The organism is Streptomyces sp. NPDC058145 (assembly GCF_042884245.1).
In the GTDB taxonomy this organism is placed as follows: Bacteria; Actinomycetota; Actinomycetes; order Streptomycetales; family Streptomycetaceae; genus Streptomyces.
Genome location: NZ_JBHVUH010000004.1, coordinates 204,769 through 262,439 on the forward strand (window position 1 = coordinate 204,769; position 57,671 = coordinate 262,439).

At 70.2% G+C, this 57,671-nt stretch carries 52 protein-coding genes and 3 tRNA genes (2 of these 55 only partly in view); 23 read left to right on the top strand and 32 right to left on the bottom strand.

All coding sequences use genetic code 11. The features are described from left to right. Positions 1-311, bottom strand: partial view of a pyruvate dehydrogenase (acetyl-transferring) E1 component subunit alpha gene (pdhA, locus tag ACFVVO_RS10895; RefSeq protein ID WP_390053695.1) — the beginning only. It extends 835 nt beyond the left edge of the window; 311 of the gene's 1,146 nt are visible here — the first part of the coding sequence; it begins with the start codon at positions 309-311; its stop codon lies off the left edge, out of view. Positions 312-486: 175 nt separating this feature from the next. Here pdhA and ACFVVO_RS10900 point away from each other — a divergent pair, with 175 nt between their 5' ends. Then, positions 487-984 (top strand): Lrp/AsnC family transcriptional regulator, encoded by a 498-nt coding sequence (locus tag ACFVVO_RS10900; RefSeq protein WP_390053696.1) that lies wholly within the window; start codon positions 487-489, stop codon positions 982-984. Positions 985-1,029: 45 nt separating this feature from the next. On the opposite strand, the gene ACFVVO_RS10905 is transcribed toward ACFVVO_RS10900, so the two are convergent. Next, positions 1,030-1,617: a TetR/AcrR family transcriptional regulator gene (locus ACFVVO_RS10905; protein WP_390053698.1), complete on the bottom strand. Its 588-nt coding sequence runs from the start codon at positions 1,615-1,617 to the stop codon at positions 1,030-1,032. Continuing rightward, positions 1,614-3,128, bottom strand: a complete 1,515-nt coding sequence (locus tag ACFVVO_RS10910) for a 3-hydroxyacyl-CoA dehydrogenase (protein ID WP_390053700.1) — start codon at positions 3,126-3,128, stop codon at positions 1,614-1,616. The genes ACFVVO_RS10905 and ACFVVO_RS10910 overlap by 4 nt, the downstream gene beginning before the upstream one ends. A gap of 160 nt (positions 3,129-3,288) precedes the next feature. On the opposite strand from ACFVVO_RS10910, the gene paaN reads away from it, so the two are divergent. Then, entirely contained in the window at positions 3,289-4,980 is a 1,692-nt protein-coding gene (paaN, locus tag ACFVVO_RS10915; protein ID WP_390053702.1) for a phenylacetic acid degradation protein PaaN, read from the top strand. On the opposite strand, the gene ACFVVO_RS10920 is transcribed toward paaN, so the two are convergent. The 8 genes from ACFVVO_RS10920 to ACFVVO_RS10955 form a co-directional block, all read right to left on the bottom strand. After that, complete coding sequence (locus ACFVVO_RS10920) at positions 4,977-5,750, bottom strand: TrmH family RNA methyltransferase (RefSeq protein ID WP_390053704.1); 774 nt, start codon at positions 5,748-5,750, stop codon at positions 4,977-4,979. The genes paaN and ACFVVO_RS10920 overlap by 4 nt on opposite strands. Continuing rightward, positions 5,747-6,994 carry an HTTM domain-containing protein gene (locus ACFVVO_RS10925; RefSeq protein WP_390053706.1) on the bottom strand — a complete coding sequence of 416 codons (1,248 nt, stop codon included), beginning with the start codon at positions 6,992-6,994 and terminating at the stop codon, positions 5,747-5,749. Before ACFVVO_RS10925 ends, ACFVVO_RS10920 begins: the two co-directional genes overlap by 4 nt. Further along, the gene (locus ACFVVO_RS10930) at positions 6,991-7,965 is read right to left on the bottom strand and encodes a DUF5819 family protein (protein ID WP_390053708.1); all 975 of its coding nucleotides are present in this window, start codon (positions 7,963-7,965) and stop codon (positions 6,991-6,993) included. Before ACFVVO_RS10930 ends, ACFVVO_RS10925 begins: the two co-directional genes overlap by 4 nt. A gap of 387 nt (positions 7,966-8,352) precedes the next feature. Next, positions 8,353-8,682, bottom strand: coding sequence for a rhodanese-like domain-containing protein (locus ACFVVO_RS10935; RefSeq protein WP_390054118.1), 330 nt, complete (start codon positions 8,680-8,682; stop codon positions 8,353-8,355). Positions 8,683-8,730: 48 nt separating this feature from the next. After that, on the bottom strand, positions 8,731-9,543 hold the full coding sequence (locus ACFVVO_RS10940) for a hypothetical protein (protein ID WP_390053710.1): 813 nt from the start codon (positions 9,541-9,543) through the stop codon (positions 8,731-8,733). 49 nt (positions 9,544-9,592) lie between these two features. Continuing rightward, positions 9,593-10,027: a hypothetical protein gene (locus tag ACFVVO_RS10945; RefSeq protein WP_390053711.1), complete on the bottom strand. Its 435-nt coding sequence runs from the start codon at positions 10,025-10,027 to the stop codon at positions 9,593-9,595. A 13-nt stretch (positions 10,028-10,040) separates the two neighbouring features. Continuing rightward, positions 10,041-11,468 carry a DUF2252 domain-containing protein gene (locus tag ACFVVO_RS10950; RefSeq protein ID WP_390053713.1) on the bottom strand — a complete coding sequence of 476 codons (1,428 nt, stop codon included), beginning with the start codon at positions 11,466-11,468 and terminating at the stop codon, positions 10,041-10,043. Between the two features lie 212 nt (positions 11,469-11,680). Continuing rightward, positions 11,681-11,764, bottom strand: a tRNA-Leu gene (locus tag ACFVVO_RS10955). A 405-nt stretch (positions 11,765-12,169) separates the two neighbouring features. Between ACFVVO_RS10955 and ACFVVO_RS10960 the strand changes: the two genes are divergently transcribed. From ACFVVO_RS10960 to ACFVVO_RS10990, 7 genes are all read left to right on the top strand, one after another. Next, positions 12,170-13,024, top strand: coding sequence for an FhaA domain-containing protein (locus tag ACFVVO_RS10960; protein WP_390053715.1), 855 nt, complete (start codon positions 12,170-12,172; stop codon positions 13,022-13,024). 10 nt (positions 13,025-13,034) lie between these two features. Then, positions 13,035-13,550 (top strand): FHA domain-containing protein, encoded by a 516-nt coding sequence (locus tag ACFVVO_RS10965; protein WP_061922349.1) that lies wholly within the window; start codon positions 13,035-13,037, stop codon positions 13,548-13,550. Between the two features lie 92 nt (positions 13,551-13,642). After that, complete coding sequence (locus ACFVVO_RS10970; RefSeq protein ID WP_390053717.1) at positions 13,643-15,226, top strand: Stp1/IreP family PP2C-type Ser/Thr phosphatase; 1,584 nt, start codon at positions 13,643-13,645, stop codon at positions 15,224-15,226. A gap of 27 nt (positions 15,227-15,253) precedes the next feature. Next, positions 15,254-16,696 carry an FtsW/RodA/SpoVE family cell cycle protein gene (locus ACFVVO_RS10975; protein WP_390053719.1) on the top strand — a complete coding sequence of 481 codons (1,443 nt, stop codon included), beginning with the start codon at positions 15,254-15,256 and terminating at the stop codon, positions 16,694-16,696. Further along, complete coding sequence (locus tag ACFVVO_RS10980; RefSeq protein WP_390053721.1) at positions 16,693-18,171, top strand: penicillin-binding transpeptidase domain-containing protein; 1,479 nt, start codon at positions 16,693-16,695, stop codon at positions 18,169-18,171. The genes ACFVVO_RS10975 and ACFVVO_RS10980 overlap by 4 nt, the downstream gene beginning before the upstream one ends. A gap of 173 nt (positions 18,172-18,344) precedes the next feature. Next, entirely contained in the window at positions 18,345-20,348 is a 2,004-nt protein-coding gene (gene pknB / locus ACFVVO_RS10985) for a Stk1 family PASTA domain-containing Ser/Thr kinase (protein WP_390053722.1), read from the top strand. 174 nt (positions 20,349-20,522) lie between these two features. Further along, positions 20,523-21,584 carry a restriction endonuclease gene (locus ACFVVO_RS10990; protein ID WP_390053723.1) on the top strand — a complete coding sequence of 354 codons (1,062 nt, stop codon included), beginning with the start codon at positions 20,523-20,525 and terminating at the stop codon, positions 21,582-21,584. Between the two features lie 105 nt (positions 21,585-21,689). On the opposite strand, the gene ACFVVO_RS10995 is transcribed toward ACFVVO_RS10990, so the two are convergent. The 5 genes from ACFVVO_RS10995 to ACFVVO_RS11015 all read right to left on the bottom strand — a co-directional run bounded on the left by ACFVVO_RS10995 (position 21,690) and on the right by ACFVVO_RS11015 (position 25,308). After that, complete coding sequence (locus ACFVVO_RS10995; protein ID WP_390053725.1) at positions 21,690-22,442, bottom strand: class E sortase; 753 nt, start codon at positions 22,440-22,442, stop codon at positions 21,690-21,692. Positions 22,443-22,455: 13 nt separating this feature from the next. Beyond that, complete coding sequence (locus ACFVVO_RS11000) at positions 22,456-23,505, bottom strand: class E sortase (protein WP_390053727.1); 1,050 nt, start codon at positions 23,503-23,505, stop codon at positions 22,456-22,458. Further along, positions 23,502-24,140 carry an aminodeoxychorismate/anthranilate synthase component II gene (locus ACFVVO_RS11005; protein ID WP_358929603.1) on the bottom strand — a complete coding sequence of 213 codons (639 nt, stop codon included), beginning with the start codon at positions 24,138-24,140 and terminating at the stop codon, positions 23,502-23,504. Before ACFVVO_RS11005 ends, ACFVVO_RS11000 begins: the two co-directional genes overlap by 4 nt. Continuing rightward, the gene (locus ACFVVO_RS11010) at positions 24,137-24,298 is read right to left on the bottom strand and encodes a hypothetical protein (RefSeq protein WP_390053729.1); all 162 of its coding nucleotides are present in this window, start codon (positions 24,296-24,298) and stop codon (positions 24,137-24,139) included. Before ACFVVO_RS11010 ends, ACFVVO_RS11005 begins: the two co-directional genes overlap by 4 nt. Positions 24,299-24,519: 221 nt before the next feature. Beyond that, a complete protein-coding gene (locus tag ACFVVO_RS11015) occupies positions 24,520-25,308 on the bottom strand; it encodes a DUF881 domain-containing protein (protein WP_390053731.1) in 789 nt (262 codons plus the stop codon). Positions 25,309-25,448: 140 nt separating this feature from the next. On the opposite strand from ACFVVO_RS11015, the gene crgA reads away from it, so the two are divergent. After that, positions 25,449-25,703, top strand: a complete 255-nt coding sequence (crgA, locus tag ACFVVO_RS11020) for a cell division protein CrgA (protein ID WP_143630171.1) — start codon at positions 25,449-25,451, stop codon at positions 25,701-25,703. 260 nt (positions 25,704-25,963) lie between these two features. On the opposite strand, the gene ACFVVO_RS11025 is transcribed toward crgA, so the two are convergent. Further along, positions 25,964-26,851: a rhomboid family intramembrane serine protease gene (locus ACFVVO_RS11025; RefSeq protein ID WP_390053732.1), complete on the bottom strand. Its 888-nt coding sequence runs from the start codon at positions 26,849-26,851 to the stop codon at positions 25,964-25,966. Positions 26,852-26,968: 117 nt separating this feature from the next. Then, the gene (locus ACFVVO_RS11030; RefSeq protein WP_390053734.1) at positions 26,969-27,502 is read right to left on the bottom strand and encodes a peptidylprolyl isomerase; all 534 of its coding nucleotides are present in this window, start codon (positions 27,500-27,502) and stop codon (positions 26,969-26,971) included. A gap of 241 nt (positions 27,503-27,743) precedes the next feature. On the opposite strand from ACFVVO_RS11030, the gene ACFVVO_RS11035 reads away from it, so the two are divergent. Continuing rightward, on the top strand, positions 27,744-28,442 hold the full coding sequence (locus tag ACFVVO_RS11035) for a DUF5324 family protein (protein ID WP_390053735.1): 699 nt from the start codon (positions 27,744-27,746) through the stop codon (positions 28,440-28,442). Between the two features lie 152 nt (positions 28,443-28,594). On the opposite strand, the gene ACFVVO_RS11040 is transcribed toward ACFVVO_RS11035, so the two are convergent. Then, positions 28,595-28,667: transfer RNA gene (locus ACFVVO_RS11040), tRNA-Ala, on the bottom strand. A 183-nt stretch (positions 28,668-28,850) separates the two neighbouring features. On the opposite strand from ACFVVO_RS11040, the gene ACFVVO_RS11045 reads away from it, so the two are divergent. Together ACFVVO_RS11045 and ACFVVO_RS11050 are read left to right on the top strand one after the other, a co-directional pair. Next, complete coding sequence (locus tag ACFVVO_RS11045; protein ID WP_390053737.1) at positions 28,851-29,399, top strand: helix-turn-helix domain-containing protein; 549 nt, start codon at positions 28,851-28,853, stop codon at positions 29,397-29,399. A gap of 137 nt (positions 29,400-29,536) precedes the next feature. Continuing rightward, entirely contained in the window at positions 29,537-31,105 is a 1,569-nt protein-coding gene (locus tag ACFVVO_RS11050; RefSeq protein WP_390053738.1) for a protein kinase, read from the top strand. On the opposite strand, the gene ACFVVO_RS11055 is transcribed toward ACFVVO_RS11050, so the two are convergent. Both ACFVVO_RS11055 and ACFVVO_RS11060 read right to left on the bottom strand, forming a co-directional pair. Next, entirely contained in the window at positions 31,069-32,439 is a 1,371-nt protein-coding gene (locus tag ACFVVO_RS11055; RefSeq protein ID WP_390053740.1) for a hypothetical protein, read from the bottom strand. The two genes, ACFVVO_RS11050 and ACFVVO_RS11055, sit on opposite strands and share 37 nt — an antisense overlap. A 306-nt stretch (positions 32,440-32,745) precedes the next feature. After that, the gene (locus ACFVVO_RS11060; protein ID WP_003999697.1) at positions 32,746-32,874 is read right to left on the bottom strand and encodes a DLW-39 family protein; all 129 of its coding nucleotides are present in this window, start codon (positions 32,872-32,874) and stop codon (positions 32,746-32,748) included. A 348-nt stretch (positions 32,875-33,222) separates the two neighbouring features. On the opposite strand from ACFVVO_RS11060, the gene ACFVVO_RS11065 reads away from it, so the two are divergent. Next, positions 33,223-33,567, top strand: a complete 345-nt coding sequence (locus ACFVVO_RS11065) for a DUF6344 domain-containing protein (protein ID WP_390053742.1) — start codon at positions 33,223-33,225, stop codon at positions 33,565-33,567. A gap of 251 nt (positions 33,568-33,818) precedes the next feature. Then, positions 33,819-34,574, top strand: coding sequence for a glycosyltransferase family 2 protein (locus ACFVVO_RS11070; protein ID WP_390053744.1), 756 nt, complete (start codon positions 33,819-33,821; stop codon positions 34,572-34,574). Between the two features lie 16 nt (positions 34,575-34,590). Here ACFVVO_RS11070 and ACFVVO_RS11075 read toward each other — a convergent pair whose 3' ends face one another. Beyond that, complete coding sequence (locus ACFVVO_RS11075; RefSeq protein WP_390053745.1) at positions 34,591-34,779, bottom strand: ferredoxin; 189 nt, start codon at positions 34,777-34,779, stop codon at positions 34,591-34,593. Between the two features lie 495 nt (positions 34,780-35,274). Between ACFVVO_RS11075 and ACFVVO_RS11080 the strand changes: the two genes are divergently transcribed. Beyond that, positions 35,275-39,612 carry a hypothetical protein gene (locus ACFVVO_RS11080; RefSeq protein ID WP_390053747.1) on the top strand — a complete coding sequence of 1,446 codons (4,338 nt, stop codon included), beginning with the start codon at positions 35,275-35,277 and terminating at the stop codon, positions 39,610-39,612. A 163-nt stretch (positions 39,613-39,775) separates the two neighbouring features. Here ACFVVO_RS11080 and ACFVVO_RS11085 read toward each other — a convergent pair whose 3' ends face one another. The 10 genes from ACFVVO_RS11085 to dnaA form a co-directional block, all read right to left on the bottom strand. After that, the gene (locus ACFVVO_RS11085) at positions 39,776-40,129 is read right to left on the bottom strand and encodes a VOC family protein (protein WP_390053749.1); all 354 of its coding nucleotides are present in this window, start codon (positions 40,127-40,129) and stop codon (positions 39,776-39,778) included. 120 nt (positions 40,130-40,249) lie between these two features. Then, positions 40,250-40,323, bottom strand: a tRNA-Ile gene (locus ACFVVO_RS11090). 110 nt (positions 40,324-40,433) lie between these two features. After that, positions 40,434-41,177, bottom strand: a complete 744-nt coding sequence (locus ACFVVO_RS11095; protein WP_390053751.1) for a DUF3566 domain-containing protein — start codon at positions 41,175-41,177, stop codon at positions 40,434-40,436. Between the two features lie 18 nt (positions 41,178-41,195). Beyond that, positions 41,196-43,790, bottom strand: a complete 2,595-nt coding sequence (gene gyrA / locus ACFVVO_RS11100) for a DNA gyrase subunit A (protein WP_390053752.1) — start codon at positions 43,788-43,790, stop codon at positions 41,196-41,198. 42 nt (positions 43,791-43,832) lie between these two features. Next, positions 43,833-45,914 carry a DNA topoisomerase (ATP-hydrolyzing) subunit B gene (gene gyrB / locus ACFVVO_RS11105; protein WP_390053754.1) on the bottom strand — a complete coding sequence of 694 codons (2,082 nt, stop codon included), beginning with the start codon at positions 45,912-45,914 and terminating at the stop codon, positions 43,833-43,835. 379 nt (positions 45,915-46,293) lie between these two features. Further along, a complete protein-coding gene (locus tag ACFVVO_RS11110; RefSeq protein WP_390053755.1) occupies positions 46,294-46,827 on the bottom strand; it encodes a DUF721 domain-containing protein in 534 nt (177 codons plus the stop codon). Next, entirely contained in the window at positions 46,824-47,945 is a 1,122-nt protein-coding gene (gene recF, locus ACFVVO_RS11115; RefSeq protein WP_390053757.1) for a DNA replication/repair protein RecF, read from the bottom strand. The genes ACFVVO_RS11110 and recF overlap by 4 nt, the downstream gene beginning before the upstream one ends. A 52-nt stretch (positions 47,946-47,997) precedes the next feature. Then, the gene (gnd, locus tag ACFVVO_RS11120; RefSeq protein WP_390053758.1) at positions 47,998-48,873 is read right to left on the bottom strand and encodes a phosphogluconate dehydrogenase (NAD(+)-dependent, decarboxylating); all 876 of its coding nucleotides are present in this window, start codon (positions 48,871-48,873) and stop codon (positions 47,998-48,000) included. A 209-nt stretch (positions 48,874-49,082) separates the two neighbouring features. Continuing rightward, on the bottom strand, positions 49,083-50,213 hold the full coding sequence (gene dnaN, locus ACFVVO_RS11125) for a DNA polymerase III subunit beta (protein ID WP_390053759.1): 1,131 nt from the start codon (positions 50,211-50,213) through the stop codon (positions 49,083-49,085). 941 nt (positions 50,214-51,154) lie between these two features. Further along, positions 51,155-53,125, bottom strand: a complete 1,971-nt coding sequence (dnaA, locus tag ACFVVO_RS11130; protein WP_390053760.1) for a chromosomal replication initiator protein DnaA — start codon at positions 53,123-53,125, stop codon at positions 51,155-51,157. Between the two features lie 397 nt (positions 53,126-53,522). On the opposite strand from dnaA, the gene rpmH reads away from it, so the two are divergent. The 7 genes from rpmH to ACFVVO_RS11165 form a co-directional block, all read left to right on the top strand. After that, on the top strand, positions 53,523-53,660 hold the full coding sequence (gene rpmH, locus ACFVVO_RS11135; protein ID WP_005482975.1) for a 50S ribosomal protein L34: 138 nt from the start codon (positions 53,523-53,525) through the stop codon (positions 53,658-53,660). Positions 53,661-53,680: 20 nt separating this feature from the next. Further along, on the top strand, positions 53,681-54,052 hold the full coding sequence (gene rnpA, locus ACFVVO_RS11140; protein WP_390053761.1) for a ribonuclease P protein component: 372 nt from the start codon (positions 53,681-53,683) through the stop codon (positions 54,050-54,052). After that, positions 54,049-54,414, top strand: a complete 366-nt coding sequence (gene yidD, locus ACFVVO_RS11145) for a membrane protein insertion efficiency factor YidD (RefSeq protein ID WP_390053763.1) — start codon at positions 54,049-54,051, stop codon at positions 54,412-54,414. The genes rnpA and yidD overlap by 4 nt, the downstream gene beginning before the upstream one ends. 3 nt (positions 54,415-54,417) lie before the next feature. Further along, on the top strand, positions 54,418-55,692 hold the full coding sequence (gene yidC, locus ACFVVO_RS11150) for a membrane protein insertase YidC (RefSeq protein ID WP_390053765.1): 1,275 nt from the start codon (positions 54,418-54,420) through the stop codon (positions 55,690-55,692). A gap of 15 nt (positions 55,693-55,707) precedes the next feature. Continuing rightward, on the top strand, positions 55,708-56,220 hold the full coding sequence (locus ACFVVO_RS11155) for a R3H domain-containing nucleic acid-binding protein (protein ID WP_071380548.1): 513 nt from the start codon (positions 55,708-55,710) through the stop codon (positions 56,218-56,220). Between the two features lie 115 nt (positions 56,221-56,335). Then, a complete protein-coding gene (gene rsmG, locus ACFVVO_RS11160; RefSeq protein ID WP_390053767.1) occupies positions 56,336-57,052 on the top strand; it encodes a 16S rRNA (guanine(527)-N(7))-methyltransferase RsmG in 717 nt (238 codons plus the stop codon). Between the two features lie 287 nt (positions 57,053-57,339). Next, on the top strand, positions 57,340-57,671 hold the 5' end (the start) of the coding sequence (locus ACFVVO_RS11165; protein WP_390054120.1) for a ParA family protein. 742 nt of this gene lie beyond the right edge of the window; only the first 332 of its 1,074 coding nucleotides appear in the window; it begins with the start codon at positions 57,340-57,342; its stop codon lies off the right edge, out of view.

The window sequence follows — 57,671 nt, forward strand, 5'->3', positions numbered from 1 at the left end:
GGGAACAGCCAGTCGCGCTCCTCCAGGGCCAGGGCGGCGGCGACCTCGCAGGCCTCCTGGCCGGTGCTGGACGGGTAGACGGCGAGGCGGCCCTGCTTGGTCAGCGCGGTGGCCTGGGTGTTGTACCGGCGGCCGCGCACCAGCTGTGCGTACAGCCGGCGCAGCAGATCCGGGTCGGCCTTCGCGGCCGCCTCGGTGCCCAGGACGCGATACGGCTCGGCGTCGGGCAGCAGCGGCGCGGGGTCCATACGGGGCTGCCAGGCGGGCGGCGGCGATGGCCGGTACGCGCCCCGCTGCTCCATGACCGTCATGACGGCACCTCCTCGTGGGAGCGGCTACGGAAGGCGTGTCGGCTGTGACCCGCCTCACCTACCGATTGTTCGGTCGCCGGCACATTTTGGCTACAGGCCCCGGAAGGCTGTGGACAAACGGTTCTCCACAACCTGCAATGAATGCAGGACGTCCACGACGGTGAAGCGGGGGGACATGACAGCTGAACAAATGGCCGACGGGCCGCAGGACGGCGCCGCCTCGCCACCCCGCCCGTTGGACGCGATCGACCAGGACATCCTGAAAATCCTGCAGGCGGACGGTCGCGCCTCCATACGGTCCGTCGCCGAACGCGTCCATGTCTCCCGTGCCAACGCCTACGCGCGCATCAACCGGCTGATCGACGACGGGGTGATCAGGGGATTCAGCGCCCGCGTGGACCACGAGCGGGCGGGGCACGGCACCTCGGCGTACATCACGCTGAAGATCGTCCAGAACACCTGGCGCACGGTCCGCGAGCAGCTCAGACTGCTGCCCGGTGCCTCGCACATCGCCCTGGTGGGCGGCGACTTCGACGTCCTGCTCCTGGTGCACACGCCCGACAACAGGGCGCTGCGCGAGCTGGTGCTCACCCGGCTCCAGGCGATCCCCGAGGTGCTCAGCAGCCGCACGCTGCTGGTGTTCGAGGAGGAGGACCTGGAGCCGGAGGCCTGACTCCCGGGTGAGCCGGAGGCCCGAGTCCGGGGCGGACCGGCGGCCTCAGGCCTGCCGCATGCCCGAGAAGGCGAGCCGGACCACCGCGTCGGCCACCTCGCGGCCGCTGACGCCCCGGCTGTCGGGCCGGTACCACTCCACGATGGAGTTGATCATTCCGAAGACCAGACGGGTGGCCAGGCGCACCTCCACGTCGCCGCGTATGTCCCCGTCCGCGGCCGCGGCCTTCAGCAGATCGGCGACCCGGTGGTCGAAGTCGCGGCGCCGCTCCAGCGCCCAGCGCTCGGTCTCGGTGTTGCCGCGCACCCGCAGCAGCAGCGTCACGTACGGCAGCTCGGATATGAGCACCTCGACCATGCGCCGTACGACGTGCTCGAGCCGGTCGGCGGACCGCCCCGCGCGCGCGGGCTCCTCCTCGAGGATCCCGAACAGCCCGTCCAGCGCCCGGCTGACGGCCCGCCGCAGCAGCTCCTCCTTGCCACTGACGTGGTGGTAGATCGAGGACTTGGAGATGCCGGCGGCCCTGGACAGGTGCTCCATGGAGGTGCCGTCGTAACCGCGCTCGTTGAAGACCTGCACGGCGACCGAGAGCAGCGTCTCGGGGGTGTACGTGTCGCGCTTGGCGGTGGTCATGGGGTGCCCTCCCGCTTGTCGGTGGCGTACGCGTGACGGTAGAGCGCCAGGGACGGCGCGTACCGGCCGGAGGGGTCGCGCAGGTGCAGGTCGTCCAGGAGGTCGTAGGCCCAGCCGTGGCCGAGCCTGCGGCTCCACTCGAAGGGGCCCAGCGGGTAGTTGACGCCCAACCGCATCGCGGTGTCGATGTCCTCCTCGGTGGCCACGCCCTTGGCGACGGCGTCATGGGCCAGGTCCACGATCCGGGCGACCGTGCGGGCGACGATCATGCCGGGGACGTCACCGATGACGCTGACGTCCTTGCCGAGCGCCTGGAAGAGGCCGGTGGCCTCGGCGAGGGTCGCCGGCGAGGTGTCCTGGGAGGCGGACAGGGCGATGCGGGTGGCCCGGCGGTAGTCGAGCGCGAGGTCGAAGTAGACGACGTCGCGGAACTCCACGGACGTCTGGCCGTCGGCGAGCACCAGCTGGCCGCCGCTCGGCAGCACCAGGCGGGTGCCGTGGTCCTCGTCCTCCTCGCGGACCGGGATACCCGCCTCGCGGATCAGGGTGAGCAGTTCGGCCGCGGGGCCGAGTCCGCCCTCGGCGGTGACGTGGGCGGGCGGCTGCCGCTTCTCGGCGGTGTGCGGCTCGGGGCTCTCGGCGCCCTCGGCGTGGTCGTACCAGCCGTGCCCCGCCTTGCGGCCGAGGCGGCCGGACTCCACGAGGCGGCGCTGGGCGAGGGAGGGCGTGAAGCGGACGTCCTGGAAGAAGGACTGCCACACCGAGTGCGTGACGGACTCGTTGACGTCCTGCCCGATCAGGTCGGTCAGCTCGAACGCGCCCATCCGGAAGCCGCCGCTCTCGCGCAGGACGGCGTCGATGGTGGCGGGGTCCGCGGCCTGGGCCTCGTACACCGCGAACGCCTCGGCGTAGAACGGCCGGGCGATGCGGTTGACGATGAAGCCGGGGGTGTCCGCGCAGGCCACCGGTGTCTTACCCCAGGCACGCGCGGTCTCGTACGCGCGCGTGGCCGACGTGACGTCGGTGGCGAACCCGGAGACGACCTCGACCAGCGGCAGCAGCGGAGCCGGGTTGAAGAAGTGCAGGCCCAGGAAGCGGCCGGGGCTGCGCAGGGCGCCGCCGATGGCCGTCACCGACAGGGACGAGGTGTTGGTGGCGAGCAGGCAGTCCTCGGAGACGACGTCCTCCAGCTCGCCGAAGAGCCGCTGCTTGACCTCCAGCCGCTCCAGGACGGCCTCCACGACCAGCGCGCAGTCGGCCAGCTCGGCCAGGCTCGCCGCGGGGGTGAGCCGGGCACGGGCCGCGTCCCGCTCGGCGGCGGTGAGCCGGTCCTTCTCCACGAGCCGGTCGAGGCGGGCGCCGATCGCGTCGGCCGCCTCCCGGGCCCGCCCGGGCAGGGTGTCGTAGAGCCGCACGGGGTGGCCGGCCACCAGCGCGACCTGGGCGATGCCCTGGCCCATGGTGCCGGTGCCGACGACGGCCACGGGGCTGCTGAGGTCGAGTGCTGTCATGTGCGCGATCCTCCCGCACGGGGTTGTCCACAGATGCGGCAGGCCCCCTTGTCCCGACCGATCGTTCGGTTACTCTAGCTCTGTCTACCCGTTCCTGCCTCTGTTTCCGCCCAGGTCATGAACTCGAGGAAGAGTTCCTGAGACGAGGAGTTGGTCCCGCATGGCCGCCGAACTGACCGCGCACGACCTGATCGCCAGGCACCGGCCCACGCTCGACCAGGCCCTGGAAGCGATCCGCACGCGCGCGTACTGGTCCCCGCACCCCGAGCACCCCAAGGCGTACGGGGAACGGGGCAGCCTGGACGCGGCGGCCGGCAAGGCCGCCTTCGACGCCGTCCTCGGCACCCGCCTCGACCTCGGCCAGCCCGGCACGGACGACTGGGTGGGCGGCGAGGTCTCCCCCTACGGCATCGAGCTCGGCGTGACCTACCCGCACGCGGACCTCGACGTGCTGCTGCCCGCGATGAAGGCCGGACAGCGCGCCTGGCGGGACGCGGGCGCGGAGACGCGCGCGGTGGTCTGCCTGGAGATCCTCAAGCGGATCAGCGACCGGACGCACGAGTTCGCGCACGCGGTCATGCACACCAGCGGACAGGCCTTCATGATGGCGCTCCAGGCGGGCGGCCCGCACGCCCAGGACCGCGGCCTGGAAGCGGTGGCGTACGCGTACGTGGAGCAGGTCCGCACGCCCGACACCGCCGAGTGGACCAAGCCGCAGGGCAAGCGCGACCCGCTGGCGCTGACCAAGCGGTTCACTCCGGTCCCGCGCGGCATCGGCCTGGTCATCGGCTGCAACACCTTCCCCACCTGGAACGGCTACCCGGGCCTGTTCGCCTCGCTGGCGACCGGCAACGCGGTCCTGGTCAAGCCCCACCCGCACGCGGTACTGCCGCTCGCGCTGACCGTGCACATCGCGCGGGAGGTGCTCACCCAGGCCGGATTCGACCCGAACCTCGTGGCACTGGCTGCCGAGCGCCCCGGCGAGGGCATCGCCAAGACCCTCGCCACCCGCCCCGAGATCCGCATCATCGACTACACCGGATCGACGTCCTTCGGCGACTGGCTGGAGGCCAACGCCCGCCAGGCGCAGGTCTACACGGAGAAGGCCGGCGTCAACACGGTCGTCGTGGAGTCGACCGACAACTACAAGGGGATGCTGTCCAACCTGGCCTTCTCGCTGTCCCTGTACAGCGGCCAGATGTGCACGACCCCGCAGAACCTGCTGATCCCGCGCGACGGCATCCGCACCGACGAGGGCCACAGGACCTTCGACGAGGTGACCGCCGACCTCGCCCGCGCCGTCGACGGCCTGCTCGGCGACGACGCGCGCGCGAACGCCCTGCTGGGCGCCATCGTCAACCCGGACGTGAAGGCCCGCCTGGAAGCGGCCGCCGGCCTCGGCGAGGTCGTCCTTGCCTCCCGGGAGATCACCAACCCGGACTTCCCCGGCGCGGTGGTCCGCACACCGGTGATCGTCAAGCTGGACGGCGCCAAGCCGGACGACGAGGCCGCCTACATGAGCGAGTGCTTCGGCCCCGTCTCCTTCGCCGTCGCGGTCGACACGGTGGCCGACGCGGTGGAGCTGCTGCGCCGCACCGTCCGCGAGAAGGGCGCGATGACGGTCGGCGCGTACACCACCGACCCGGAGGCCGAGCGGGCCGTCGAGGAGGTCTGCCTGGAGGAGGCCGCCCAGCTGTCGCTCAACCTGACCGGCGGGGTGTACGTGAACCAGACGGCCGCCTTCTCCGACTTCCACGGCTCGGGCGGCAACCCGGCGGCCAACGCGGCCCTCACCGACGGCGCGTTCGTCGCCAACCGCTTCCGGGTGGTGGAGGTCCGCCACCAGGCCTAGGAATCCGTGACCGCCGGGGGCGCCGTCGCCGCGCCCCCGGTGGCACTCCAGTGGTACAGCGTCATGGCCACACTGGTGGCCAGGTTGTAGCTGGAGACCTGGGGCCGCATCGGCAGCGCCAGCAGATGGTCGGCCCGCCCACGCACCTCGGGCGACAGACCGCTGCGCTCCGAGCCGAAGGCCAGCACGGCGTCGTCGGGCAGCGTGACACCCCGGATGTCCTCGCCCTCCGGGTCGAGGGCGAACAGCGGTCCGGCGGGCAGTTCGTCGGCACCGAGCCGCTCCACGGCCGTCGCGAAGTGCAGTCCCGCACCGCCGCGCACCACGGTGGGGTGCCAGGGGTCGAGAGTGCCCGTGGTGACGACACCGGTCGCCCCGAAACCGGCGGCCAGCCGGATCACGGCGCCGGCGTTGCCCAGGTTGCGCGGGTTGTCGAGGACCACGACCGGCGCCGGCCGGGGCGTACGGGCGAGCGAGCGCAGATTGTCCTCACGGGACGGCCGCACGGCCAGCGCCGCCACCCCGGTGGGATGGGGCCGCGGCACGAGCGAGGCGTACGTCGCCGCGGGCACCTCGGTCAGCAACTCGTCCAGCAAGTCCCTGACGTCCCCGGCCAGCTCCTCGGCGAGGGCGAGCGCCGCCCCGCGGTCGGTGGTGACCGCCACCGGGACCTGAGCGCCGAAACGCAGCGCGTGCTTGAGGGCGTGGAAGCCGTCCAGCAGCACGGCGGTACCGGCGCTCGCCCGCCAGCGGGCCAGGGGATCGGTCATGCGCTGAACCCTACGTGGCCCGGCGCACGCTCCTCGGCCGAGCCCGGGGCGGTCTCCTCGGAGGCGCGCGGCGCCGGCAGCACGGGGTCCTCGTCCCGGCCGCGCCGCACCAGCCGCTCACGCGCGCGTGCCGCCCAGCCGCCGAGCAGCAGCAGGACGGACGTCGGCAGGAAGACGGCGTCCGCCGTGATCATGGCCAGCGAGAAGAACGGCAGCCCGAGGACGACCGCGATCACCGCGTGCTCGAGCATCATCAGCACCAACAGGACGTTCTTCACCCGCCGGTTGAACAGCGTGAACGGGAAGGCGACCTGCACCATGACCGTGCCGTAGGTGACGACCATCATGATCGTGCCGCTGGAGGACATCAGGTCGGCAAGGGCCGGCCAGGGCGAGAAGTAGTCCAGGTGGAGCGGGTAGTAGACGGCGGTGCCGTCCTGCCAGCGCGAGCCCTGGATCTTGTACCAGCCGGCCGTGGCGTAGATCAGGCAGGCCTCCGCCATGATCACGAACAGGGCGCCGTTGTGCAGGACGTTGGCGATCACGTCAAGCAGGATGCGCGGCTCCTCGGACCTCCTCCGGCGCCGTACCACCGCCCACAGGCCGAGAACGGCCCAGACCGTCCACAGCAGCGAGGGCACCAGCCAGCCGTTGTCGAACAGCCGGCCCGTCAGCGACACACCGGCGAGCACCAGGCCCAGCACCGCCCACAGCGCCGGCCCCAGCCGGTCGGGGCGGACCCGCTCGCCACGGGCGCGTGCCGCGGCCTCGCGGTCCGCCCGCCGGGCGTCGAGCGACCACACCTGGCCGCAGCGGGTGAACACCAGATAGAAGGCCATCAGGTGCAGGACGTTGTCGCCGCCGTCGCCCATGAAGACGCTGCGGTTCTGCAGCGACAGCACACCCACCATGAACAGCACGGAGGCGGTCCGGGTGCGCCAGCCGAGCAGCAGCGCCGCCGTGGCGAGGATCGCCAGCACATAGAAGATCTCGAACCAGACGCCTCCGCCGGACCACATCAGGGCCGTGAAGGCGTGGTTCTCGTCGGTGAGCTGCCGGCCGAGATCCCAGTTCCAGGGACCGTCGGGACCGTACATCTCCCGGCGGTGGGGGAACTCGCGCAGCAGGAACAGCAGCCAGGTACCGGAGAAGCCGATGCGGATCAAGGCGCTCTGGTACCGGCCGAGGGCGGACTCGGTGACGCGGGCGATGCCCCGCGAGAGCGTCAGGGACAGACCGTTCACGCCACACCTCCCGCGGCCTCGTCGGCGGTCACCGTCCACCAGGGCAGTACGCGGTAGACGGGCTTGCTCGAGAACCGTTCGCGGCTCCACACGGGCGGCTGCACATTGGTGGTCCGCGAGCGGACCTGCACGCGCTGGACGAGGCCCTGCCGGCCGATCGCGTCCTCCCGGTACAGGCGCATCGTCACGATCCGGCGCATGTACGTCTCGGACAGTGCGCCGCGCAGGCCCACCGGACGGTTGTCGGTGCCGTGCGTGGCGGCGAGGAAGTCCCAGGCGCGGCGCAGCTCGTTCTGCTGGGTGTGGCTCGGCAGCAGGTTGCCGTCGATCGCGGAACCGTCGCGGGCGGAGAGGTCCCTCCAGCCGGTGGTGCGCAGATCACCGTCCTTCGTCCGCACCTCGGCGCGGACCTGCACGGCTATGTTCTGCTGCAGCGGGTTCGGTGCGAACAGCTTCCAGTTCTGCTCGAACTCGGGATACACCCACTCCTCGATCGCCTTGCCGTGCTGCTTGGTCACCGTGTTCGCGGGCGCGAGGCTCAGGAACACCATCCCCAGGTGCACGCAGGCGGCGACGGCGACGGCCGCGAGCGCCACCGCCGCTCCGACCTGGTAGCGGGGGGAGAGGGCGGCGACGCCGGTACGGGGCGGGGCCGCCGGCTCGGCGCCGCCGACGGGGTCCGTGTCCACGGGCGGCTGCTCGTTCGCGTCCGTGCCCCCGACCGAGGACTCGTGCGCGTCCGTGCGCACCGCCGACGACTCATTCCGCTCCGTGCGCACGGCCGACGACTCATTGCGCTCCGTGTCGTCGGCGGGCGACTCGTCTGCGGCCGCACCCGTGACCGACGGCCCGTTTCCCTCCCCACCGGCGACCGGCGACTCGTGCCCGTCCGTGCCGCTCTCCGGGAGACGCGCCCCCTTCGACCCGTCCGGCCCCCGCCGGTTGTGCGAGTCCTCGTCGTACGCGTCCATTCCGCCCCGATCCCCGATTTCCGCCGACGTCGTACGGCCGCCCGCCACAGGCGCCGCATGGTTCACGGGCGCCACTGCTCGACGCCCGCACGGAACGGTACTCAGCCGCGCCCGCCGGGCGCAGCCCCGGGGAACCACCGGAGGCCGTGGCCATCACCACGTCGTGCGCCGGGGCGGACGACCGGCCAGGCGGTACGAGCAGCCGCCGGCCTGCCAGTCGCATCCGGTGACGGAGAAAGCGAAGCTGGACTTCGACCGCTGAGTTCCCGCCCGGCGTACGGGGAAAGGCCCGGTCACCCGCCGACGGCCCACCCGCCCGGCCGACCGGGCCGGGCCAGCGGGATCCGGCCGGCCGGGGCCGGGCCGCCGCGGATCAGACGACGCGGATCAGACGACGGCGCCCGGCGCCCCGGCGTCGGTGACCACGGGACGGCCCGCGGCCTGCCAGACCTGCATGCCGCCGTCGACGTTCACCGCGTCGACGCCCTGCTGGATCAGATACATCGCGACCTGCGCCGAACGCCCTCCGGACCGGCAGATCACATGCACCCGGCCGTCCTGCGGGGCGGCCTCGGTCAGCTCGCCGTACCGGGCCACGAACTCGCTCATGGGGATGTGCAGCGCGCCATCGGCGTGACCAGCCTGCCACTCCTCGTCCTCGCGGACGTCCAGCAGGAAGTCGTCGTCCTTGAGATCCGTGACCTCGACGGTGGGCACCCCAGCTCCAAAACTCATGCCCCCGACGCTACCGGAAGGAAGGCCGGGTCAGCCCTGGGCCTGGAGGGCCGCCAGTTCGGTCTCCCGCTGCTCGATGTCGGCGCGCAGCCGGCCGGCGATCTCGTCGAGCAGGCCGTCCGGGTCGTCCGGGGCCAGCCGCAGCATGCCGGCGATGGCACCCTCCTCGAGCTCGCGGGCGACCAGAGTGAGCAGCTCCTTGCGCTGGGAGAGCCACTCCAGGCGGGCGTACAGTTCGTCGGCGGGGCTCGGCCGTCGCTCGGGCGGCACCGGACCCGCCGCCCACTCCTCGGCCAGCTCCCTGAGCAGCGCCTCGTCGCCGCGGGCGTAGGCGGCGTTGACGCGGCTGATGAACTCCTCGCGCCGCTGCTGCTCCTCTTCCTCCTGGGCGAGGTCGGGGTGGGCCTTACGGGCCAGCTCGCGGTAGAGCTTGCGGGCCTCCTCGCTGGGCCGCACCCGCTCGGGAGGGCGTACCGCCTGGTCGGTGAGCATGGCGGAGGCCTCCGGGAACAGGCCGTGGCCGTCCATCCAGCCGTGCAGCAGCTCCTCGACGCCGGGGATCGGCAGCACATGCGCCCGGGCCTCCTCGGCCCGGCGGATGTCCTCCGGGTCCCCGGTACGGGCGGCCTTCGCCTCGGCGATCTCCGCGTCCAGGTGCTCGATGCGCATATAGAGCGGGCCGAGCTTCTGCTCGTGCAGCCGGGAGAAGTTCTCGACCTCGACGCGGAACGTCTCCACGGCGATCTCGTACTCGATCAACGCCTGCTCGGCTGCCCGCACGGCCTGTTCCAGCCGTTCCTCGGGCCGCGGTGCCTGGGACTGCTCAGCTTCCGGGGTCGTCACCCGACCAGCGTAGGCCACGGCCGGAACCCGGCGCCGCGGATGGGCCGGTTCACGCGCGCGGCACCGCGTCGGGGCAGTCGGCCGGTATCCACTCGGCCACCAGCTCGTGGGTGCAGCCGGCCGGGCCCGGGAGTATCTCGTCGAGGATCACATCACCGAGCGAGGCGGGGTCGCAGCTGCCCAGGACGTCGGACTGGAAACGGGAGACCCCGGTGTAGCGGACGAGAAGGTCCTCGTCGTGCTTGAAGCAGTTGTGCCGGAAGCGGATCTCGACGTCCCCGCCCCCGCCGCGGCGCACCCGCGACGGCCGCAGGTCCTTCACGCAGCGCCTGCCACCGAAGTCGTAGTGCCCGGGGTCGGTGGCGAACGCGCGGGCGCCCGGCGGCAGTTCGGCCGCGAGAGCGGGCAGCCGATCGAGGTAGGGCCGGGGGTCGACGAACCCCGCCTCTTCCCCGACGCCGCCGCTCAGCTCGACGTACTTCATCGCGCCACCCCCGTCACACGCCCGTCTCGGCCGCGATCCGCCCCGCTCGCACCCCCGCCACCAGTTCCCCGTGGTCCGCCTCCGTGCGGTCGGCGTAGGCGACCGCGAAGGCGGCGATCGCCTCGTCCAGCTCCTCGTTCTTGCCGCAGTAGCCGGCGATCAGGCGCGGGTCGGCGCTGTGGGCATGGGCGCGGGCCAGGAGGGCTCCGGTCATGCGGCCGTAGTCGTCGATCTGGTCGGCGGCGAGCGCGGCCGGGTCGACGCTGCCCTTGCGGTTGCGGAACTGGCGCACCTGGAAGGGCCGCCCGTCGACCGTCGTCCAGCCGAGCAGGATGTCGCTGACCACCTGCATCCGCTTCTGGCCGAGGACCACCCGGCGCCCCTCGTGCTCCACAGCCGGCGCCTGGAAGCCGGCCGCGGCCAGGTGCGGGACGAGCGCCGACGGACGCGCCTCCTTCACCTGGAGCACCAGCGGCTCCCCGCGGTGGTCCAGCAGCAGGACCACATACGAGCGCGTGCCCACGCTGCCCGTGCCGACCACCCGGAACGCCACGTCGTGCACCGCGTGCCGGGCCAGCAGCGGCAGCCGGTCCTCGGAGAGCGTCGCCGCGTACGGCTCGAGGGCGGCGGCCACCGCGGCCGCCTCGGCGTCCGGGACCCGGCGCAGCACCGGCGGCGCGTCGACGAAGCGCCGTCCGCCGGTCTCCGTCTCCTCCGTCGACCTGGCCGCGAACCGGCCGCTGGTGTTGGCCCGCGCCTTCTCCGAGACCCGTTCGAGCGTGCCGAGCAGGTCGTGGGCGTCGGTGTGGGAGACCAGTTCCTCGTCCGCGATGGCGTTCCAGGCGTCGAGGACGGGCAGCCCGGCCAGCAGCCGCATGGTCCGCCGGTAGGCGCCCACCGCGTCCTGGGCGGCCTCCCGGCAGGTGTCCTCGTCGGCGCCCGCCTCCCGTCCGGCCAGCACCAGGGAGGCGGCGAGCCGCTTCAGGTCCCACTCCCAGGGGCCGTGCACCGTCTCGTCGAAGTCGTTGAGGTCGATGACCAGGCGGCCGCGGGCGTCCCCGTAGAGACCGAAGTTGGCCGCGTGCGCGTCACCGCATATCTGGGCGCCGATGCGGGTCATCGGAGTACGGGCCAGGTCGTACGCCATGAGCCCGGCGGAGCCGCGCAGGAAGGCGAACGGGGTGGCCACCATCCTGCCCACCCGTATCGGCGTCAGCTCGGGGATGCGGCCGGCGTTGGAGTCCGCCACCGCGGTGACCGCGTCCGGGCGGCCTGCGTCCAGATCGAGGACGCGGTGTGCGTCACGCGGGACCGCGGCCCGCAGCGCCTTGCCCTGCTTCTTGGGCGAACCCTGCGACGGCCACTGGGCGAAGCCACGCACCCGCGGCAACCGGGGCGCCGTCACCGCCCGCCCCACCGCCTCCACACCGGATCCCGTCACCAGGACCGCCTCCCCCGCCCGCACGCTCGGACATCAACTCGTGCAGACCGTACAGCCGTCGGCCGGAACGCGTCAGACCCTGTGGACAACCGAAGACCTGTGGAAAACCCCGTCCGCCACGCCGTCGGCACCCCTGAGAGCTTCCTCACAGAGAACGCACGCCAAAACGACTACGGGCCCACCGTTTTCACGATGGGCCCGTAGCCTCTGTGTGCGCGAGGGGGGAGTTGAACCCCCACGCCCTTTCGGGCACTGGAACCTGAATCCAGCGCGTCTGCCTATTCCGCCACCCGCGCATTGGGTGTGTCTTCCGGCTCCGTCCCTTTCGGGCCGGCCCCTTCCGACATCCAGAACATTAGCACGCTGTACGAGGTGGATTCACATCCCTTACCTGCCGCCCGACCGGGTAGGGAGAGCGCAGGCGCAGGCCACGTTTCAGGGAGAGCCTGTTCACGTATCAACCTCGTACCGGTCCCGGCCATCTGTCCAGGAGGCGGGCCAGGTCCACAGCCGGGTGCGGGACACTGGTACTTGCCCGCCTCTACGATCCTTGTCTGCAGGAGTTCGAAGGGGAGCCGCTGGGGGAACCGGCTGATTGCCGGACGCGTAGATACGATCAGTGAGCAGTACGGGCGGAACAGCGGCCCACAGCAGGCACAGAGCAGGGCAAGGCATAACGGCAGCGACGGAGGAGGTGCCCCATGGGAGTCCTGAAGAAGTTCGAGCAGCGTCTCGAAGGTCTGGTCAACGGCACCTTCGCCAAGGTCTTCAAGTCCGAGGTCCAGCCGGTGGAGATCGCCGGCGCGCTCCAGCGGGAGTGCGACAACAACGCCACCATCTGGAACCGCGACCGCACGGTCGTACCCAACGACTTCATCGTGGAGCTGAGCGCGCCGGACCACGAGCGCCTCAGCCCCTACTCCGGGCAGCTCGGCGACGAGCTGGCCGGCATGGTGCGCGACTACGCCAAGCAGCAGCGCTACACCTTCATGGGCCCGATCAAGGTCAACCTGGAGAAGGCCGACGACCTGGACACCGGGCTGTACCGGGTGCGCAGCCGCACCCTGGCCTCCTCCAGCAACCAGCAGGCGCCCCCCGGGCCGCCCGCCGGACGTCCCGGCCCCGCCCAGGGCGGCGGCCACGGCTACCAGCCCGCCGCTCCCGCCGGAGCGCCCCCCATGCCGTCCGCACCGCCGCCCGGCACCCGCCCCGGCGGCTACGGTTACCCGCAGCCCGCCACGCAGCGGCCCGCGGCCGCACCCATGAGCGGCGGGCGCACCCGCCACTGGATCGAGATCAACGGCACCCGCCACCAGATCTCCCGCCCGACCCTGGTGCTGGGCCGCAGCACCGAGGCCGACGTGCGGATCGACGACCCCGGCGTCTCCCGCCGGCACTGTGAGATCCGGACCGGAACGCCCTCGACGATCCAGGATCTCGGCTCCACCAACGGCATCGTGGTGGACGGGCAGCACACCACCCGCGCTACGCTCCGCGACGGCTCGCGGATCGTCGTGGGCAGCACCACCATCATTTACCGGCAAGCCGAAGGGTGAAGCGGGGGCAATGTCAGAGCTGACCCTCACGGTCATGCGGCTGGGTTTCCTGGCCGTACTGTGGCTGTTCGTGATCGTGGCCGTACAGGTCATCCGTAGTGACCTGTTCGGTACACGCGTCACCCAGCGCGGAGCGCGCAGGGAGGCGGCACGGCCGCAGCAGGCCGCCCGGCAGCAGTCCGCGCCCCCGCAGCAGCGCGGCCAGCAGGGCGGCGGCCGACGCGGCCGCAACGCCCCCACCAAGCTGGTCGTGTCCGAGGGCACCCTCACCGGCACCACCGTCGCGCTGCAGGGCCAGACCATCACCCTGGGCCGGGCGCACGACTCCACGATCGTGCTGGACGACGACTACGCCTCCAGCCGCCATGCCAGGATCTACCCGGACCGCGACGGCCAGTGGATCGTCGAGGATCTCGGCTCCACCAACGGCACCTACCTGGACCGGTCCCGGCTGACGACACCCACGCCGATCCCGCTGGGCGCGCCGATCCGCATCGGCAAAACCGTCATCGAGCTGCGGAAGTAGTGCTACGTCATGAGTGAGCGCGAGCGGAGCGAGCACGCAGCGGCAGGCCGCACCCCGGTCTCCGGCGCGCTCCTGACCGGAGGGTGGGCAGTGTGGCTCGACACGACCGGCTGTACCCGGAGCCGACGGGCGAGGTGCGCATGAGTCTGTCACTGCGCTTCGCCGCCGGATCGCACAAGGGCATGATCCGGGAGGGCAACGAGGACTCCGGTTACGCCGGTCCCCGCCTGCTCGCGATCGCCGACGGCATGGGCGGCCAGGCGGCCGGCGAGGTCGCCTCCTCCGAGGTCATCTCCACCCTGGTCACGCTCGACGACGACGTCCCCGGCTCCGACATCCTCACCTCCCTCAGCCACGCCGTGCAGCGCGCCAACGACCAGCTGCGCGGCATGGTCGAGGAGGACCCGCAGCTCGAGGGCATGGGCACCACGCTCACCGCCCTGCTGTGGACCGGGCAGCGGCTCGGCCTGGTGCACGTCGGCGACTCGCGCGCGTACCTGCTGCGCGACGGGGTGCTGACCCAGATCACCCAGGACCACACCTGGGTGCAGCGGCTCGTCGACGAGGGCCGCATCACCGAGGAAGAAGCCACCACCCACCCGCAGCGCTCCCTGCTGATGCGCGCCCTCGGCAGCGGCGACCACGTCGAGCCCGACCTGTCCATCCGCGAGGTCCGGGCCGGCGACCGCTACCTGATCTGCTCCGACGGTCTGTCCGGCGTCGTCTCCCACCAGACGATGGAGGAGACCCTCGCCAGCTACCAGGGCCCGCAGGAGACCGTGCAGGAGCTGATCCAGCTCGCGCTGCGCGGCGGCGGCCCGGACAACATCACCGTCATCATCGCCGACGTGCTCGACCTGGACACCGGCGACACCCTCGCCGGGCAGCTGTCCGACACCCCGGTCGTGGTCGGCGCCGTCGCCGAGAACCAGCACCACCTGCACGACAACGGCATCATGCAGACCCCGGCCGGCCGCGCCTCCCACCTGGGCCGCCAGGACCACCCGGGAGGCGGCGGCGAGTTCGGCCCGCCCGGCTCCGGCGACACCACCGGCTACGTCCCCGACGGCTACGGGGACTACACGGACGACGACTTCACCAAGCCGCGCAAGAACCGCAGGTGGCTGAAGAGATCGTTCTACAGCGTCCTCGCCCTCGCCGTCATCGGCGGCGGCCTGTACGGCGGCTACCGCTGGACGCAGACCCAGTACTACGTCGGCACCAACGACGAGCACGTCGCCCTGTACCGCGGCATCAGTCAGGACCTCGCCTGGGTGTCGCTGTCCAAGGTGGAGAAGGACCACCCCGAGATCGAACTCAAGTACCTGCCGCCCTACCAGCAGAAGCAGGTCAAGAACACGATCACGGCAGGCGGCCTGGACCAGGCCCGGGCGAAGATCGACGCCCTGTCCGTGCAGGCCTCCGCATGCCGCAAGCAGGCCGAGCGCGCGGCCGCCGAGACCGAGAAGAACGCCAAGACCGGCGAGGGCGAGGCCGGAGGCACCACGGGAACCACCCCGGCCTCCTTCACGTCCAAGGCATCACCCACGCCGAACCCGTCGGCGTCGTCGAAGCCCCCGTCGTCCCCCTCGAAGTCCCCGACCGCCAAGCCCAGCCCCGGCCCGAGCCTCTCCGAGAATGAGCAGAAGGTCGTCGATCAGTGCGGCAAGCAGTAAGCACGCCGTGAGAGGCCCTGTCACACGATGAGCAGCACTTCGAACACACCGACGCACCACACGTCCACGATCGGCGCCATCGGCGCACCGAGCCGCCGCAACACCGAGCTGGCCCTGCTGATCTTCGCGGTGGTCATTCCGGTGTTCGCCTATGCCAACGTGGGTCTGGCCATCGACGGCCAGGTGCCCGCGGGGCTGCTGAGCTACGGCCTGGGCCTCGGCCTGATGGCCGGCGTCGCCCACCTCGCCGTGCGGAAGTTCGCCGCCTACGCCGACCCGCTGCTGCTGCCGCTGGCCACCCTGCTGAACGGCCTCGGATTGGTGTGCATCTGGCGGCTGGACCAGTCGAAGCTGCTCCAATCGCTGCCCAATTTCGTCACGGCCGCACCGCGCCAGCTGCTGTACACGGCGTTGGGCATCGCCATGTTCGTCGCCGTGCTGTTCTTCCTGAAGGACCACCGCGTCCTGCAGCGTTACACCTACATCTCCATGTTCGGCGCCCTGATCCTGCTCATCCTCCCGCTGGTGCCTGGCCTCGGGGCCAACATCTACGGCGCAAAGATCTGGATCAGGGTTCCCGGCCTGGGCTCGCTGCAGCCCGGAGAGTTCGCGAAGATCGTCCTCGCCATCTTCTTCGCCGGGTATCTGATGGTGAAGCGCGACGCCCTTGCCCTCGCCAGCCGCCGCTTCATGGGCCTGTACCTGCCGCGCGGTCGCGACCTCGGTCCGATCCTGGTCGTCTGGGCGATCTCGATCCTCATCCTCGTTTTCGAGACCGACCTCGGCACCTCGCTGCTGTTCTTCGGAATGTTCGTCATCATGCTGTACGTCGCCACCGAGCGGACCAGTTGGATCGTCTTCGGTCTGCTGATGTCCGCGGTCGGCGCCGTCGGTGTGGCGAGCTTCGAGCCTCACATCCAGACCCGTGTGCAGGCCTGGCTCAACCCGCTGCGCGAGTACAAGCTCAGTCAGCAGGGCGTGGGCGGTCACACCGAACAGTCCATGCAGGCGCTGTGGGCGTTCGGCTCCGGCGGCACCCTCGGCACCGGCTGGGGCCAGGGCCACTCCGACCTGATCAAGTTCGCCGCCAATTCCGACTTCATCCTCGCCACGTTCGGTGAGGAGCTGGGCCTGGCCGGCGTCATGGGGATCCTCCTGATCTACGGCCTGATCGTGGAGCGCGGCGTGCGCACCGCCCTCGCCGCCCGCGACCCGTTCGGCAAGCTGCTGGCCATCGGCCTGTCCGGCGCCTTCGCGCTCCAGGTGTTCGTCGTGGCCGGCGGTGTGATGAGCCTCATCCCGCTGACCGGTATGACGATGCCGTTCCTCGCGTATGGCGGTTCTTCCGTGCTGGCCAACTGGGCCCTGATCGGCATCCTCATCCGGATCAGCGACACCGCGCGCCGCCCGGCACCCGCCCCCGCCGCCAACCCCGACGCCGAGATGACCCAGGTGGTCCGCCCGTCATGAACAAACCCCTGCGCCGGATCGCGATCTTCTGCGGCCTGCTCGTCCTGGCCCTGCTGATCCGCGACAACTGGCTCCAGTACGTCAAGGCCGACCAGCTGCGCACCGACACGGCCAACCGTCGGGTCGCCATCGAGCGGTACGCCAACCCGCGGGGCGACATCGTCGTCGACGGCGACCCCATAACCGGGTCGGTCGAGGCCAAGAGCGGCGACTTCAAGTACAAGCGCACCTACAAGAACGGGGCCATGTGGGCCCCGGTCACCGGCTACTCGTCGCAGGCCTTTGGCGCCAACCAGCTGGAGAACATCGAGGACGGCATCCTCACCGGCAACGACGACCGGCTCTTCTTCCGCAAGACCCTCGACATGATCACCGGCAAGGACCAGCAGGGCGGCAACGTCGTCACCACGCTCAACGCCGCCGCGCAGAAGGCCGCGTTCAACGGCCTGCGGTCCCAGGGCGGCAAGGGCGCCGTGGTGGCCCTCGAGCCCTCCACCGGCAAGATCCTCGCCCTGGCCTCCTACCCGTCGTACGATCCCTCGAGTTTCGCGGGCAACACGGACAAGGACGCCAAGGCCTGGAACGGGCTTCTGAAGAAGAACAACCCGTCCGACCCGGCGCTCAACCGGGCGCTGCGCGAGACCTACCCGCCGGGCTCCACCTTCAAGGTGGTCACCGCGGCGGCCGCGCTGGAGAACGGGCTGTACAAGTCGGCCGACGAGAAGACCGACTCACCGCTGCCCTACGTCATGAAGGGCACCACCACCGAGCTGAAGAACGAGGGCAACATCCCCTGCAAGGACGCCAACATGCGCGAGGCGCTGCGGGTGTCCTGCAACACCGTCTTCGGCAAGATCGGCGCCGACCTCGGCAACGACAAGATGCTGGCCGAGGCGAAGAAGTTCGGCTTCGACGCCGAGCAGTTCACCCCGATCCGCTCCAGCGCCTCGGTCTTCTCCGACAACATGAACCCGTCGCAGACCGCGCTGTCCTCCATCGGCCAGTACAACACCGCCGCCACCCCGCTGCAGATGGCCATGGTCGCCTCGGCCGTCGCCAACGACGGCAAGCTGATGAAGCCGTACATGGTCGACCAGCTGCAGTCCTCCAACCTCGACCCGGTCGCCAAGACCGATCCCGAGGAGCTGAGCCGGCCGCTGTCCCCGCAGAACGCGCAGATCCTGCAGTCGATGATGGAGACGGTCGTCAAGAGCGGTACGGGCCAGAGGGCACAGATCGGCGGCGGAGTGACCGTCGGCGGCAAGACCGGTACCGCCCAGCACGGCGTGGCGAACAGCGCGAACCCGTACGCATGGTTCATCTCATACGCCAAACTCAGCGACAACAGCTCGCCGGTCGCCGTGGCCGTCGTGGTCGAGGACGAGAACGCCAACCGTGACGACATCTCCGGCGGCGGCCTGGCCGCGCCGATCGCGAAGAACGTCATGGAGGCGGTCATCAACTCCAAGAAGTGAACCCGCTCACGTCCCCTTCACATCGTTGCACGTTGCGATACCGGTCCTGTATCGGGTTCCGGGCTTGGCCAGGGCACACGGAGCGAGCCGGGTACGGTAGGCCCGGACGGCAGCCTCCGGCCGCACACGACATGTGCGCGGCCGAGACCGACGGAGAGGGCTGGTAGGTAGCTATGGAAGAGCCGCGTCGCCTCGGCGGCCGGTACGAGCTGGGCCAGGTGCTCGGTCGTGGTGGCATGGCGGAGGTCTACCTCGCGCATGACACCCGCCTCGGCCGCACCGTGGCGGTGAAGACGCTGCGCGCGGACCTAGCGCGCGATCCGTCCTTCCAGGCCCGGTTCCGCCGGGAGGCCCAGTCGGCCGCCTCGCTCAACCATCCCGCGATCGTCGCGGTCTACGACACGGGCGAGGACTACATCGACGGGGTCTCGATCCCGTACATCGTCATGGAGTACGTCGACGGCTCCACGCTCCGTGAGCTCCTTCACTCCGGCCGCAAGCTGCTGCCCGAGCGGTCCATGGAGATGACCATCGGCATCCTCCAGGGCCTGGAGTACGCCCACCGCAGCGGCATCGTCCACCGTGACATCAAGCCGGCCAACGTCATGCTGACCCGCAACGGCCAGGTCAAGGTGATGGACTTCGGCATCGCCCGCGCCATGGGCGACTCCGGCATGACCATGACCCAGACCGCGGCGGTCATCGGCACGGCCCAGTACCTCTCCCCGGAGCAGGCCAAGGGCGAGCAGGTCGACGCCCGCTCGGACCTCTATTCGACGGGCTGCCTCCTCTACGAGCTGCTGACGGTCCGCCCGCCCTTCGTCGGCGACTCTCCCGTGGCCGTGGCCTACCAGCACGTCCGCGAGGAGCCGCAGGCCCCCTCGGTCTTCGACCCCGAGATCACGCCCGAGATGGACGCCATCGTCCTGAAGGCGCTGGTCAAGGACCCGAACTACCGCTACCAGTCGGCCGACGAGATGCGCGCCGACATCGAGGCCTGCCTCGACGGCCAGCCGGTCGCCGCCACGGCCGCGATGGGCGCCGTGGGCGCGGCGGGCTACGGCGGCTACCCCGACGACCAGCCGACGACGGCGCTGCGTTCGGACGCGGGCGGGGGAGCGACCACCATGCTCCCGCCGATGAACCCGGACGACGGGGGCTACGGCTACGACGAACGCCCGGACCGCCGCCGCCAGCAGAAGAAGAACAACTCCTCGACGATCCTCCTCGTGGTCGCGGGCATCCTGGTGCTGGTGGGCGCGATCCTGATCGGTCAGTGGATCTTCAGCGGGCACGACAGCGAGAACGACACGTTCGCCGCACCGAACTTCGTCGGCAACAGCTTCGGCACGGCCCAGAAGATGGCCGAGAACCGGGGCCTGAAGCTGGCGCCCCCCACCCGCAAGCCCTGCGAGAACCAGCCGAAGAACAACGTCTGCGATCAGAACCCGACGGAGGGCTCGGACGTCAAGAAGGGCGACACCATCACGCTGGTGGTGTCCACGGGCGCCCCCAAGGTCACCGTCCCGGACGTGCTCGGCATCCAGTACGACCAGGCCGAGGCCCAGCTGAGGAAGAAGGGCTTCGAGGTCCAGAAGAAGACCGAGGTGTCCAGCCAGACGCCCGACGTGGTCACCAAGCAGGACCCGGACGGCGGCACCAGCCGGCAGAAGGGCTCCACCATCGTCCTCACGGTCGCCAGGGCCGAGGAGAAGGTCGCGGTCCCGGACGTCACCGGCAAGACCTGTGACGAGGCCAAGGCCGAACTGCAGTCGAAGGGCCTGGCCCCGAACGCGACCTGCAACGACACCCCCACCGACAACCCCGACGACGACGGCAAGGTCCTCACCACCACCCCGGCGGCGGGCAGCGAGGTCGCCAAGAACACCCCGGTGGCCATCAACGTCGGCAAGGTGCAGAACCAGCAGGTGCAGGTCCCGAACGTCCAGGGCCAGAAGCTCAAGGACGCCAAGAAGCTGCTGGAGCAGGCCGGCCTGCAGGTCGGCAACGTCACCGGCTCGCAGGACGACAACTCGACCGTCTTCACGTCCAACCCGCCCCAGGGGAGCACGGTCCAGCGGGGCTCGACCGTCGACCTGGTCACCGTCGGCGGCCAGAACGGCAACCCCGGCGGAAACGACGGCGGCACCAACTTCTTCGGCGGCGCCGGAGGCTGACACCGGAAACGCGTGGGGCCCCTGCCGGAACCGTCCGGCAGGGGCCCCACGCGTTTCCGGCGTCCACCTTGTCGACCCGTCGAGATCGCACTGCAGTGCCCCTGCCGATCGTGTCTTCATATGACACGGCTCGTTGATCGAGCGGGTGGAGAGTCACGTCTCCAACCCGGTCAGATGGCCACGACGCAACCGAAGGTGCAGAACGTGATCAACGAATCGGCGCTGCTGGAATCGAAGACCCTGCGCGACAGCGTGTTGGACCGGACCGACGCCCTCGACAGAGTCAAGGCGTTGTCGCTGCTACCGGACGGAATGCATGTGCCGACGGCGATGGTGGCAGCGTATTTCGGGGTAGGACTCGAGGCCATCAAGTCACTGGTCAAAGACCACCGCCCAGAGTTGGACACCAACGGCTACCGCCTGCTGACCGGTGAAGAACTGAGGTCCTTCAAGGACCTCAGTGGGATTCAGTCCCGTACCCGCTCCCTCGCTCTCTTCTCCCGCCGCGCCGTCCTCAACGTCGCCATGCTGCTGCGCGACAGCGAAGTCGCACGTCAGGTGCGTGTGTATCTCCTCGATGTGGAGTACCTGTCGCGCACAGGGTCTGTGGACAACTCCGCCCCCGCAGACACCGTGTCCCTCGACGACCGCATCGATCAGCGCATCACCCACATCCTCGGCAGGACAGTCGTGCCGATGTTCAACGCTCTGATCGAGACCTCGGGCGAGCACCGCCGCGAGCTGGTCGCCCTGCGGGCGGGAGTCCAGCGCATCGAGCGACGGCTCCACCAGCACCACGCCCGGCTGAAGCGGCTCGAAGGGGTACGGGACGACCGGCCCGCCATTGGAGTCATGGCCGCCATGGACAGCATGAACGGCCGGACGTTCGAGCAGCACATCGCCAAACTGCTGCGCCGCGACGGCTGCACCAACGTCGTCGTACAGGGCGGTCACGGAGACCGGGGCGTCGACGTCATCGGGCTCACGCCCGACGGGCGGCGACTCGTCGTCCAGTGCAAGAGGTTCGCGCCCTACCTCTCCATCAACAGCTCCGAGATGCAGAAGTTCATCGGCGCGGCCAAGGTTCTGTACAGCGCGCAGGTGGCGCTCTTCGTGGCGACGTGCCCCTTCACCCCGGAGGCCCTGAGCATCGCCGCCGAGGCGGGAATCACCGCCGTACACCGTGGGGTACTGGAGGAATGGAGCGCGGGGGAGCCCCTGAAGATTCTGGAGTAGGCACGGCGAACCCAAAGAGGCCCGAAGCCGCAAAGAGTAGTTGCGGCTTCGGGCCTCCCTCATGCTAGGTGACCGACCTCCGCAAAGGAGGTCGGTCACCTCATCTCATCGCAGCTCCGCCGGCGGCGTCCGCTCGCTGTTCACCTTGTCCACCCGAACCAGTTCGCCCCACACCACATACCGGTAGCGGGAGGTGTAGACGGGGGTACAGGTGGTCAGGGTGATGTAGTGGCCCGGCTTCTTCCTGCCGGATTCCTCCGGGATCTGGGAGAGGACCTTGACGTTGTACTTCGAGGTCTCCGGGAGGATCGAGTAGACCTTGTAGACGTACCAGTCGTCCTTCGTCTCGAAGACGATCGGGTCGCCGTCCTCCAGCTTGTCGATGTTGTGGAACTTCGCGCCATGGCCGTCCCGGTGGGCGGCGAGGGTGAAGTTGCCCTTCTTCCCGGTGGTGGGCAGCGCGGCCTTGACGGGATCCGTGTAGTAGCCGGCCACACCGTCGTTGAGGATGTCCTCATCGGTGCCCTTCTCCACCAGCACCGCGCCGTTCCGCATCGCCGGGACGTGCAGGAAGCCGATGCCGTCCTTGGTGTCCAACGCGCCCGGCCCCGTGTCGGTGGACTGGGCCCAGTGGTCGCGGACCCGGTCGGCCTGCCGGTCCGCCTTGCGGTCCGCTATGACGTTCGTCCACCACAGGGAGTAGACGACGAACAGTCCCATCACCACGCCCGCAGTGATGAGCAGTTCACCGAAGAAGCTGACCGCCAGCGCGATCCGGCCGGGGCCGCGGCGGCCCGGGACGGGCGTCGCGCCGGACGCGTCCGTGTGGTCTTCGGTGTCGTCGGCGGTCGCTGCCACAGTCTTGTTGCCCCTACTCGATGAGCGCGTCCGGCTTGCCCTTGCTGCGCGGGCGTTCCTCGACCATCTTGCCCCAGACGATCAGCCGGTACTTGCTGGTGAACTCCGGCGTACAGGTGGTGAGGGTGATGTAGCGGCCCGGCCCGGTGAACCCCGAGCCCTTGGGCACCGGGTTCAGAACGCTGGTGTTGGACGGCGGAGTCACCGGCAGCGTCGAGGTCACCTTGTACACGAAGTACGTGTCCTGCGTCTCGACCACCACCGGGTCGCCCGGCGTCAGCCTGTTGATGTACCGGAACGGCTCACCGTGCGTGTTGCGGTGCGCCGCCAGGCCGAAGTTGCCCGTCTTCGCGTCCGGCATCGCCGTCTTCAGCGGGTCCTCGCCGTAGTGCCCGACCATTCCCTTGTCGAGCACCGTCTTGTTGCTGACGCCCTCGGCGATCGGCGCCACCACGTCCAGCTTGGGAATGTGGAGTATCGCGAAGCCCTGCCCGGGTTCGAACACCCCGGGGGCCCGCTTGCCGCTCGCCCAGTCGTCCTGCAGCTGGTGCGTCTCGCTGCCCGCCTGCGCGTGCGCCCGGACGTTCGTCCACCACAGCTGGTAGGTGACGAACAGCAGCAGCAGCACGCCGGTGGTGATGAACACCTCGCCGATCGCCCGGCTCGCGATGACACCCGGACCCGGCTTGCGCAGCCGCGCCTGCCGCCGGGCCTCGACACGGGACAGCGGCCGGCCGCTGTCCGGCTCCGCCGGGGCCGCGGCCTCGCGGGACGCTCCACCATGACGCCCACCGCGCCGCTTGGCGGCCTTCCTGCGGGCCGCACGGCCACCCGCCGGGGGTCCAGGGGCGGAAGAGGCTCCTGAGGCGCGCAGAGCCCCGTTCTCGGGGCCCTGCGCCGGATCGGGGAGCCGCAGCGCCATCGTCTCGTCGTCCAGGGCGGCCCGGTACGGCTCCCCCGGCGCCGACCCCGCGACGTGCCAGTCCCCAAGCGCACCGGAAGCCTCGTACGACTGATCCCCGTACGAGGCATCGGTCTCGCGCTCCGGGCGCAGCGCGGTCACGCCGTGGCCCTGCCCACCACCGGGGCGAGCCCCGCCGACCTCGCCACCGCGCCCTCGTCGCCGCACTCGACCAGCCAGTTGGCCAGCATCCGGTGCCCGTGCTCGGTCAGCACCGACTCGGGATGGAACTGCACGCCCTCGACCGGGAGTTCACGGTGCCGCAGGCCCATGATGATGCCGTCGTGGGTACGGGCCGTGACCTCCAGCTCGTCCGGAACGGTCGCGGGCTCCGCCGCCAGCGAGTGGTAGCGGGTCGCCGTGAACGGCGAGGGCAGCCCGGCGAAGACACCCCTGCCCCCGTGCTCCACCAGCGAGGTCTTGCCGTGCAGCAGCTCCGGCGCCCGGTCCACCACACCGCCGTACGCCACCTGCATCGACTGCATGCCCAGGCACACCCCGAAGACGGGGACGCCGGTCGCCGCGCAGTGCCGGACCATGTCCACGCACACGCCCGCCTGCTCCGGCGTGCCCGGTCCCGGCGAGAGCAGCACGCCGTCGAACCCGTCCTGGGCATGCGCGGTCGACACCTCGTCGTTGCGCAGCACCTCGCACTCGGCGCCCAGCTGGTACAGGTACTGGACCAGGTTGAAGACGAAGCTGTCGTAGTTGTCGACGACGAGAATCCGCGCGCTCACTGGTTGTCCACCGTCACATCGTTGAAGGGCAGCAGCGGTTCGGCCCAGGGGAAGACGTACTGGAAGAGGACGTAGACCACGGCCAGGACCAGGACGAGCGAGACCAGCGCCTTCGCCCACACGTTCCCCGGCAGATGCCGCCAGATCCAGCCGTACATGCCGTCCCTTCCGTCTCACCACGGCACCGGTAACCCACGCCGTACGGCACCAGACTAACGGCGTGGAGCCCTCGGTTGGCCTGACTCGGCGGGCTGTGTGGTCAGCGCGGGGGACCCGCCCGGACGTGTGTACCCGGACGTACGTGACAGGGGGCCGATCACCTCAACGCCCGCGGAACGCTTTCGCGACGGCCGCGCACCGCCGGCCCCCGAGTGGGTGGCTACTGCACCGGCTTCGCGTAGTGCAGATCCACGGTGCCCGAGTAGCCCGGCAACGTCACCGTCCCGTCCTCGGTGACCTTCCAGCCGAGACCGTAGACGTTGACGTACACCATGTACGTCTGGATCGCCTTGCTCGCGGCGAGCGACTGCTGCAGCCGCTCCGGGTCACCCACCGCGGTGATCTTGTACGGCGGTGAGTAGACGCGGCCCTGGAGGATCAGGGTGTTGCCGACGCAGCGCACCGCACTGGTGGAGATCAGCCGCTGGTCCATGACCTTGATGCCCTTGGCCCCGCCCTGCCACAGCGCGTTCACCACGGCCTGCAGGTCCTGCTGGTGGATGACCAGGTAGTCGGGCTGCGGCTCGGGGTAGCCGGGGAGTTTGGCGGTGGCGTTCGGCGGGGCGTCGTTGAGGGTGACGGTGATCGCGCTGCCCTTGACCTGCTGGGTGCCCGCGCTCTTCTCCAGGCCGCTCAGCTTCTCGTCCTGGGCCCTGGTGCTGCCGTCGTCACCCTCGGCGAGCGACTCCACGTTGCCCCGCAGGGCCGCGTTGGACTCGTCCAGCAGCTTGTTCTTGTGGCTGCGCTCCTGGATCAGGTCGGACAGCTTGAGCAGGGAGGCGTCCTGCCGGATGTCGGTGCCCTTGGCCGTGTTGAAGCTGGTGAAGAAGATCAGACCGGCCAGCGCGAACACGGCCACCGTGAGAATCCGCGCCGGGCGCAGACGCACCGAACGAAGGGGGCCGGAACCCGTTGCTCCCGTCCCGGGGGAGTCGGCAGAATTGCTCAACGTACCCTTATCTCCTTCGGCGCCGCGGAAGCACTACGCTAACGGACGCCCGGGGGAGCGCTAAGTGTCCCCTTGTACGCTGCCCCGGACCGACCCAGCTAACTGCGCGGCCACGCAGCGCATCGACAGGAGAGACCCTCGTGCCGAAGTCACGTATCCGCAAGAAGGCCGACTACACGCCCCCGCCCGCGAAGCAGGGGCAGGCCATCAAGCTCACCAACCGCGCCTGGGTCGCGCCGGTCATGCTGGCCATGTTCCTCATCGGCCTGGCCTGGATCGTCGTCTTCTACGTCACGGACGGCTCGCTGCCGATCGACAGCCTGGACAACTGGAACATCGTGGTCGGATTCGGCTTCATCGCCGCCGGCTTCGGTGTCTCCACGCAGTGGAAGTAGCCTGCTCCAGGCCGGCTCTGCCCAGGGCTGTTCACTGAGTTATCCACAGAATCACAGCGTCGTCCACACCCTCCTGGGGAAAAGACTACGATCTGTGGATAACCCACCAGCCGTTGACGCCGGTGTGACTGCCCTACCGGCCCTGGACAACCGTTCGCCCCCTGCCCCACCTGCGGAAACGCATCCGAGTGGCAGGGGGCACAACTGTGGCCGCACAATATGCACAAGATTCAGCACACACTGTGGACAACGGTTCGACATCAGGTGAGCTGAGCGGTTCTGACCAGCACCAGAACCACCACTACGGCCAGAACGAGCGCACACGTGCCGTACTGGATCAGCGACCGTCGCTCGCGCGGGGCGTGCACCATGGCGTACCCGGTGACGACGCCGGCGACCAGGCCGCCGATGTGGGCCTGCCAGGCGATACCGCCCCAGCCGAAGGTGATGATCAGGTTGATCACCAGCAGGGCGATGACCGGGCGCATGTCGTAGTTGAGCCGGCGCATCAGCACCGCCGTGGCCCCGAAGAGCCCGAAGATCGCGCCCGAGGCGCCGAGCGAGGGCTGGTTGGGAGGGGCGATGAGATAGCTGAGCGCACTGCCGGCCAGCCCCGAGACGAAGTACAGGGCCAGGTACCGGGCGCGGCCGAGGGCGGCCTCCAGGGGGCCGCCGATCCACCACAGGCTGAGCATGTTGAACAGGATGTGCACATAGCCGCCGTGCAGGAACATCGAGGTCAGCAGGCGGTAGTACTGCCCTTCGGCCACTCCCTCGAGGGCGCCGAACGGGACGAAGTGGGCTCGTGCGACCAGGTCGAACCGGTCGGTGAAGCTGTCGCCCATGGCCATCTGGACCAGGTAGATGGCCAGGTTGATCCCGATGAGGATCTTGGTGACCAGCCGGGGATCCGCCGTCACCGTGCCCCCCGCGACCGTCCGCGGACGGGAGGAGGCCGGAGAGTGGCCGGTGCCGGAGCCGGCACGGACGCATTCGGGGCACTGGAAGCCGACCGAGGCGCTGACCATGCACTCGGGGCAGATGGGGCGCTCGCAGCGGGTGCAGTGCACGCCGGTCTCGCGGTCCGGGTGCCGGTAGCACACGGGCACGCTACGGGCGTCGTGCGTGCGGTCTGCGGCGTGGTCCATGAGCACCCCTTGCTGGTCGTGGGCCTTCCCCGGCACTACCCCGCCCCGCTCTTCCTTACGGACGAGCGGGGCGTTTGGTTCCCTGCGACGGCTCGGGGGGCGCGAGCGCGCCCGCGCTCAGCTTGCGCGCTTCTCGACGACGACCGACTCGATGACGACGTCGTTGACCGGCCGGTCGTTCGGCTTGGTGGTGGGCGCGGCGGCGATGGCGTCCACCACCTTCTGGCCGGCCGGGTCGCTGACCTCGCCGAAGATGGTGTGCTTGCGGTTCAGCCAGGTCGTCGGGGAGACGGTGATGAAGAACTGCGAGCCGTTGGTGCCCGGGCCTGCGTTGGCCATGGCGAGCAGGTACGGCTTGTTGAAGGACAGGTCCGGGTGGAACTCGTCCTCGAACTCGTAGCCGGGGCCGCCGATGCCGCTGCCCAGCGGGTCGCCCCCCTGGATCATGAAGCCGCTGATCACCCGGTGGAAGATCGTGCCGTCGTAGAGCCGGTCCGTGCTCACAGTGCCGGTGCCCGGGTGCGTCCACTCACGCTCGCCCTGTGCGAGTTCGACGAAGTTCCTGACGGTCTTCGGCGTGTGGTTCGGGAACAGCCGTACCTCGATGTCGCCGTGGTTGGTCTTCAGGGTGGCGTAGAGCTGCTCGGCCACGGTGTGCCTTCCGTTGTCCTCGTGTAACCCCCCGATCCTCGCACGGTCGGGGGCGGGCGGCGCCCGGCCGTGGTGAGTTCCGCGGAGAGGGAGCGCGCGGCGGAGATTCGTGGCAGTGTCGTCGACAAGCCCCTGTTGCACCCATATGCCCGCCCTCACGTGCCGCACTGGCTCGCAACAGGCATGATCCGTAAAAGGGTGGAAAGTCGAATTACCGTACGCCACCGAGGAGGAGGTACCCGTGACCCGCATTGACAGCGTGCGCGCCGCGACCGGCTCGGCGAAGGACAGCGTGCTGCACGCCGCGGAAGTGGTGGCGCCCTACGCCGACACGGCCAAGGAGCGTGCCGCGTATTACGCGCAAGAGGCACGCGTACGGCTGGCGCCCGTGGTGTCGCAGGCCGCCGAACAGGCCCGCGAACAGTACGACGCCCGGCTCGCCCCACGTCTGGAGCAGGCCCGTGCGCATGTCCCGCCGAAGGTGGACATGGCCGCACACGAGGCCGCCGTCCGCACCCGTAAGGCCGCCCGGCAGGCGGCCGAGTACTCACGTCCGAAGATCGAGCAGGCGGTGGCCGCGGCCACGCCGGTGGCTGACGAAGCCGCCACGCGGGGCGCCGCCGCTCTGGCCGCGCTGCGCGGCCAGGTCACGGCTGAGGAGATCCGGAAGCTCGCCCGCAGGAACGAGCGGCGCTGCAGGGCCGGTCGTGCCATGAAGGTGCTGGCGCTGGTCGGCCTGGCGGCGGGGGGTGCCTTCGCGGCCTGGAAGTGGTGGGACAAGCAGGCCAACCCCGACTGGTTGGTGGAGCCGCCCGCCGCGACCGAGGTGCCGGAGTCGGGTCTGAGCTCGGTGGACGGCAGTGGCTCCGCGGTACTGGACCCCGAGGTCCAGGCGAAGCAGGCCGAGGACGAGGCCACCGACCGCGACGACAAGGACTGAGGCGGCGGCATCTGACCCTCCCGAAAGCACTGTGGGGCGGACGACTCGACGGTCGTCCGCCCCACAGCCTGTTTCACGTGAAACGGGCCATAAGGAACCAACGAAGAAGCCCTCCGAAGCTGCGTTCTCGCAGCTCGGAGGGCTTTTCCAGGTGGAGCCTAGGGGAGTCGAACCCCTGACATCCGCCATGCAAAGACGGCGCTCTACCAACTGAGCTAAGGCCCCGGAAAGGAAGCGACCGGCCGGAGGAACCACGTCCCGGGCGGGCGCCGGGGACCAGACTACCGGGTCACCCCCCGTATCCCGCAAAAAGATTGGGGGTCCCGGCGAATGACCACTCTCCGTAAGATGCTCGACGTGGTTCGCTACAGCGAACCGCGGTTTCAGGGGAAGCGATGGGGAGACGCAATGGACGCCGCACAGCAGGAAGCCACCGCGAGAGCGCGGGAGCTGCAGCGGAACTGGTACGGAGAGCCGTTGGGGGCGCTCTTCCGTAAGCTCATCGACGATCTCGGGCTCAACCAGGCCCGGCTCGCGGCGGTGCTGGGGCTGTCGGCTCCGATGCTGTCGCAGCTGATGAGCGGCCAGCGCGCGAAGATCGGCAATCCCGCCGTGGTCCAGCGGGTGCAGCTGCTGCAGGAGCTGGCGGCCCAGGCCGCGGACGGCAGCGTCAGCGCGGCCGAGGCGACCGAGCGGATGGACGAGATCAAGAAGTCCCAGGGGGGCTCGGTGCTGAGCAACACCACGCATACGACGAACAGTTCCGGTGCGCCGACGGTCAAGCGCGTGGTGCGCGAGATCCAGTCGCTGCTGCGCTCGGTGGCCGCCGCCGGCGACATAATCGAGGCCGCCGACAGCCTCGCCCGGACCCACCCCGAGCTGGCAGAGTTCCTCCGGGTCTACGGGGCCGGCCGCACCTCCGACGCGGTCGCGCACTACCAGTCCCACCAGAACTGATCCCACGGCCCGGTCCTCGGAGGGGGTCCGGGGCCGGGCCAGGGGTGTGTTTCAGGGGGCGGGAATGACTGTTTCCCGGTGGGGGCCGGGGTTGTGTCTTTCATCAAGGGGGCTGGGGGGAGGAGCGGCGGACTGTCATGGGTGAGGTCTTCGCCGGCCGGTACGAGCTGGCCGACCCGATCGGGCGTGGCGGTGTGGGTGCCGTCTGGCGTGCCTGGGACCACCGGCGCCGGCGCTATGTGGCCGCCAAGGTGCTCCAGCAGAGCGACGCCCACTCACTGCTGCGCTTCGTACGCGAGCAGGCCCTGCGCATCGACCACCCGCATGTCCTCGCTCCGGCCAGCTGGGCGGCCGACGACGACAAGGTTTTGTTCACGATGGACCTGGTCGGGGGCGGCTCGCTGGTCCACCTCGTCGGTGACTACGGCCCGCTCCCGCCGGGCTTCGTGTGCACCCTGCTGGACCAGCTTCTGTCAGGGCTCGCCGCGGTCCACGCGGAAGGCGTCGTGCACCGCGACATCAAGCCCGCCAACGTACTGCTCGAGGCCACCGGAACCGGCCGGCCGCGACTGCGGCTGTCCGACTTCGGCATCGCCATGCGGTTCGGCGAGCCCCGCCTGACGGAGACCAACCTCGTGGTGGGCACGCCCGGTTATCTGGCACCCGAGCAACTGCTGGGTTCCGAGCCGGACTTTCCGGCCGACCTGTTCGCGGTGGGTCTGGTCGCCCTCTATCTGCTCGAGGGCGCCAAGCCTGACGCCAAGGCGCTGGTGCAGTACTTCGCGGAGCGTGGAACGCCCGGTCCGCCCAGGGGAGTTCCGGAGCCGCTCTGGCAGGTCGTCGCCACTTTGCTCCAGCCCGATCCGGCGGCGCGATTCCGCACCGCCACGGGAGCGCGCAAGGCGCTCGCCTCCGCCGTCGAACTCCTGCCGGAGCCGGGCCCGGACGACGAGTTGATCGAGGTGTTCGACCAACTCGGGCCTTTGCCAGCCGGGTTCGGACCGGACGGTCCGCTGAAACCCGCTTCCGGGATACGGGTACGGGAGGCGCCCCCGGCCACGGACACCCACAGCGGTGCCGGTGGTGACGGCACGGGGAGTGCCGGGGCGGGGCACTCCGTCACCGGGTCGATGTCGGACACCGGGAGCTTCCATCTTCCGCCTCCGCAGCCGACGCCGAGCCCACAGCCGTACGCCCGGCGTGCGGAGCAGGCGGCTCCCCCGGTACCGCGGAACGACGGGCACCCGGCCGGGCATGCGCCGACTCCCGTCACGGAGCCCGCCGCCCGCGCCCCGCACACGCCCGCGTACCATCCGGAGCCCTCCCCCGGGTTCCACGCCGGCCGGCACCCCGCGCCGGAGGCCCCGGCAGCCTCGGTGGCCCCGGAGGCTCCGACAGCCCCGGCGGTCCCCGCGGCCTCCGCGCCCCCGATCCCGTGGGCGCAGCCGCGCACCGATGCCCCTACCGCCTCGTACACCGCCCAGGACCCGCGTGTCCCTCCACTCGCCCGGCCGACCGGTCCCACGGCCGTGCCCGTCGCCGGGTCCACGGGCAGGCGCACGGCCAGGCGCACGGCCGGGCGCACGGCCGGGCGCGGCCGCCGGGCGATCCGGCGCCCCGGGCCCCCGGCGAAGGCGGCGATCCCGATCCTGCTCCTGGCGCTGGCCTGCTACGCCGTGGGCTTCTGGGCGCTGACCCGCGTGTGAGCCCGCCGGGCCGCGACGGTCCATCCGCCCAGCACCAGCAGCAGCGCGGTTCCGGTGCCGATGCCGCCGACAGCGAGGGCCCTCATCGCGATGCCGCCGCCCCCGGTGTCCCCGGTGACCGCGGCCTGCCGGTCCTGTTCCGTGACCGTGAAGACGTCCCCCGGTTCCGGCCGCCCGGCGTAGCGCGGCCCGTCGTGCGCCTGTCCGCCGACCCGCACGCGCAGCGTCACGTGGAACGGACCCGTCCCGAAGGTGTCGGCCATTTTCTCGCTGAGGTGCAGCACGAGGTAGTAGTCGCCGGCGAAGCGCACCGCGTTCTCCCCGGTGAGGACGGCGTACCTGTTGGCGTACTCCACGGGCGGCAGCGGTTCGAGGGCCGCGGACCTGCGGGTGCCGGTGTAACCGAGTGAGGCGCCGTCGACGTATCCGCGCACGGGGCTGTACAGCGAGAGGTTCAGGGCGCCGCCGACATAGCCGTGGCCGCTCGTGGAGGCGTCCAGTTCGGCGACGGCGTGCATCTGGCGGCCCCAGTCGACCGGGACCTTGTAGAAGAGGGTGTCGCCGGGTGTGATGCCGGTCCGCCAGACCCCTTGGCCCAGCGGGCGGGCGGACGTGAACCCGGCGCCGCCGGTGCGGTCACGGGGGTCGCCGGCGAGCGGCTCGGGGGAGGCGGAGTCCTGGTCCGGGGGCGCGGTGGTGGGACCGGCAGCGGCCAGGCCGGGTTCGGTGACGGGCGCGATCTCCAGGTCCCAGCGCGGCGCCGACGACGCCGTACCGCTCGCGGAGCCACCGGCGCTCAGGCGCTCGACGCGCAGGTAGTAGGTTCCGGCTCCCTGACACAGTGAGCGCCCGGTCTGCCGTTGTCCCAGGGCGGTCACCGGGCGGGCGCTGAGGCCCGCGCCGAAGAGGGCGGAGGCGGTGGAACAGCGGGTGCCGCGCGTGTCCTCCAGGGACACGCGGATGCCGTCGGTGGCGTTGCCGGTGGTGCCCGCCGGGGGTACGGCGGTGACCGGGGCGTACGCCGACTCGGCGGCGGTGAGGTCGAGGCGGTAGGTGAGCGAGCCGCCCCCCGGAAGGGAGTCGCGGTAGGTACGGCCCGGCTCCAGTCGCGGCGCGCCGGCGGTGCCGGTGGCGCCGGTGACGGACCGGCCGGCCGGGTCGAAGGCGTACGAGTCCTGGGCCCCGGCCGCCGCCGCGTACCCGCCCGGCGGCGCGGCCACGGCGCACAGCGCGGCCGTCACGATGCCCGCCCGGGCCGCGGCACCCAGAGGCCGGGCACCGCCCCGCCGCCACCACGTCCTGCGCCCTCGCCCCCGCACGTGCCGCTCCCTCATGTTCCGCGCCGCGCATCCGGCCGTGGCTCATCCTGCCCCGGGCACCCCTGCGCCATCCGGGGAATCCGTGCGGCCGTCCGAATCACCGATGCCGGCGAATCTCACGGCCTCCGGACCGCCCGGCGACCCCTACACCACCACTCACGAACCGGCAACACGAACCGTAGGACCACCGGACAATCGGACAAGAGGACCGGATGGTCGAGGAAGAGGGGCCCTGAGGCCGCGGAGGCCTGCGTCCGCCCGGACAACACAAAACCCCGACCGCGAGGGCGGCCGGGGTCTGATCAGATTCTGGATCGGTACTCACGAACCCGTGGGCACGGAGTCAGTCGCCTCCGTCCACAGGTCCTGCTCGGCGCGATCCGCCTGGATCTGGCGGTACACGAGGAGCCCGCCGATGGCGGCCAGTGCGACCAGGAGCAGCTTCTTCACCGCGCGACCTCGTCTTTCCTTGACGTAGGGGACCTCTGGCGCCCGACTATACACACCGGCCGATACCGATCGGTGACCTGCGTCGGGCTCCAACTCCCGCTCCCGACCGCGCGATAGGCCAGGTCGGCACCGCCGCCGCCGGAGGGTGATCACACCCCCACGGGCCGTCACTTTGCTCGCGTTTCGCTCGACCTCGCCCGCTTTCGGGAGATTTCCGAGTCTCTTACGTCCATCCGAGTGGTGTTGATCAGAACATCGACGCGCCACGGTTCGAGGTCCACCACTTCGCGACGCTCATACACATCATGAGGAAAGTACGCAAATCGCCCAACCTGAAAGTGAGGGGCCATGACCAAGAACAACAAGGTCGTGCAGCTGTGGACCGCCATCGTCACCGCCTTCCTCGCGCTGTGCACGGCGCTCGGACTCGTCACCGCGACCACCGCCACCGCCGCGGCGGCCGCACCCCGGACCGAGACGCCGCAGGACCGCATCGCGCAACGGATCGTCCCGACGAGCCCCATGGCAAGTCTCTGGACCCGGTCCCATGCCCGGGCCCTGCCCCCCACGATGAAGCAGCGCATCCGGGCCGAGGCCCACGGAAAGTCCCCGAGCTGCCGGCACAGCCCCCTCACCGAGACGGAAGCGGAAACGGACCCGGACCTTCAGTCATCGGACCCGCTGAACTGCTGAACCTCCCGAAATACTGAGAACGCAGACGTTTCGACACCAGGGCGACTTGCGTACGCATCAGTCGACACGGACAGACCCCCGGCCGGGCTCGGCCGGGGGTCTCGCGCTGTCCAGGAGCGTCTGTACCAGGTCGTCAGGTCCGCTTCAACGCCGTAGCCTGGGCGGATGCCCAGGGTCTCGGACCTCGTGCCGCCCGGCGACCGCACGGAACCGCCCCTCGCCACGTGCCCGGAAAGGTGGTGAATGCCGCCGTGCCCCGGCGCGTCACCGTTGTCACCGCTGTCCACGCCCCGTCCGCCCGCTTCCTGCCGGACGCCTACAAGTCACTGCGCGAGCAGTGGCTCCCGGACGGCTGGGAGTGGCAGTGGCTGATCCAGGAGGACGGCCGGACCGACGAGGTGCGCCCGTACGTGCCGGCCGACGAGCGGGTGAGTTTCCGGCAGGGGCGGCCGGGCGGTCCGGGCGTCGCCCGCACGATCGCGCTGGCGCGCGCGGACGGTACGTATGTGAAGGTCCTGGACGCCGACGACCGGCTCACGCCCCGCGCGCTCGCCCGTGACCTGGCCGTCCTGGAGGCCGACCGCACGATCGGCTGGACCACCTCGCGGGCGCTCGACCTGCTCCCCGACGGCTCCACGGCCGGTTTCCCCGGCGATCCGGACGACGGCCCCGTCGAGCGCGGTGCCGTGCTGCGCTTCTGGAAGGACCACGGGTTCCGGGCCCAGGTCCATCCGGCGTCGCTCTGCGTCCGCCGGGACCTGCTGACGGCCCTGGGCGGCTGGATGGCGCTGCCCGCCTCCGAGGACACCGGTCTGCTGCTGGCGCTGAACGCGGTCAGCCGCGGCTGGTTCACCGGGGAGGCCGGGCTGCTGTACCGGAAGTGGGAGGGACAGGTGACCGGTCAGGCCGCGCACACCGACCCGGCCGAGCGGGACGCCCGCATGGCGGTGGTGGAGGCCCGGGCGCGTGCGCTGGCGGGCCTCGGCTGGGCCTTTCCGGCCGGGTGATCCGCGGTCGCCCGCGTCAATCGGTGAGCACGACGGCCTGGGAGGGGCACCTCTCGGCCGCTTCGCGCACCCGCGGGTCGTCCCCGACGTCCTCCTGGCCGGGCCGGACCACGCCGTACCCGTCCTCGAACGCGAACACGGACGGGGCACGGTGCGCGCACTCGGCGGAGCCGTAGCACACGGCGCGGTCCACGGAGACCTTCATGCGTCCTCCAGCCGTACGGGATCCCGGCGCCCTCGCGGGCCGGCCGGCGGTCGGTGACTGACTATCAGGACGTGACTGCCCGGTTCGGCCTCCCGGTGAACCGCCGTTTTGTACCCGGCCCGTCCGGCACCGGTCCCTCCCCTCGTGGGGACCGGTACCGGACGGATCGGGTGGCGTCGCCCGCACCGTGTCGGCGTATCGGCGCGGGGGCTGGGTGCCCGGGACCGCGATGTCCCTCGGGCCGTCGAGGTCCACCACGCCCGGCGGGCACATTGGCCGAGAATGTTCGGCACCTCGGGCCGTCCGCCCGGGTACCGGGCAGGTGGCCTGTCCGGACCGAGTGTGACGATTCCGCTACCGCGTCGTGATCCTGCCATTTACGGCCCCGTCCGAGGAGGTCCCGGTATCCGGTCCAGGGCGTAGCCGCAGGTCAGCCGTATAGGGTGAGTTTTCCGGTCCGGACGTCCTGATGCGGGGGGAGTAAGGGGTGGGACCTTGAGTTCCGACTCAGGGACACGCACGGCCTTCGCCGAGCGCCTCGCACTGCTGTACAAGGAGGCCGGCAATCCACCCCTGAAGAGCGTGTCCGAGGCGGTCGTACGGCTGCAGCGGATGGACGAGCGCGGACGGCCGGTACGGGTGTCCGCCCAGCGGATCAGCGACTGGCGGCGGGCCAAGAACGTACCGGCCCAGTTCGCCGCCCTCGCGGCCGTCCTGCAGATCCTGATCCCGGAGGCGCGCCGCGCGCGGCCGGTCCCGGTCTCCAGCGGCCTGTACGACCTGCCCCAGTGGCAGCGCCTGTGGGAGCGCGCACTGGCCGACCCGGCCGGCGACCGCCCCGCGGTCCCCGCGCAGGAGAACCGGCGGCCACCGGCCCAGGCGCCGCCCGTCGCCGGCGGCGTGTGCCCGTACCGGGGCCTGGCTCCCTACCGCCAGGAGGACGCCCGGTGGTTCTTCGGCCGGGAGCGGAGCACCGAGTCCCTCGTGGCCCAGCTGCGCGCCGCGGAGCGGACCGGCGGACTGATCGTGATCGTCGGCGCCTCGGGGGCCGGGAAGTCGTCCCTGCTGAACGCCGGCCTGGTGCCCGCGGTGCGGGACGGCGCGCTCGGGGACGGCGGCGGCCGGCCGACCGCCGTGCTCCAACTGGTGCCGGGCGCCGATCCGCTGGGCGAGCTGACCCGCCGGGTCCCGGAACTGGCCGCCCTCGCCGCCGACGCGCGCATGGCCGAGGCGGAGGCGGCTCACCAGCCGGCCGCCCCGGGCTCCGACACCCCGGGCTTCGCCCGCGCGGTGCGCGAGGCGGTCACGGCATGGGCACTCCGAGAGACGTCCGCCCCTGACGAGGAGCCGCCCGGGGGTACGTCTCCGGGCCCGCGGCCGACCGGGAGCGGCTCGCCGGACACACGGGCGCCCGAGACCGACGCGACCGGCACGCGGGCGGACGGCAGCAACTCCCAGGTCACGCTCCTCGACAAAAACGGTGTACGCCCGGCCGAGTCCGACGCCGAGGTCACGCTCCCGATTCCGCACCAGTCCGGCGCCCCGCTCCTCCCCCCGGACGACGCCACCGGCTCACCACCGCCGCACCCGGCCGACCCCGCCACGCACGCACCCACCACCCCGCCGGCCGCCCCCTCCGCGCGGCCGCGAGCGGTGATCATCGTCGACCAGTTCGAGGAGACCTTCACCCTCTGCCCCGACGACGCCGCCCGCCGTGCCTTCGTCCAGCTGCTGCACGCGGCCTGCACCCCACCCCCGGACTCACCCGGGCCCGCCCCCGTCCTGGTGGTCCTCGGCATCCGCGCCGACTTCTACGAGCAGTGCCTCGGCCACCCGGAGCTGGCCGACGCGCTGCAGCACCGGCACATGGTGCTCGGGCCGCTCACCACGGCGGAACTGCGCGAGGCGGTGACCGGCCCCGCCAAGGCCGTGGGCCTGGAGCTGGAACCGGGGCTCGCGGAGCTGATCGTGCGGGAGGTGAGCGCGGACGGCCCTCGCGGGGCGCACGACGCCGGAGTGCTCCCGCTCCTCTCGCACGCCCTGCTCGCCACCTGGCAGCGCCGCAAGGCGGGCCGGCTGACGCTGGCCGGCTACCGCGCGGCGGGCGGCATACAGGGCGCGGTGGCGGCGACCGCCGAGCGCGCCTGGACGAGCCTCGACCCGGCCGCCCGTACCGCGGCCCGGCTGCTGCTGCTGCGCCTGGTCCGGCTGGGCGAGGACACCCAGGCCACCCGCAGGCGCGGCACCCGGCGCCAGCTGGCGCAGGAGTCGGTGGACCCCGGCAAGACGGAGGAGTCGCTCGAGGCACTGGTGCGCGCCCGGCTGGTGACGCTCGACGCGGAGACCGTGGAGATCACCCACGAGGCGCTGCTGCACGCCTGGCCACGGCTGCGCCACTGGATCGACGAGGACCGGGGCGATCATCTGCTGCGTCAGCGGCTGGAAGAGGACGGCCGTGCCTGGGAGGCCTCGGACCGGGACAGCGCGCTGCTCTACCGGGGTTCCCGCCTGGAGCAGGCCCGGAGTTGGGCGAAGTCGGCCGGGGACACCTATCTGACCCGCGGTGCGGTGCAGTTCCTGGCCGCCTCGGTCCGGCTGCGCAGGCGTACCGTCCTGATCAGCCGCGCCGCGGTGGCGGCGCTGGTCGTGCTCGCCGTGCTGGCGGCCGGTTCGGCGGTGGTCGCCTGGCAGCAACGGGACGACGCCGTGTTCGAGCAGGTGATCGCGGAGGCGGACCGGGTCCAGCACACCGATCCGTCGCTGGCCGCCCAGCTGGACCTGGTGGCCCACGACCTGCGGCCGGACGACGAGGGGACGTACAGCAGACTGATCTCGATCGTCAACGCACCCCTGGCCACCTCACTGCTCGGCCACCACGGCGCCGTCTACCTCACCTCGTTCAGCCCCGACGGCAAGCTCCTCGCCACGGCCGGCTACGACCGGACGGTACGCCTGTGGAACGTGGCCGACCGGGGCCGGCCCGAGCCGCTGGGCAAGCCCCTCACCGGCCACACCAGCTGGGTGAGCAGCGCGGTCTTCAGCCCGGACGGCCACACCCTCGCCAGCGCCGGGGACGACGGCACGATCCGGCTGTGGGACGTCACCGACCCCGCCCACCCGGTCCCGCTCGGCAAACCCCTCACCGGCCACGAGGGCACGATCTACCTGGTCGCCTTCAGTCCCGACGGGCGTACCCTGGCCTCCGCCGGCGAGGACCGCACGGTACGTCTGTGGAACGTCTCCGAACCGCGCCGGCCCGAACCGCTCGGCGCGCTGGACGGTCACACGGCCGCGGTGCGCTGCGTGGCGTTCAGCCCCGACGGACGCACCCTCGCGGCCGGCGGCGACGACGGCACGATCCGGCTGTGGAACACGGCCGACCCGCGCCACCCGCGACCGCTGCCCAAGGTGCTCACCGGCCACACGGACCTGGTGCACTCGGTGGCGTTCAGCCCCGACGGACGCACCCTGGCCAGCGGCAGCGCGGACGACACCATCCGGCTGTGGAACGTCGCCGACCCCGCGCGCGCGGGGTCGGTCGGCTCACCGCTCACCGGTCACACGGGCCCCATCTGGTCCGTGGCCTTCAGCCCCGACGGCAACCGGCTCGCCGCGGCCAGCGCGGACAGCACGGCGAGCCTGTGGAACGTCGGCGATCCGGCATCGGCATCACAGGTCGGCGAGCCGCTGGCGGGCGGCAGCGGCGAGATGTACGCCCTGGGGTTCAGCCCGGACGGCCGTACCCTCGCCACCGGCAACGGTGACGGCAAGGTCCGCCTGTGGTCGGTGCCGACATCGGACATGACCGGCCGCGGCGGGGCGTTCCGCCCGGACGGCAAGGTGCTCGCCACAGCCGCGCGCGACGGCGCGATCCGGCTGTGGGACGTGACCGCTCCCGGCCGGCCCGCGGCCCTGGGCAAGCCCTTCATGCGCTCCAACGGCGACCAGCGGTCCCTGGTGTTCTCGCCGGACGGCCGCACCCTCGCGGTGCTGACCGGGAACCGGACGGTGCGCCTGTGGAACGTCACCGAACCGGCCCGCCCGGTCGCCGCCGGGCCGCCGCTGGCCCTGCGGACCCGGTTCATGGGCCCGGACGCGCTGGCGTACAGCCCCGACGGGCACACCCTGGCCACCGCCTACGACGACCGCACCATCCGGCTGTGGAACGTCACCGACCCCGCCCGCGCCGTGCCGCTGGGCAAGCCGCTCACCGGGCACCGGGGCTTCGTCAACACGCTTGCCTTCAGCCCCGACGGACGCACCCTCGCGAGCGGCAGCGCGGACAGCACGGTCCGGCTCTGGAACGTCACCGACCCGGCCCGTACCGTGCCGCTCGGCAAGCCGCTCACCAGGCACTCGGGCCCCGTCAACACGGTCGCCTACAGCCCCGGCGGCCATACCCTGGCCAGCGGCAGCGACGACGACACCGTGCGGCTCTGGGACGTCACCGACCCCGCCCGCGTCGTGCCGCTGGGCAAGCCGCTCACCGGGCACACCGAGGCGGTCACGTCGCTGACGTTCGGCGAGTCCGGCCACATCCTGGCGAGCGGCGGCAACGACAACACCGTGCGGCTCTGGAACGTCACCCGGCCGTCCTCGGCCAGCCCCATCGGCCAGTCGATGAGCCCCTACGCCAAGACCGGCAACTTCCTGGCGTTCAGCCCCAACAGCCATGTGCTCGGCGTGTCCAGCGGCGCGGACACGGTCCGCCTGTGGCGCCTGGACGCCGACGCGGCCATCCGGCACATCTGCGCGGTCACCCGGGGCGTGCTGACCCCGCAGAAGTGGCACGAGTACCTGCCCCGCCTGTCCTACGACCCTCCGTGCCGCTGACCGATCAAGATCGGCCAACTCCCCGTCCCAACAAGCCGGTTGCCTCCCACAACCACTCCAACCTTGTTACCCTTGGCCATGGCCCGATCGCTGGTGCATCCCCCGTCGCCAGCGGTCGGGCCTTCTGCGTGCTCGAACCGGTAAACACGGCTCTCAGGGGTTCTCACTGAGGACGTCGGCCAAGGACACAGAACTCGTTGCCTTCGGGGTCCGCCATGACGACCCACGACTGGTCCCCCTGGCCGATGTCGACGCGCTTCGCGCCGAGAGCCTCGAGTCGAGCCACCTCGGCGTCCTGGTCATCGGGCACGAAGTCGAGATGCATCCGGCTCTTGGCCTTCTTGGGCTCGTCGAGCCGGACGAACTCCAGCCCCGGCGAGCGATCCGGCTCCGGGCGGATCGCGAACTCCACATCAGAGGTGTGGACGACAACCCAGCCAAGAGCCTCGGCCCACCACTGCCCCAGGGCCGCCGGATCTTCCGAATGAACAATCACATGTCGCCATTCCAAGGTCATCAGCAGAGCCTAGGCCCACCATGGCTTCGAGAACAGGCGCCTGAAACGCTCGGCCCGAAGCCGATGCCGGCCCGGGACGCCGAAGACCCCCAGCCGTATCGACTGGGGGTCTTCGTTCTGTGGGGCTAACAGGATTTGAACCTGTGGCCTCATCCTTATCAGGGATGCGCTCTAACCAACTGAGCTATAGCCCCGCCGCGCTCTGCGGTGTGTGTCCCGCGCGCTGACTCCTGAAGATTAGCGCACGAGGGCGGCAGTCCCAAAATCGGTTGTCAGGGGGTTGTCGGGCGAGCCCGGCAGTGGGTCACTCGTCCTCGGCCAGCGTCAGTTCGACGCCGCCCACGAAGCCCGCGGACAGGTTGTAGATGAAAGCGCCCAGGGTGGCGAGGGCCGTGGCGAGGACGACGTCGATGACCGCGATGATCGACGCGAAGGTCAGTACGTGCGGCAGGGAGAGGAAGGCCTGCAGGTCGAAGCCGTTCGCCTCGTTGGAGCCCGTCGCCTCCGAGATCGTGCCGCCGACCGTCGAGAACACGCCCATCGCGTCCATGACCATCCACAGCACCGCCGAGGCGACGACCGTGCAGATGCCCAGCGCGATGGAGAGCAGGAAGCTGACCTTCATCACCGACCACGGATCGGCCTTGGCCACGCGCAGCCGCGCCTTGCGGGTGCGTGGCGCGGTCCGCGCGCCGGTGCGCGGGCGGCGTACGGCACCCGTGGGCGTCTGCGCCGGGTAGGCCTGCGGCGGGTGGTAGGGCCCGGAGTGCTGCTCGGAGCGCCGCTCACCGGGGAGCGGGGAGGCCGCCTGCCCCTCGGCCGGGCCCGCGCCGGGCTGGGTCTGCGGGCCTCGGGTGTCCGTCACGGTTCCCCCCTGGGATGCCGGCGTATCGGTGGAGGGCGAGTCCTTCGCCGAGGGCTTGACCGCCCTCAGCTGGGTCGTGTGCGGGTCCGCCGCACCCGCCCCGTGCGCGGCGGAGCCACGGCCGCCGCCCGTTTCCGTACCCGTGGGGGTACCGGCCGATCCGGCGCCTGTGGCTCCGCTCACGATGACTCACTCCTCGTGCTACTCGGCCGAGGGCGCCTCACCCTCGTCCGTGCCGGTGGTCGCGGCAGCCTCGGCGGTCTCGTCGACGACGTCCTCGCCGCCGACCTCCTCCGCCTCGCGCCCCGCCTCGGCGTTACGTGCGATACCGACCACGGCATCGCGCTTGCCCAGGTTGATCAGTTGGACGCCCATGGTGTCACGGCCCGTCTCCCTGACCTCGCTGACTCGCGTACGAATCACACCGCCGGACAGGGTGATGGCGAGGATCTCGTCGCTCTCCTCGACAATCAGCGCGCCGACGAGCGAGCCGCGGTCCTCCACGATCTTGGCGGCCTTGATACCCAGGCCGCCGCGACCCTGGACGCGGTACTCGTCGACGGCGGTCCGCTTCGCGTACCCGCCGTCCGTAGCAGTGAACACGAACGTACCGGGTCGAACGACATTCATCGAGAGAAGCTCGTCTGCCTCGCGGAAACTCATGCCCTTGACGCCCGAGGTGGCACGGCCCATCGGTCGCAAAGTGTCGTCCGAGGCGGTGAACCTGATCGATTGCGCCTTCTTGCTGACCAGAAGGAGATCGTCGTCGGCCGAGACGAGTTCGGCGCCGATCAGTTCGTCGTCGGTTCCGTCCTCCCGCTCACGCAGATTGATCGCGATCACACCGCCGGCGCGGGGCGAATCGTAATCCTTCAGAGGCGTCTTCTTGACCAGACCGGACTTCGTGGCCAGGACCAGGTACGGCGCCGCCTCGTAGTCGCGGATCGCGAGGATCTCGGCGATCGCCTCGTCCGGCTGGAAGGCGAGCAGGTTCGCCACGTGCTGCCCGCGCGCGTCCCGGCCGACCTCCGGCAGCTCGTACGCCTTCGCCCGGTACACCCGGCCCTTGTTCGTGAAGAACAGCAGCCAGTGGTGCGTGGTGGAGACGAAGAAGTGGTCGACGATGTCGTCTTCCTTCAGCTTCGTACCGCGCACGCCCTTGCCGCCGCGCTTCTGCGCCCGGTAGTCGTCCGTCTTCGTCCGCTTGACGTAGCCACCGCGCGTGACGGTGACGACGATGTCCTCCTCGGCGATCAGGTCCTCGATGGACATGTCGCCCTCGTACGGGATCAGCTTGGTCTGCCGGTCGTCGCCGTACTTGTCGACGATCGCGGCCAGCTCATCGCTGACGATCCCGCGCTGGCGGACCGGCGAGGCGAGGATCTCGTTGTACTGGTTGATCTTCACCTGGAGCTCGTCGTGCTCCTGGACGATCTTCTGGCGCTCCAGGGCGGCCAGCCGCCGCAGCTGCATCTCGAGGATGGCGTTGGCCTGGATCTCGTCGATCTCCAGGAGGTCCATCAGGCCGCCGCGCGCGATCTCGACGGTGTCGCTGCGCCGGATCAGCGCGATGACCTCGTCGATGGCGTCCAGGGCCTTCAGCAGACCGCGCAGGATGTGCGCCCGCTCCTCGGCCTTGCGCAGCCGGAACCGGGTCCGGCGGACGATGACCTCGATCTGGTGCGTCACCCAGTGGCGGATGAACGCGTCCAGGGAAAGGGTGCGCGGCACTCCGTCGACGAGCGCCAGCATGTTGGCGCCGAAGTTCGTCTGCAGGTCGGTGTGCTTGTACAGGTTGTTCAGGACGACCTTGGCGACCGCGTCCCGCTTGAGGACGATCACCAGGCGCTGACCGGTACGGGACGACGTCTCGTCGCGGACGTCGGCGATGCCGCCGACCTTGCCGTCCTTCACCAGGTCGGCGATCTTCTGCGCCAGGTTGTCGGGGTTCACCTGGTACGGCAGCTCGGTGACGACCAGACACTGGCGGCCCTGGATCTCCTCGACCTCGACCACCGCGCGCATCGTGATGGAACCACGGCCCGTGCGGTAGGCCTCCTCGATGCCCTTGCGGCCCACGACGAGCGCGCCGGTCGGGAAGTCCGGGCCCTTGATGCGCTCCATGAGCGCGTCCAGCAGCTCCTCGTGCGAGGCCTCGGGGTTCTCCAGGTACCACTGGGCGCCGGCCGCGACCTCGCGCAGGTTGTGCGGCGGGATGTTGGTCGCCATACCGACCGCGATACCGGCCGAGCCGTTGATCAGCAGGTTCGGGAAACGGGCCGGCAGGACGGTCGGCTCCTGCGAGCGGCCGTCGTAGTTGTCCGTGAAGTCGACGGTCTCCTCGTCGATGTCACGGACCATCTCCATCGAGAGCGGCGCCATCTTGCACTCGGTGTAGCGCATAGCCGCCGCCGGGTCGTTGCCCGGGGAGCCGAAGTTGCCGTTGGAGTCCACCAGCGGCATCCGCATCGACCACGGCTGGGCGAGGCGCACCAGGGCGTCGTAGATCGAGGAGTCGCCGTGCGGGTGGTAGTTGCCCATGACGTCACCGACGACGCGGGCGCACTTGTAGAAGCCGCGCTCGGGGCGGTAGCCGCCGTCGTACATCGCGTACAGCACACGGCGGTGGACGGGCTTGAGACCGTCACGGACGTCGGGCAGCGCACGGGACACGATGACGGACATCGCGTAGTCCAGGTACGAGCGCTGCATCTCCGTCTCGAGCCCGACGGGCTCGACACGCATCACGAGTTCGCCGCCCTCTTCAGGGGTGACAGGGGTGTTCTCGTCGGCCATTGCTGGTGAAGATCCTTCCTGGTGCGGTCAACTGAGACCGACTCAGATGTCGAGGAAGCGGACGTCCTTGGCGTTGCGCTGGATGAACGCGCGTCGAGCCTCGACGTCCTCGCCCATCAGGACCGAGAACAGGTCGTCGGCCTGGGCGGCGTCGTCGAGCGTGACCTGGCCGAGGACCCGGTGCTCCTGGTCCATGGTGGTCACCCGCAGCTCCTCGGCGTTCATCTCGCCGAGACCCTTGAAGCGCTGGATCGAGTCCTCGCGGACGCGCTTGCCGCGCTGCCGCCCCATCTCGATCAGCGCGTCACGCTCGCGGTCCGAGTACGCGTACTCCGTGTCGTCCCGACCCCACTTGATCTTGTACAGCGGCGGGCGGGAGAGGTACACGTGCCCGGCCTCGACCAGCGGCCGCATGAAGCGGAACAGGAAGGTCAGCAGCAGGGTGCTGATGTGCTGACCGTCGACGTCGGCGTCCGCCATCAGGATGATCTTGTGATACCGGAGCTTCTCGATGTCGAAGTCCTCGTGCACGCCCGTGCCGAACGCGGAGATCAGCGCCTGGATCTCCTGGTTCTGCAGGATCTTGTCGATCCTGGCCTTCTCGACGTTGAGGATCTTGCCGCGGATCGGGAGGATTGCCTGGTACTGCGGGTTCCGGCCGGACTTGGCCGAGCCGCCGGCGGAGTCACCCTCGACGATGAAGATCTCGCACTTGGTGGGGTCGTTCGACTGACAGTCGGAGAGCTTGCCCGGCAGGGACGCCGACTCCAGCAGGCCCTTGCGCCGGGTCAGGTCACGGGCCTTGCGGGCCGCCACGCGCGCGGTGGCCGCCTGGATGCCCTTGCGGATGATGTCCGCGGCCTCTACCGGGTTGCGGTCCAGCCAGTCGTTGAGGTGCTCGTAGACCGCCCGCTGCACGAAGGTCTTGGCCTCCGTGTTGCCCAGCTTGGTCTTCGTCTGGCCCTCGAACTGCGGCTCACTCAGCTTGACCGAGATGATCGCGGTCAGACCCTCGCGGATGTCGTCACCGGTGAGGTTGTCGTCCCTCTCGCGCAGCAGCTTCTTGTCACGCGCGTACTTGTTGATCAGGCTCGTCAGGGCCGCCCGGAAGCCCTCCTCGTGCGTACCACCCTCATGCGTGTGGATGATGTTCGCGAAGGAGTACACGCCCTCGCTGTAGCCGCTGTTCCACTGCATCGCGACCTCGAGGGACAGGCTCTTGTCCCTGTCCTCGGCCTCCAGGTCGATGACGGTGGGGTGCACCGCGTCGCCCTTGCGGGAGTTGAGATACTTCACGAAGTCGACGATGCCGCCCTCGTAGTGGTACGTGACCGACTTGACCTCGGCCTTCTCGTCCGCACCCGCCTCGTCCGCGCCGCTGGTGGCCTTCGCCGACTCACGCTCGTCGGTGAGCTTGAGCGTCAGCCCCTTGTTGAGGAACGCCATCTCCTGGAAACGCCGCGACAGCGTCTCGAAGGAGTACTCGGTGGTCTCGAAGATCTCCGCGTCGGCCCAGAACGTGACCGACGTACCGGTCCGCTCGATGGCCTCGTGCTTGGCCAGCGGGGCGGTCGGAACGCCCATCTTGTAATCCTGCGTCCAGCGGTGGCCGTCGGTCCTGACCTCGACGGAGACCTTGGACGACAGGGCGTTCACGACCGAGACACCGACACCGTGCAGACCGCCGGAGACCGCGTAGCCGCCGCCGCCGAACTTGCCGCCCGCGTGCAGCACGGTCAGCACGACCTCGAGAGCCGGCTTGCCCTCGGAGGGCACGATGCCCACCGGAATGCCACGTCCGTTGTCGATGACCCGCACGCCACCGTCGGCGAGGATCGTCACGTCGATGGTGTCCGCGTAGCCGGCCAGCGCCTCGTCGACCGAGTTGTCGACGACCTCGTACACCAGGTGGTGCAGGCCGCGCTCACCGGTCGAGCCGATGTACATGCCGGGTCGCTTGCGGACCGCGTCCAGCCCTTCGAGCACGGTGATGGCGCTGGCGTCATAGGAGGCGGAGACCGTGCCGGATGCCGCGGCCTCGCCGGTCACGCCGGCGTCGGTGGACGGGATGTTCTCGTTGGGGTTGCCGGAATCGGCCACGAAGCGCCCTTTCTGGCACAGCACGAGCCAGGCTCCTGGTGGTGCCCCTCCTGGAGAGGGTTACCGGAGCGGCTGCGGCATGTTGCGTCGGTAAGCCTTGATCAGCGTTGCTCAGCTTTTCCCGGACGTCCCCACGACTGGGGCGGGATTGTCTCCCAGTCTACCGGTAGCGCCGACAGTGATGGGGGTTTGCCGGTACCTGAGTCCCCATGTGCCGCCCTGAACCGGTCTCGGCCGGGTACCGATATACGGAAGGGGGCTTCAAGGGGCTCACAGCGGCACTCAGCGCTTCGAGCCGTCAACCCTTGGCTACTGGCGGGTCAGCACGTGATCCACACCTGTGCACAGCACTGCGGCACGGGCCACGACGGCACCGCACGACGACCACCGGACGTGAGGTACGTCACCCATAGGTGTCGCCGGGCCCGGTGCTCCCCGGCGCCCGCAGTGGGCCGTAACGCCGGGCCGGACCACCCGGACCGTTCACCTTGAGCAGCCGGACCGTGCCGTGCCCGAGGTCCTCGTTGAGCCGGGCCACCAGCGTCGGGGCGAGCAGCCGCAACTGGGTCGCCCAGGCCGTCGAGTCGCAGCTCACCGACAGCACCCGCTCGTCCTCGTCGTACCGCTGCGGCACACAGTGCTTCGCCAAATCCTCACCCACGATCTGCGGCCAGCGACCCATGACCCCGCCCACCGCGGCCGGCGTCTCCCAGCCCCGCTCGGTGAGCAGCCGGTTGATCGCCGCCCCGAGCGCCATCGGGTCACGGCCATCGGCACGCGCGCCCGAGCGCAGCCCGCCACCACGCCGCGCCTGCTTCTTCTGCCGCGCCGCGTCCCCACGCGCGCGTGCCTGCTCCTTCGCCGCGCGCAACGCCACGCGCGCAAGGTCGACACCGGACGGCTCGTCCTTCTTCGGGGTGGGTTCCTCAGTGCTCATACGCGCTCCACCGACCCGCCGGCCACCGCGTACCGCGCACCGGCCAGCACATGGGGTACGTCGTCGTCCACAGCGGCGGTGACCAGCACCTGCTCACCGGGCGCGACCAGCTCCGCCAACCGCTCCCGGCGGCGGGCGTCCAGCTCGGCGAAGACGTCGTCCAGGATCAGCACCGGCTCGTTGCCCTCCGCGCGCAGCAGGTCGTACGAGGCCAGCCGCAGCGCGAGGGCGTACGACCACGACTCGCCGTGCGAGGCGTACCCCTTGGCGGGCAGCTCACCGAGTTTGAGAACCAGATCGTCCCGATGGGGGCCGACGAGGGTCACACCCCGCTCGATCTCCTGCTTGCGCGCCTCACCCAGGGCCGCCAGCAGCTGACCGTGGAGATCCTCGCGCGTGTGGGCCTCACCGGGCGCCGACGGCCTGTACTCGAGCGCCACCGGACCGCCACCGGGGGCCAGCTGCTCGTACGCCTTGTCCGCCAGCGGCTGCAGCGCGGCGATCAGGTCCAGGCGCCGGGCGAGCAACTCGGCGCCCGCACTCGCCAGATGCTGGTCCCACACGTCCAGGGTGGACAGATCCATGGAACGCCCGCCGTGCCGGCGTGCGAGAGCGGCGGACTTCAGCAGCGTGTTGCGCTGCTTGAGCACCCGCTCGTAGTCGGAGCGCACCCCCGCCATGCGCGGGGAGCGCGCGGTGATCAGCTCGTCCAGGAACCGGCGCCGCTCACCGGGGTCGCCCTTGACCAGCGCGAGGTCCTCCGGCGCGAACAGCACCGTCCGGACGATCCCCAGCACGTCCCGAGGCCTGACCTGCGAGGAACGGTTGATGCGGGCCCGGTTGGCCCTGCCCGGGTTCAGCTCCAGCTCGATCAGCTGCTGCCGCTCACCCTGCCGGACCTGCGCCCGGACGACCGCGCGCTCGGCGCCCATGCGGACCAGGGGGGCGTCCGAGGCGACCCGGTGACTGCCGAGGGTGGCGAGGTAGCCGATGGCCTCGACGAGATTGGTCTTGCCCTGCCCGTTGGGGCCGACGAAGGCGGTGACACCCGGGTCGAGCGGAACCTCGACCCGGGCGTACGAGCGGAAGTCGGCCAGCGAAAGATGCGTGACGTGCATGGTCGTCCGCCGACCTCCCCCAGGGTTGTGGATCGTGGAAGGATCCTGTGGATTACTTCTTCTCTACCGCGTGGCCGCCGAACTGGTTGCGCAGCGCGGCGATCATCTTCATCTGCGGCGAGTCCTCCTGCCGGGAGGCGAACCGCGCGAACAGCGAGGCGGTGATCGCGGGAAGCGGCACCGCGTTGTCGATGGCGGCCTCCACGGTCCAGCGTCCCTCACCGGAGTCCTGTGCGTAACCGCGCAGGCCGTCGAGGTGCTCGTCATCGTCCAGGGCGTTCACCGCGAGGTCGAGCAGCCAGGAACGGATGACCGTGCCCTCCTGCCAGGAGCGGAAGACCTCGCGCACGTCCGTGACGGAGTCGACCTTCTCCAGCAGCTCCCAGCCCTCGGCATAGGCCTGCATCATCGCGTACTCGATGCCGTTGTGGACCATCTTCGCGAAGTGGCCCGCGCCGACCTTGCCGGCGTGCACCGAGCCGAAGTCGCCCTCCGGCTTGAGCGCGTCGAAGACCGGCTGCACCTTGGCGACGTTCTCGGCGTCGCCGCCGTACATCAGCGCGTACCCGTTCTCCAGGCCCCAGACGCCGCCGGAGACACCGCAGTCCACGAAGCCTATGCCCTTGGCCGCCAGCTCCTCGGCGTGCTTCTCGTCGTCCGTCCAGCGGGAGTTGCCGCCGTCGACGACCACGTCACCGGGCTCCAGCAGCTCGGCCAGCTGGTCGATCGTGGCCTGGGTGGGCTCGCCGGCCGGGACCATTACCCAGACCACGCGGGGAGCGGACAGCTTGCCCACAAGCTCCTCGAGGCTGTGGACGTCCGCGAGGTCCGCGTTGCGGTCGTACCCGATGACGGTGTGGCCCGCGCGGCGGATCCGCTCGCGCATGTTGCCGCCCATCTTGCCGAGGCCGACGAGACCGAGCTCCATCAGTTGTGTTCCTTAGGTCGGTGTGTGCCGTGACAGGCACCGGAGTGCCGAGCCGAGCCTAAACCCGGACGCGCGTGCACAGTTGTGGGCATACGCGCTCATACGCACGGCCTGACCTGCGGAATCCCATCCGGCTGCGGGGCTCGTCACCCGGTCACGATGCTGGGCACCACTGCGGTGCCCAGCACTGTGCACAGCTGTGGACGGCCTCAGCCGCTGAGCCGCACCGGCATGATCAGGTACTTGTAGGCCTCGTCCGCCTCCGCGTCCAGCGCGGGCTTGCCGCTGAGCAGCGCCGGCTTGGTGGACGTCGTGAACGACAGCTGCGCCACCGGGGAGTCGATCGCGCTCAGGCCGTCCAGCAGGAACGTGGGGTTGAAGGCGATCGAGATGTCGTCGCCCTCCAGCTGGGCGTCGACCCTTTCCACAGCCTGTGCGTCGTCACTGGAACCGGCCTCCAGGATCAGCACGCCCTGCTCGAAGCTCAGCCGCACCGGGGTGTTCCGCTCGGCGACCAGGGCCACTCGCTTGACGGCCTCCACGAAGGGGGCGGTCTCGATCACCGCGACGGAGTTGAACTCGGTCGGGAACAGCGTGCGGTACTTCGGCAGGTCGCCCTCGAGGAGACGGGTCGTCGTACGCCGTCCGGCACCCTCGAAACCGATCAGGCCCTCACCGGCACCCGAACCGGACAGCGCGAGGATGACGCTGTCACCGCTGGTCAGCGCCTTTGCGGTGTCCTGGAGCGTCTTGGCGGGCACCAGGGCGACCGCGGAGACGTCCGGGTTCTCCGGCTTCCACAGGAACTCGCGGACCGCGAAGCGGTAGCGGTCGGTGGAGGCGAGGGTGACGGTGTCGCCCTCGATCTCGATGCGCACACCGGTGAGGACGGGCAGCGTGTCGTCGCGGCCGGCGGCGATGGCCACCTGGGAGACGGCGGCCGCGAAGACCTCGCCGGGCACGGTGCCGGTCGCGTTCGGCATCTGCGGCAGCGCCGGGTACTCCTCCACAGGCAGGGTGTGGAGAGTGAACCGCGAGGAACCGCAGACCACGGTCGCCCGTACACCGTCTGTGGAGATCTCCACCGGCCGGTTGGGGAGGGCGCGGGAGATGTCGGCGAGCAGCCGGCCGGAGACGAGGACGGTGCCGTCCTCGTCGACCTCGGCCTCGACGCTGACCTTCGCGGAGACCTCGTAGTCGAAGCTCGACAGGCTCAGCTTGCCGTCCTCGGCCTTCAGCAGCAGGCCGGCGAGGACAGGCGCCGGCGGACGGGCCGGGAGGCTGCGTGCCGCCCAGGCCACTGCCTCCGCGAGTACGTCGCGTTCCACCCGGATCTTCACCGTAAGCCGCCTCCTGCTGTTGCTACTGAGTCCTCCGACTCGGTGTCACCGCCCACTGCGACGGGCAGGACACCGGGGACCAGTCTGACGCACCGCACTGACAGTAGGTGCCTGTCGGGGTCAAGTCGCTCCGAGGGGCAGCCGGGCTCGAGACGGCGAGTTGTGCACAGGCCCCGCTTCGAAACGGATTCCCAGCTCTCTCTAGTTGGGAGTAGTAGTAGGGCCTGTGGATACCGTGGATAACCATGTTTGCCCAGCTCAGGGCCGGAATTTTGTCCACTGACCCTGTGGGTGGAGGCGGTGGACAACTCGGGGTTTCTGTGGAGAACGGAAAGTTCTGCACACACCGCCCACAGCCTGAGCGCAGTTCTCCCCAGCTGCGTCCCCAGGATTACCCACGTTTCCCACACCCCAATCCGGCAGCCTCGTGTGACGGCTTTCACTCGACGCGGTGATCTGGTGCGTCGCGTTGCCGAACAGTGGACAGCCATGTGGAGAAGCCAGGGATCGTTGGGGACAACCGGCTCCAGCCTGTGGGCTGCCCGTGGACAACTCCGTGCACAGCCTGTGGATCTCCGTTTCGTCCACAGGCTGTGGAGATCCGTCGTCCACGATTCCACAGGCCGCTGAGCTGCATGGACGCTCCTTCTCAAAGATCCCTGTGGACGCGGCTCGGGACAACTTCACAGTCCCCAGGATGTGGAGGGAAGAAAGTCGGCGAATCTGTGGAGGGTGGCCGTAACCACGCAGGTATTCGAACACCCGGTGGCCGGGGAGGAACGGCGGCGAACGGCGGCGGCCCCTCGACGACCCGTCGGCAGCCGGTCGTGGCAGCGCACGGCAGGAGTGCCGGCAACCGCGCGGGAGGCTCTCGGCCCACACAGGAGGGCGCCCCCGGGATCTCCTCCCGGGGGCGCCCTCCGCACGGTGCTGCGGCTCGGTCAGCCGTTCTTGATGCGGTTCGTCAGCTCGGTCACCTGGTTGTAGATCGAGCGCCGCTCGGCCATCAGCGCGCGGATCTTGCGGTCGGCGTGCATGACCGTCGTGTGATCGCGGCCGCCGAACTGCGCGCCGATCTTCGGCAACGACAGGTCGGTCAGTTCACGGCACAGGTACATGGCGATCTGCCGGGCGGTGACCAGGGCGCGGCCGCGTGAGGTGCCGCACAGATCTTCCACCGTCAGCCCGAAGTAGTCGGCGGTGGCCGCCATGATGGCCGGCGCCGTGATCTCCGGAGCGGAGTCCTCACCGCCGGGGATCAGGTCCTTCAGGACGATCTCGGTCAGGCCCAGGTCCACCGGCTGCCGGTTGAGCGACGCGAACGCCGTCACCCGGATCAGCGCGCCCTCCAGCTCGCGGATGTTGCGTGAGATCCGGGAGGCGATGAACTCCAGGACCTCCGGCGGGGCGTTGAGCTGTTCCTGGACCGCCTTCTTGCGCAGGATCGCGATGCGCGTCTCCAGCTCGGGCGGCTGGACGTCGGTGATCAGACCCCACTCGAAACGGTTCCGCAGCCGGTCCTCCAGCGTGACCAGCTGCTTGGGCGGCCGGTCCGAGGACAGCACGATCTGCTTGTTGGCGTTGTGGAGCGTGTTGAAGGTGTGGAAGAACTCCTCCTGCGTCGACTCCTTGTCCGCCAGGAACTGGATGTCGTCGACGAGCAGGATGTCCATCTCGCGGTAGCGCTTGCGGAAGCTGTCGCCCTTGCCGTCGCGGATGGAGTTGATGAACTCGTTGGTGAACTCCTCGGAGCTGACGTACCGCACCCGCGTGCCCGGGTAGAGGCTGCGCGCGTAGTGCCCGATGGCGTGCAGCAGATGGGTCTTGCCGAGCCCCGACTCGCCATAGATGAACAGGGGGTTGTACGCCTTCGCCGGTGCTTCGGCGACGGCCACCGCGGCCGCGTGCGCGAACCGGTTGGAGGCGCCGATGACGAAGGTGTCGAAGAGGTACTTGGGGTTCAGCCGCGCGGTGGGCTCACCGGGACCGCTCGCCGGCGCGGGCTGCGCGGCCAGCGGGCCGGGGGCGCCTCCGGCCCCGGTCGGGGGCAGGTCCGGACGGACCGGGCCGCCGCGGCGTGCGGGGCCGGTGCCCGACGGCTGATCGGGCAGCTCTCGGCGGACCGGCTCGCGCTGGTCGTAGTCGGCGCGGGGCGTGTCGTAGTCCTGCCGGTCCTTGCGCTCGTAGTCCGGCCGGGAGCCGTACTCCGGGCGGTCGTAATCGGAGCGGGGGCCCTCGTACTTGCCGCGCTGCTGTTCGTACGCCTGGCGCTCCCGGCCCGGCGATCGGTAGTCCTGCGACGGCGGACCGTAGCTTTCCTGGGACGGAGTGCCGTAGGAGTCCTGCGGCGAGGCGTAGGGGTCGCGCTCGGGGAAACCGAGCCGTGGCTGCTGCCAGCCGCCGTACTCGTCCCGTGCGGGGCGCGGCCAGGCGCCGGGCTCGGGCCGCTGGTACTCGGAGGGGTACGCGGGCCGCGCGGTGGGGAGCTGGTCCCCGCGGGACGGCGGTTCGCCACCCTGCTGCGGATCGGCCGCACGGTGGCGGCCGTAGCCCTCGTACGGTCCGGAGGGCAGCTCGGGCTCCTCGTAGCGCGGCTGCGGCTGAGGCGTGGACGCCTTCGGGGCCGGCGGCTCGCCCGCGGAGTCGTCGACGGTGATGGCGATGCGGATGGGGCGCCCGCACTCCCGGCTGAGGGTCTCGCTCACGATCGGCGCGAGACGGCCCTCCAGTACGCCCTTCGCAAATTCGTTCGGCACGGCGAGCAGAGCGGTGTCCGCGACCAGCGCGAGCGGCTGGCAGCGCCGGATCCAGTGCTCGTCCTTCACCTCGACACCCTGTCCGCGGCCCTCACCGAGGAGCTGCTCCAGAACTCGTGGCCACACTGCGGCAAGATCGGCAGGTACGTCAGCCACAGGGCACGCTCTCTCGCAGGTCCCACGAACGTGTGGTTCGGGAACGGGTTCGGGATGAAGATCGGGTGGACGGGTGGGGCGATCCCGCTCGGGCGGGGACAAGGGAACGCATCGGAGTCCAGCCACGGTAGTCAGCGCGGCGGGTACGGTTCAAGTTGTTGTCCCCAGCCTGTGGACAGTGTCTCTCCTGACCCCTGGTTTGACCGAATGGCGCAGCCCCGCGTACCGTAACCAGGTCGAGTTGTCGATGGCTGCTGCCGCCTGCCTCCGATGGGCACAGATCACTAGCAGGTGATCGGGAAGCGGTGCACTCGGGCGTGACGCGAGCTACTCGTGGGCGCACGGTGACAGCCAGGACGGCACCCCGCCACCACCGATTCTTTTCTGGAGCCCCCGAGTGAGCAAGCGCACCTTCCAGCCGAACAACCGTCGTCGCGCGAAGACCCACGGCTTCCGCCTGCGGATGCGCACCCGTGCCGGCCGCGCGATTCTCGCGAACCGCCGCAGCAAGGGCCGCGCAAGCCTGTCCGCCTGATTCGATCAGGTCATGACGTCGTGCTGCCTACCGAGCATCGGCTGAGGCGGCGCGAGGACTTCGCGACCGCGGTACGACGGGGTCGCCGGGCCGGCCGCCCGCTCCTCGTCGTCCATCTTCGTAGCGGTGCCACGGACCCGCACGCGCCTGGGGAGAGCGCTCCCCCGACGCGTGCGGGTTTCGTCGTGAGCAAGGCAGTGGGTGGCGCGGTCGTGCGCAACCAAGTCAAGCGCAGACTGCGCCACCTGATGCGTGACCGAGTCGCCCATTTTCCCCCCGGTAGCCTGGTAGTCGTACGAGCGCTGCCCGGTGCGGGCGACGCAGACCACGCACAGCTGGCCCGAGACCTGGACGCCGCCGTGGAGCGGCTGCTGGGAGGGGGCGCGCGATGAAGTACCCACTGCTGGCCCTGATCAAGCTGTACCAGTGGACGATCAGTCCACTCCTTGGGCCGGTGTGCAAGTACTACCCGTCGTGCTCCCACTATGGCTACACGGCCATCGACCGGCACGGTGCGGTCAAGGGAACGGCACTCACCGCCTGGCGCATCCTCCGGTGCAATCCGTGGTCGCTCGGCGGTGTGGACCATGTTCCGCCGCGTAAGCGCCCGCGGTGGCACGAGATGCTGCGTAACGCTTGGCGCGCACGCAAGGGCGGAACCTCCGCCGCCGAACCGGCCACCGAGGAGAAGACTCGATCCGAGCTTCCTTCGAGCCCGGCCGCAGAGACTTCGTCCCATGCCCAAGGAGCATGATTAGTGGACACGATTGCCAGTCTTTTCAGCTTCATCACGACACCCGTCTCATGGGTCATCGTCCAGTTCCACACGGTGTACGGCGCTATCTTCGGCCCCGACACCGGATGGGCCTGGGGCCTGTCCATCGTGTCCCTGGTGATCCTGATCCGCATCTGCCTGATCCCGCTCTTCGTGAAGCAGATCAAGGCGACCCGGGCCATGCAGACGCTCCAGCCCGAGATGAAGAAGATCCAGGAGCGCTACAAGAACGACAAGCAGCGCCAGTCCGAAGAGATGATGAAGCTGTACAAGGAGTCGGGCACCAACCCGCTCTCCTCGTGCCTTCCCATCTTGGCGCAGTCGCCGTTCTTCTTCGCCCTGTATCACGTGCTCAACGGCATCGCCTCGGGCCAGACCATCGGCGTCATCAACACGTCGCTGCTGGAGAGCGCCCGTAAGGCGCACATCTTCGGTGCCCCGCTCGCCGCGAAGTTCAAGGACAGCGCCAGCACGATCGAGGCCCTGGGCGCCTCGGTCACCGACGTCCGCGTCGTGACCGTGGTCATGATCGTCATGATGTCGGCGTCGCAGTTCTACACACAGCGACAGCTGATGACGAAGAACGTCGACACCACGGTGAAGACGCCGTTCATGCAGCAGCAGAAGATGCTGATGTACGTCTTCCCCATCATGTTCGCCGTGTTCGGTATCAACTTCCCGGTCGGTGTCCTCATCTACTGGCTGACCACCAACGTGTGGACCATGGGCCAGCAGATGTACGTCATCCACAACAACCCGACCCCGGGTTCCACGGCCCAGGCCGCCTACCTCGAGCGCCTGACCAAGCACGTGACCCAGCACGGCAAGGTCCGCCGCCGCAGCGAGAAGACCATCGTCAAGGCGATCGTCGCCAAGGGCCGTGACCGCAACGAGTCCGAGCGCAAGTTCATCAACGGCCTGACCAAGGCGGGCCTCGCGGCCCAGACCGACGGCACCGTGGTGAAGAGCGAGAGCCAGGCCCTGGCGCAGGCCGAGGACGGCACGACCACCGCCACTGCCACCGCCGCGCGGCGTCAGCAGCCCAAGCGGCAGAGCAAGGCTCAGCGTCAGACCGGCGCGACCAAGCAGGCGGACGAGGGCCCCTCGCTGGAGAAGTCCGACGACGAGCCGCAGGACGACGTCAAGCCCGCCTCTGCCAAGCAGCCCCAGAAGCCCGGCTCCGGCACCCGCAGCAAGGCCCAGTCCGGGCAGCGCAAGGGTGGCCCGCAGCGGCCCAAGTCCCCGTCCAAGAAGTAAGAAGGAGCCCATCCCGTGACGGAAGGCACCACCTCCGCCGCTGCCGAGGGTGCAGACACCCTCACCCGCCTGGAGCAGGAGGGCGAGATCGCGGCGGACTACCTGGAGGGCCTGCTCGACATCGCAGACCTCGACGGCGACATCGACATGGACGTCGAGGCGGACCGTGCCTCCGTGTCGATCATCAGCGACTCCGGCAGCCGTGACCTGCAGAAGCTGGTCGGTCGGGACGGCGAGGTGCTCGAGGCTCTTCAGGAGCTCACGCGCCTGGCCGTGCACCGGGAGACCGGTGACCGCAGTCGGCTGATGCTGGACGTCGCGGGCTACCGGGCCAAGAAGCGCGCCGAGCTGTCGGAGCTGGGTGCCAAGGCCGCCGCCGAGGTCAAGAGCACCGGCGAGCCCGTGAAGCTCAAGCCGATGACGCCGTTCGAGCGCAAGGTCGTGCACGACGCGGTCAAGACCGCCGGGCTGCGCAGCGAGTCCGAGGGCGAGGAGCCCCAGCGGTTCGTCGTCGTACTGCCCGCCTGATCGGCCTCTCTCGTTTCACGGCCCCGTCTGCCTGCAGGCGGGGCCGAACTTTGTCAGCCTGGTAGTTCTGGTGGCCGGTGCACGAAGCCCGGCGCTGTACGGAAGGACGGTCCCCGTGACGGAGGCAGCGGAGCTTCCCCCCGCGCCCGAACAGGCGCGGGAAGTGTTCGGTGAGCGCTTCGCCGATGCGGTTCGCTATGCGGAGCTGCTCGCCGAGGCGGGAGTCCAGCGTGGCCTGATCGGCCCGCGTGAAGTGCCCCGCCTGTGGGAACGGCACCTGCTGAACTGTGCGGTCCTCTCGGAGGCGGTCCCCGAGGGGGTGACGGTGTGCGACGTCGGCTCCGGAGCCGGCCTGCCGGGCATCCCGCTGGCCCTGGTCCGCAACGATCTGAACATCACCCTGCTGGAGCCCCTGCTGCGGCGCACCAACTTCCTCACCGAGGTGGTCGAGCTGCTGGGCCTGGACCATGTCACCGTGGTCCGTGGCCGGGCCGAGGAAGTCATGGGCAAGCTGCCGCCGGTCCATGTGGTGACCGCCCGTGCCGTGGCTCCGCTGGACCGACTGGCCGCCTGGGGCATTCCCCTGCTGCGTCCCTACGGCGAGATGCTCGCACTCAAGGGGGACACCGCCGAGGAGGAGCTGAAGGCGGCCTCCACGGCCCTCAGCAAGCTGGGTGCGGTGTCGACCTCCATCCTTCATGTCGGCGACGGTGTGGTGGATCCGCCGTCCACCGTGGTTCGGGTGGAGGTCGGTGAGAGCCCGGGCGGCGTGCGGTTCGCCGCCAAGCGTGCCAAGGCCGCTCGAACGGGACGGGTGCGGCGACGTCGCTGACCCGCAAGACCAGTGTCTCGGGATCGCATTGAGAACGAGACGTACTCCACACAAGCTGCCAAACCCATGCAAGCCGGAGTGTCGCAAAGATCCGGTCGCTGTAGCTGTGCATCGTGTTTCACGTGAAACGTCGCTCACTGCTGCACGGCATCATCAGTCGGGGCCGCGCTGCGGCCGAACCCCGTGACCGTAAGCCTCTCGGTTCACTCGGAAAGGCAGCGGAGTTGTCCACAGAGGTGGATTTCTCCACAGAACAACAGGCCTCCCTGGTTCACGACCCCGAAGGCATGGGAGGCTCTGTTCATTGCGAGCCTGAAGTCGAGGAGAGTGAATCCTTGCGGTCCGACGCCAACATCGCGGGACCGATGACCGATCCGGTCCCCGGTCCCCGTACCGAGTCGATGGGGGCGGATGTTTCACGTGAAACACCGCCTCCGATGGACGACACTCCCATCGGTCGTGCTGCCCAGCTGGCGGTGGAAGCTCTGGGGCGAGCCGGTGAAGGCCTGCCACGACCCGAGCAGACCCGAGTGATCGTGGTTGCCAACCAGAAGGGCGGCGTCGGCAAGACAACGACGACCGTCAACCTTGCCGCTTCGCTGGCTCTGCACGGCAGCCG

Excerpts from the sequence above, each read along its gene's own strand:
- ACFVVO_RS10900 (WP_390053696.1), top strand. The coding sequence starts at position 487 with ATGACAGCTGAACAAATGGCCGACGGGCCGCAGGACGGCGCCGCCTCG.
- ACFVVO_RS10905 (WP_390053698.1), bottom strand. The coding sequence starts at position 1,617 with ATGACCACCGCCAAGCGCGACACGTACACCCCCGAGACGCTGCTCTCG.
- ACFVVO_RS10910 (WP_390053700.1), bottom strand. The coding sequence starts at position 3,128 with ATGACAGCACTCGACCTCAGCAGCCCCGTGGCCGTCGTCGGCACCGGC.
- paaN (WP_390053702.1), top strand. The coding sequence starts at position 3,289 with ATGGCCGCCGAACTGACCGCGCACGACCTGATCGCCAGGCACCGGCCC.
- ACFVVO_RS10920 (WP_390053704.1), bottom strand. The coding sequence starts at position 5,750 with ATGACCGATCCCCTGGCCCGCTGGCGGGCGAGCGCCGGTACCGCCGTG.
- ACFVVO_RS10930 (WP_390053708.1), bottom strand. The coding sequence starts at position 7,965 with ATGGACGCGTACGACGAGGACTCGCACAACCGGCGGGGGCCGGACGGG.
- ACFVVO_RS10945 (WP_390053711.1), bottom strand. The coding sequence starts at position 10,027 with ATGAAGTACGTCGAGCTGAGCGGCGGCGTCGGGGAAGAGGCGGGGTTC.
- ACFVVO_RS10960 (WP_390053715.1), top strand. The coding sequence starts at position 12,170 with ATGGGAGTCCTGAAGAAGTTCGAGCAGCGTCTCGAAGGTCTGGTCAAC.
- ACFVVO_RS10965 (WP_061922349.1), top strand. The coding sequence starts at position 13,035 with ATGTCAGAGCTGACCCTCACGGTCATGCGGCTGGGTTTCCTGGCCGTA.
- ACFVVO_RS10975 (WP_390053719.1), top strand. The coding sequence starts at position 15,254 with ATGAGCAGCACTTCGAACACACCGACGCACCACACGTCCACGATCGGC.
- ACFVVO_RS10980 (WP_390053721.1), top strand. The coding sequence starts at position 16,693 with ATGAACAAACCCCTGCGCCGGATCGCGATCTTCTGCGGCCTGCTCGTC.
- pknB (WP_390053722.1), top strand. The coding sequence starts at position 18,345 with ATGGAAGAGCCGCGTCGCCTCGGCGGCCGGTACGAGCTGGGCCAGGTG.
- ACFVVO_RS10990 (WP_390053723.1), top strand. The coding sequence starts at position 20,523 with ATGGCCACGACGCAACCGAAGGTGCAGAACGTGATCAACGAATCGGCG.
- ACFVVO_RS11010 (WP_390053729.1), bottom strand. The coding sequence starts at position 24,298 with ATGTACGGCTGGATCTGGCGGCATCTGCCGGGGAACGTGTGGGCGAAG.
- ACFVVO_RS11025 (WP_390053732.1), bottom strand. The coding sequence starts at position 26,851 with ATGGACCACGCCGCAGACCGCACGCACGACGCCCGTAGCGTGCCCGTG.
- ACFVVO_RS11045 (WP_390053737.1), top strand. The coding sequence starts at position 28,851 with ATGGACGCCGCACAGCAGGAAGCCACCGCGAGAGCGCGGGAGCTGCAG.
- ACFVVO_RS11050 (WP_390053738.1), top strand. The coding sequence starts at position 29,537 with ATGGGTGAGGTCTTCGCCGGCCGGTACGAGCTGGCCGACCCGATCGGG.
- ACFVVO_RS11055 (WP_390053740.1), bottom strand. The coding sequence starts at position 32,439 with ATGAGGGAGCGGCACGTGCGGGGGCGAGGGCGCAGGACGTGGTGGCGG.
- ACFVVO_RS11065 (WP_390053742.1), top strand. The coding sequence starts at position 33,223 with ATGACCAAGAACAACAAGGTCGTGCAGCTGTGGACCGCCATCGTCACC.
- ACFVVO_RS11075 (WP_390053745.1), bottom strand. The coding sequence starts at position 34,779 with ATGAAGGTCTCCGTGGACCGCGCCGTGTGCTACGGCTCCGCCGAGTGC.
- ACFVVO_RS11085 (WP_390053749.1), bottom strand. The coding sequence starts at position 40,129 with ATGACCTTGGAATGGCGACATGTGATTGTTCATTCGGAAGATCCGGCG.
- gyrA (WP_390053752.1), bottom strand. The coding sequence starts at position 43,790 with ATGGCCGACGAGAACACCCCTGTCACCCCTGAAGAGGGCGGCGAACTC.
- ACFVVO_RS11110 (WP_390053755.1), bottom strand. The coding sequence starts at position 46,827 with ATGAGCACTGAGGAACCCACCCCGAAGAAGGACGAGCCGTCCGGTGTC.
- recF (WP_390053757.1), bottom strand. The coding sequence starts at position 47,945 with ATGCACGTCACGCATCTTTCGCTGGCCGACTTCCGCTCGTACGCCCGG.
- gnd (WP_390053758.1), bottom strand. The coding sequence starts at position 48,873 with ATGGAGCTCGGTCTCGTCGGCCTCGGCAAGATGGGCGGCAACATGCGC.
- yidD (WP_390053763.1), top strand. The coding sequence starts at position 54,049 with ATGAAGTACCCACTGCTGGCCCTGATCAAGCTGTACCAGTGGACGATC.